Origin of the sequence: Companilactobacillus halodurans (assembly GCF_009600985.1) — a bacterium.
Taxonomy (GTDB): domain Bacteria; phylum Bacillota; class Bacilli; order Lactobacillales; family Lactobacillaceae; genus Companilactobacillus; species Companilactobacillus halodurans.
Window position 1 is genome coordinate 1 of the sequence record NZ_VDFP01000015.1, and the last position, 57,671, is coordinate 57,671.

At 35.1% G+C, this 57,671-nt stretch carries 55 protein-coding genes, 1 pseudogene and 1 other annotated feature (1 of these 57 running past the window's edge); of the genes and pseudogenes, 41 read left to right on the forward strand and 15 right to left on the reverse strand.

Annotated features, from left to right (window positions below; all coding sequences use genetic code 11):
* Positions 1–270: 270 nt before the first annotated feature.
* The 9 genes from FHL06_RS08045 to FHL06_RS08085 all read left to right on the forward strand — a co-directional run bounded on the left by FHL06_RS08045 (position 271) and on the right by FHL06_RS08085 (position 11,751).
* Complete coding sequence (locus FHL06_RS08045; RefSeq protein WP_153385712.1) at positions 271–1,041, forward strand: PTS mannose/fructose/sorbose/N-acetylgalactosamine transporter subunit IIC; 771 nt, start codon at positions 271–273, stop codon at positions 1,039–1,041.
* Positions 1,028–1,861: a PTS system mannose/fructose/sorbose family transporter subunit IID gene (locus tag FHL06_RS08050; protein WP_153385713.1), complete on the forward strand. Its 834-nt coding sequence runs from the start codon at positions 1,028–1,030 to the stop codon at positions 1,859–1,861. Before FHL06_RS08045 ends, FHL06_RS08050 begins: the two co-directional genes overlap by 14 nt.
* Positions 1,862–3,447: 1,586 nt before the next feature.
* Entirely contained in the window at positions 3,448–4,170 is a 723-nt protein-coding gene (locus FHL06_RS08055; RefSeq protein WP_153385714.1) for a MurR/RpiR family transcriptional regulator, read from the forward strand.
* A 124-nt stretch (positions 4,171–4,294) separates the two neighbouring features.
* Positions 4,295–6,226 (forward strand): PTS 2-O-a-mannosyl-D-glycerate transporter subunit IIABC, encoded by a 1,932-nt coding sequence (gene mngA, locus FHL06_RS08060; RefSeq protein WP_153385715.1) that lies wholly within the window; start codon positions 4,295–4,297, stop codon positions 6,224–6,226.
* A gap of 13 nt (positions 6,227–6,239) precedes the next feature.
* A complete protein-coding gene (locus FHL06_RS08065) occupies positions 6,240–8,819 on the forward strand; it encodes a glycoside hydrolase family 38 N-terminal domain-containing protein (RefSeq protein ID WP_153385716.1) in 2,580 nt (859 codons plus the stop codon).
* 429 nt (positions 8,820–9,248) lie between these two features.
* Complete coding sequence (gene dhaK / locus FHL06_RS08070; protein WP_153385717.1) at positions 9,249–10,241, forward strand: dihydroxyacetone kinase subunit DhaK; 993 nt, start codon at positions 9,249–9,251, stop codon at positions 10,239–10,241.
* Between the two features lie 13 nt (positions 10,242–10,254).
* The gene (dhaL, locus tag FHL06_RS08075) at positions 10,255–10,842 is read left to right on the forward strand and encodes a dihydroxyacetone kinase subunit DhaL (protein WP_153385718.1); all 588 of its coding nucleotides are present in this window, start codon (positions 10,255–10,257) and stop codon (positions 10,840–10,842) included.
* A gap of 2 nt (positions 10,843–10,844) precedes the next feature.
* Entirely contained in the window at positions 10,845–11,213 is a 369-nt protein-coding gene (dhaM, locus tag FHL06_RS08080; RefSeq protein WP_153385719.1) for a dihydroxyacetone kinase phosphoryl donor subunit DhaM, read from the forward strand.
* A gap of 262 nt (positions 11,214–11,475) precedes the next feature.
* Positions 11,476–11,751 (forward strand): hypothetical protein, encoded by a 276-nt coding sequence (locus FHL06_RS08085; RefSeq protein WP_420360962.1) that lies wholly within the window; start codon positions 11,476–11,478, stop codon positions 11,749–11,751.
* A gap of 97 nt (positions 11,752–11,848) precedes the next feature.
* Here FHL06_RS08085 and FHL06_RS08090 read toward each other — a convergent pair whose 3' ends face one another.
* The 3 genes from FHL06_RS08090 to FHL06_RS08100 are packed head-to-tail and all read right to left on the reverse strand — an operon-like array spanning position 11,849 to position 15,883.
* A complete protein-coding gene (locus FHL06_RS08090; RefSeq protein WP_153385720.1) occupies positions 11,849–13,402 on the reverse strand; it encodes a hydantoinase/oxoprolinase N-terminal domain-containing protein in 1,554 nt (517 codons plus the stop codon).
* Between the two features lies 1 nt (position 13,403).
* Positions 13,404–14,516 carry a DUF917 domain-containing protein gene (locus tag FHL06_RS08095; RefSeq protein ID WP_153385721.1) on the reverse strand — a complete coding sequence of 371 codons (1,113 nt, stop codon included), beginning with the start codon at positions 14,514–14,516 and terminating at the stop codon, positions 13,404–13,406.
* A 29-nt stretch (positions 14,517–14,545) separates the two neighbouring features.
* A complete protein-coding gene (locus tag FHL06_RS08100; protein WP_153385722.1) occupies positions 14,546–15,883 on the reverse strand; it encodes a purine-cytosine permease family protein in 1,338 nt (445 codons plus the stop codon).
* A 468-nt stretch (positions 15,884–16,351) separates the two neighbouring features.
* On the opposite strand from FHL06_RS08100, the gene FHL06_RS08105 reads away from it, so the two are divergent.
* Both FHL06_RS08105 and FHL06_RS08110 read left to right on the forward strand, forming a co-directional pair.
* Positions 16,352–17,260, forward strand: a complete 909-nt coding sequence (locus tag FHL06_RS08105; protein ID WP_153385723.1) for a proline iminopeptidase-family hydrolase — start codon at positions 16,352–16,354, stop codon at positions 17,258–17,260.
* Between the two features lie 25 nt (positions 17,261–17,285).
* A complete protein-coding gene (locus FHL06_RS08110; RefSeq protein ID WP_153385724.1) occupies positions 17,286–18,632 on the forward strand; it encodes an APC family permease in 1,347 nt (448 codons plus the stop codon).
* A 72-nt stretch (positions 18,633–18,704) separates the two neighbouring features.
* Here the strand turns inward: FHL06_RS08110 and FHL06_RS08115 are convergent, their stop codons facing one another.
* Positions 18,705–19,085, reverse strand: a complete 381-nt coding sequence (locus tag FHL06_RS08115; RefSeq protein WP_153385725.1) for a DUF4430 domain-containing protein — start codon at positions 19,083–19,085, stop codon at positions 18,705–18,707.
* A gap of 121 nt (positions 19,086–19,206) precedes the next feature.
* Between FHL06_RS08115 and FHL06_RS08120 the strand changes: the two genes are divergently transcribed.
* The 3 genes from FHL06_RS08120 to FHL06_RS08130 are packed head-to-tail and all read left to right on the forward strand — an operon-like array spanning position 19,207 to position 22,335.
* Positions 19,207–20,139 carry an energy-coupling factor transporter transmembrane component T family protein gene (locus FHL06_RS08120; RefSeq protein WP_153385726.1) on the forward strand — a complete coding sequence of 311 codons (933 nt, stop codon included), beginning with the start codon at positions 19,207–19,209 and terminating at the stop codon, positions 20,137–20,139.
* Positions 20,073–21,668 carry an ABC transporter ATP-binding protein gene (locus FHL06_RS08125; RefSeq protein ID WP_153385727.1) on the forward strand — a complete coding sequence of 532 codons (1,596 nt, stop codon included), beginning with the start codon at positions 20,073–20,075 and terminating at the stop codon, positions 21,666–21,668. The genes FHL06_RS08120 and FHL06_RS08125 overlap by 67 nt, the downstream gene beginning before the upstream one ends.
* Positions 21,658–22,335 (forward strand): ECF transporter S component, encoded by a 678-nt coding sequence (locus tag FHL06_RS08130; RefSeq protein ID WP_238333985.1) that lies wholly within the window; start codon positions 21,658–21,660, stop codon positions 22,333–22,335. The genes FHL06_RS08125 and FHL06_RS08130 overlap by 11 nt, the downstream gene beginning before the upstream one ends.
* A gap of 26 nt (positions 22,336–22,361) precedes the next feature.
* Here the strand turns inward: FHL06_RS08130 and FHL06_RS08135 are convergent, their stop codons facing one another.
* A complete protein-coding gene (locus tag FHL06_RS08135) occupies positions 22,362–23,081 on the reverse strand; it encodes an MIP/aquaporin family protein (RefSeq protein ID WP_153385728.1) in 720 nt (239 codons plus the stop codon).
* Between the two features lie 141 nt (positions 23,082–23,222).
* Here FHL06_RS08135 and FHL06_RS08140 point away from each other — a divergent pair, with 141 nt between their 5' ends.
* The gene (locus tag FHL06_RS08140; protein WP_153385729.1) at positions 23,223–23,792 is read left to right on the forward strand and encodes a cob(I)yrinic acid a,c-diamide adenosyltransferase; all 570 of its coding nucleotides are present in this window, start codon (positions 23,223–23,225) and stop codon (positions 23,790–23,792) included.
* Between the two features lie 16 nt (positions 23,793–23,808).
* The gene (locus FHL06_RS08145) at positions 23,809–24,417 is read left to right on the forward strand and encodes a sugar O-acetyltransferase (protein ID WP_153385730.1); all 609 of its coding nucleotides are present in this window, start codon (positions 23,809–23,811) and stop codon (positions 24,415–24,417) included.
* 73 nt (positions 24,418–24,490) lie between these two features.
* Here FHL06_RS08145 and FHL06_RS08150 read toward each other — a convergent pair whose 3' ends face one another.
* On the reverse strand, positions 24,491–25,984 hold the full coding sequence (locus tag FHL06_RS08150) for an ABC transporter permease (RefSeq protein ID WP_153385731.1): 1,494 nt from the start codon (positions 25,982–25,984) through the stop codon (positions 24,491–24,493).
* Between FHL06_RS08150 and gntK the strand changes: the two are divergent.
* From gntK to FHL06_RS08175, 5 genes and pseudogenes are all read left to right on the forward strand, one after another.
* Positions 25,957–27,284: pseudogene (gene gntK / locus FHL06_RS08155) on the forward strand (gluconokinase); the annotation flags it as partial. The gene FHL06_RS08150 and the pseudogene gntK overlap by 28 nt on opposite strands.
* Before the next feature lie 71 nt (positions 27,285–27,355).
* Positions 27,356–28,705 carry a gluconate:H+ symporter gene (locus tag FHL06_RS08160; protein WP_153385732.1) on the forward strand — a complete coding sequence of 450 codons (1,350 nt, stop codon included), beginning with the start codon at positions 27,356–27,358 and terminating at the stop codon, positions 28,703–28,705.
* A 237-nt stretch (positions 28,706–28,942) separates the two neighbouring features.
* Positions 28,943–29,656 (forward strand): LysM peptidoglycan-binding domain-containing protein, encoded by a 714-nt coding sequence (locus tag FHL06_RS08165; RefSeq protein WP_153385733.1) that lies wholly within the window; start codon positions 28,943–28,945, stop codon positions 29,654–29,656.
* 155 nt (positions 29,657–29,811) lie between these two features.
* The gene (locus tag FHL06_RS08170) at positions 29,812–31,233 is read left to right on the forward strand and encodes a C69 family dipeptidase (protein WP_153385734.1); all 1,422 of its coding nucleotides are present in this window, start codon (positions 29,812–29,814) and stop codon (positions 31,231–31,233) included.
* A gap of 168 nt (positions 31,234–31,401) precedes the next feature.
* Positions 31,402–32,181 (forward strand): alpha/beta fold hydrolase, encoded by a 780-nt coding sequence (locus FHL06_RS08175; protein WP_162000192.1) that lies wholly within the window; start codon positions 31,402–31,404, stop codon positions 32,179–32,181.
* Positions 32,182–32,420: 239 nt separating this feature from the next.
* Here the strand turns inward: FHL06_RS08175 and FHL06_RS08180 are convergent, their stop codons facing one another.
* Entirely contained in the window at positions 32,421–32,855 is a 435-nt protein-coding gene (locus tag FHL06_RS08180) for an ACT domain-containing protein (protein ID WP_153385736.1), read from the reverse strand.
* Positions 32,856–32,992: 137 nt separating this feature from the next.
* On the opposite strand from FHL06_RS08180, the gene FHL06_RS08185 reads away from it, so the two are divergent.
* The 3 genes from FHL06_RS08185 to FHL06_RS08195 all read left to right on the forward strand — a co-directional run bounded on the left by FHL06_RS08185 (position 32,993) and on the right by FHL06_RS08195 (position 34,904).
* Positions 32,993–33,694 (forward strand): NAD(P)H-dependent oxidoreductase, encoded by a 702-nt coding sequence (locus FHL06_RS08185; RefSeq protein WP_238333986.1) that lies wholly within the window; start codon positions 32,993–32,995, stop codon positions 33,692–33,694.
* 2 nt (positions 33,695–33,696) lie between these two features.
* Positions 33,697–33,876: a hypothetical protein gene (locus FHL06_RS08190; protein WP_153385738.1), complete on the forward strand. Its 180-nt coding sequence runs from the start codon at positions 33,697–33,699 to the stop codon at positions 33,874–33,876.
* A 167-nt stretch (positions 33,877–34,043) separates the two neighbouring features.
* Entirely contained in the window at positions 34,044–34,904 is an 861-nt protein-coding gene (locus FHL06_RS08195; protein ID WP_153385739.1) for an NmrA family NAD(P)-binding protein, read from the forward strand.
* 22 nt (positions 34,905–34,926) lie between these two features.
* On the opposite strand, the gene FHL06_RS08200 is transcribed toward FHL06_RS08195, so the two are convergent.
* Positions 34,927–35,373 (reverse strand): Rrf2 family transcriptional regulator, encoded by a 447-nt coding sequence (locus FHL06_RS08200; protein ID WP_153385740.1) that lies wholly within the window; start codon positions 35,371–35,373, stop codon positions 34,927–34,929.
* Between the two features lie 204 nt (positions 35,374–35,577).
* Here FHL06_RS08200 and FHL06_RS08205 point away from each other — a divergent pair, with 204 nt between their 5' ends.
* The 4 genes from FHL06_RS08205 (at position 35,578) to FHL06_RS08220 (ending at position 37,966) form a co-directional block, all read left to right on the forward strand.
* On the forward strand, positions 35,578–36,237 hold the full coding sequence (locus FHL06_RS08205) for a DUF6198 family protein (protein ID WP_475392981.1): 660 nt from the start codon (positions 35,578–35,580) through the stop codon (positions 36,235–36,237).
* 133 nt (positions 36,238–36,370) lie between these two features.
* Positions 36,371–36,646 (forward strand): hypothetical protein, encoded by a 276-nt coding sequence (locus FHL06_RS08210; RefSeq protein ID WP_153385741.1) that lies wholly within the window; start codon positions 36,371–36,373, stop codon positions 36,644–36,646.
* A gap of 136 nt (positions 36,647–36,782) precedes the next feature.
* Positions 36,783–37,235: a MarR family transcriptional regulator gene (locus tag FHL06_RS08215; protein WP_153385742.1), complete on the forward strand. Its 453-nt coding sequence runs from the start codon at positions 36,783–36,785 to the stop codon at positions 37,233–37,235.
* A 17-nt stretch (positions 37,236–37,252) separates the two neighbouring features.
* Positions 37,253–37,966 (forward strand): B3/B4 domain-containing protein, encoded by a 714-nt coding sequence (locus FHL06_RS08220; protein WP_153385743.1) that lies wholly within the window; start codon positions 37,253–37,255, stop codon positions 37,964–37,966.
* A gap of 61 nt (positions 37,967–38,027) precedes the next feature.
* On the opposite strand, the gene FHL06_RS08225 is transcribed toward FHL06_RS08220, so the two are convergent.
* From FHL06_RS08225 to FHL06_RS08235, 3 genes are all read right to left on the reverse strand, one after another.
* Positions 38,028–39,218: an MFS transporter gene (locus FHL06_RS08225; protein WP_153385744.1), complete on the reverse strand. Its 1,191-nt coding sequence runs from the start codon at positions 39,216–39,218 to the stop codon at positions 38,028–38,030.
* Between the two features lie 113 nt (positions 39,219–39,331).
* Positions 39,332–40,087 (reverse strand): NrtR DNA-binding winged helix domain-containing protein, encoded by a 756-nt coding sequence (locus FHL06_RS08230; RefSeq protein WP_153385745.1) that lies wholly within the window; start codon positions 40,085–40,087, stop codon positions 39,332–39,334.
* A 136-nt stretch (positions 40,088–40,223) separates the two neighbouring features.
* Positions 40,224–40,535, reverse strand: coding sequence for a DMT family transporter (locus FHL06_RS08235; RefSeq protein WP_153385746.1), 312 nt, complete (start codon positions 40,533–40,535; stop codon positions 40,224–40,226).
* A 175-nt stretch (positions 40,536–40,710) separates the two neighbouring features.
* Here FHL06_RS08235 and FHL06_RS08240 point away from each other — a divergent pair, with 175 nt between their 5' ends.
* The 11 genes from FHL06_RS08240 (at position 40,711) to FHL06_RS08290 (ending at position 52,517) form a co-directional block, all read left to right on the forward strand.
* Positions 40,711–41,427: a hypothetical protein gene (locus FHL06_RS08240; protein WP_153385747.1), complete on the forward strand. Its 717-nt coding sequence runs from the start codon at positions 40,711–40,713 to the stop codon at positions 41,425–41,427.
* Positions 41,428–41,432: 5 nt separating this feature from the next.
* A complete protein-coding gene (locus FHL06_RS08245; protein ID WP_162000193.1) occupies positions 41,433–42,050 on the forward strand; it encodes an AAA family ATPase in 618 nt (205 codons plus the stop codon).
* Positions 42,051–42,170: 120 nt separating this feature from the next.
* Positions 42,171–42,878: an AzlC family ABC transporter permease gene (locus FHL06_RS08250; protein ID WP_153385749.1), complete on the forward strand. Its 708-nt coding sequence runs from the start codon at positions 42,171–42,173 to the stop codon at positions 42,876–42,878.
* Positions 42,865–43,191 (forward strand): AzlD domain-containing protein, encoded by a 327-nt coding sequence (locus FHL06_RS08255; RefSeq protein WP_153385750.1) that lies wholly within the window; start codon positions 42,865–42,867, stop codon positions 43,189–43,191. The genes FHL06_RS08250 and FHL06_RS08255 overlap by 14 nt, the downstream gene beginning before the upstream one ends.
* 206 nt (positions 43,192–43,397) lie before the next feature.
* Positions 43,398–44,357: a zinc-binding dehydrogenase gene (locus FHL06_RS08260; RefSeq protein WP_337692543.1), complete on the forward strand. Its 960-nt coding sequence runs from the start codon at positions 43,398–43,400 to the stop codon at positions 44,355–44,357.
* Between the two features lie 60 nt (positions 44,358–44,417).
* Entirely contained in the window at positions 44,418–45,578 is a 1,161-nt protein-coding gene (locus FHL06_RS08265; RefSeq protein ID WP_153385752.1) for a cation:proton antiporter, read from the forward strand.
* 89 nt (positions 45,579–45,667) lie between these two features.
* A complete protein-coding gene (locus FHL06_RS08270; RefSeq protein WP_153385753.1) occupies positions 45,668–46,768 on the forward strand; it encodes a lactate oxidase in 1,101 nt (366 codons plus the stop codon).
* A 136-nt stretch (positions 46,769–46,904) separates the two neighbouring features.
* Positions 46,905–48,665 (forward strand): ABC transporter ATP-binding protein, encoded by a 1,761-nt coding sequence (locus tag FHL06_RS08275; protein ID WP_153385754.1) that lies wholly within the window; start codon positions 46,905–46,907, stop codon positions 48,663–48,665.
* A complete protein-coding gene (locus tag FHL06_RS08280) occupies positions 48,655–50,448 on the forward strand; it encodes an ABC transporter ATP-binding protein (RefSeq protein WP_153385755.1) in 1,794 nt (597 codons plus the stop codon). Before FHL06_RS08275 ends, FHL06_RS08280 begins: the two co-directional genes overlap by 11 nt.
* A 24-nt stretch (positions 50,449–50,472) precedes the next feature.
* Positions 50,473–51,342, forward strand: coding sequence for a DUF3737 family protein (locus FHL06_RS08285; RefSeq protein WP_153385756.1), 870 nt, complete (start codon positions 50,473–50,475; stop codon positions 51,340–51,342).
* The gene (locus FHL06_RS08290) at positions 51,342–52,517 is read left to right on the forward strand and encodes a MalY/PatB family protein (RefSeq protein ID WP_153385757.1); all 1,176 of its coding nucleotides are present in this window, start codon (positions 51,342–51,344) and stop codon (positions 52,515–52,517) included. Before FHL06_RS08285 ends, FHL06_RS08290 begins: the two co-directional genes overlap by 1 nt.
* A gap of 60 nt (positions 52,518–52,577) precedes the next feature.
* On the opposite strand, the gene FHL06_RS08295 is transcribed toward FHL06_RS08290, so the two are convergent.
* Both FHL06_RS08295 and FHL06_RS08300 read right to left on the reverse strand, forming a co-directional pair.
* The gene (locus FHL06_RS08295; protein WP_153385758.1) at positions 52,578–53,264 is read right to left on the reverse strand and encodes a hypothetical protein; all 687 of its coding nucleotides are present in this window, start codon (positions 53,262–53,264) and stop codon (positions 52,578–52,580) included.
* An 83-nt stretch (positions 53,265–53,347) separates the two neighbouring features.
* On the reverse strand, positions 53,348–54,064 hold the full coding sequence (locus FHL06_RS08300; RefSeq protein ID WP_153385759.1) for an alpha/beta family hydrolase: 717 nt from the start codon (positions 54,062–54,064) through the stop codon (positions 53,348–53,350).
* Between the two features lie 89 nt (positions 54,065–54,153).
* Positions 54,154–54,383, forward strand: a binding site (T-box leader).
* A 59-nt stretch (positions 54,384–54,442) separates the two neighbouring features.
* On the opposite strand from FHL06_RS08300, the gene asnS reads away from it, so the two are divergent.
* Positions 54,443–55,834 carry an asparagine--tRNA ligase gene (asnS, locus tag FHL06_RS08305; RefSeq protein WP_153385760.1) on the forward strand — a complete coding sequence of 464 codons (1,392 nt, stop codon included), beginning with the start codon at positions 54,443–54,445 and terminating at the stop codon, positions 55,832–55,834.
* Positions 55,835–55,924: 90 nt separating this feature from the next.
* Positions 55,925–56,152, forward strand: a complete 228-nt coding sequence (locus tag FHL06_RS08310; protein ID WP_153385761.1) for a hypothetical protein — start codon at positions 55,925–55,927, stop codon at positions 56,150–56,152.
* Positions 56,153–56,204: 52 nt separating this feature from the next.
* Here the strand turns inward: FHL06_RS08310 and FHL06_RS08315 are convergent, their stop codons facing one another.
* Together FHL06_RS08315 and FHL06_RS08320 are read right to left on the reverse strand one after the other, a co-directional pair.
* A complete protein-coding gene (locus FHL06_RS08315; protein WP_153385762.1) occupies positions 56,205–56,483 on the reverse strand; it encodes a SemiSWEET family transporter in 279 nt (92 codons plus the stop codon).
* Between the two features lie 193 nt (positions 56,484–56,676).
* A protein-coding gene (locus tag FHL06_RS08320) for a tRNA-dihydrouridine synthase (RefSeq protein ID WP_162000194.1) crosses the window boundary here: on the reverse strand, positions 56,677–57,671 show its 3' portion. The gene runs 1 nt beyond the window's last position; 995 of the gene's 996 nt are visible here — the last part of the coding sequence; only part of the start codon is in view: it crosses the right edge, with 2 bases visible at positions 57,670–57,671; it ends in the stop codon at positions 56,677–56,679.

Consider the following 57,671-nt stretch of genomic DNA (forward strand, 5'->3'; position numbering starts at 1 on the left):
TAAACTACAAAACTCCACGGGAACTATTCACTAGTTTCTGTGGAGTTTAGAAATGTACTTTTCTGGTACTGATATATTTCGTATTTATTTTTGGACAAGTGGCTAACTTGTTCTTGTAATTTTCGAAGAAAAACTGAAAGTCATGGTAAACAATGGTATTGAAGTAGAAATTAGAGCTGTCCCTGATGATCATAAAGTATTAATCAAAAATATACTTTAATAAATGTTAAATATACTTTAATAAATGTTATTTGAAGGGGAACTGTGAAAATGAAAACTTTTTTGATATTTCTAATTGCGTGTTTTGGTTACAGTGATTACTTTACTGGTAAATCAATGCAAACCAGACCATTGGTTTTAGGACCATTAGTAGGATTGGCCTTGGGTAATTTGGAACAAGGAGTAATAATCGGTGCAACTATGGAATTAGCCATGATGGGAGCTGTAGGTATTGGTGCAGCTTTACCCCCAGAAGTTGTTTCAGGTGGTATTTTAGGTACGGCATTTGCCATTATCGGGCATAAAGATGCGGGTATGGCCGTAGCATTGGGCTTACCAATTGCTATGTTAGTTATGCTACTTCGTAATCTATTGTTTATCGCCATTGATCCTATTTTTGCTAAACGGGCTGATAAATACGATGCGAAGGGTGATATTGAAGGTGTAAATAGGATGCACTGGTTTGGTGGTGTTTTTGGTATGTATTTACCTCTAGCTATTTTGGTTACTGTTTCCTTCCAGCTTGGTGGAGGAATAATGCAGCAAGTATTAAATATGATTCCAAAATTTATCCAAACGGGGTTGAGTATTTCGGCCGGAATTTTGCCTGCACTTGGATTTGCGATTCTACTAAGAATGATTGTAAATAAAGAAATTATTGGTTATTTAATTGTTGGGTTCGTACTTACAGCCTATCTAAAATTACCTGTTGTTGGTGTAGCATTGCTGGCTGTCGGTATTATTGCAATTTTGCTGTATGTTAACAAAGGGGTTACAACAAGAACAGAAAATAGTGGAGGTGACTCTGATGACGACTTCTAAACAAAAGGTTGATACAGAAATAACCAAAAAAGATTTAAGAAAGGTATTCTGGAAATCCTTGCCATTTGAAATATCCTGGAACTATGTTCGTCAAGATCATATGGGATTTGCTTATTCCATGTCACCAATTATTAAAAAATTGTATAAAACTAGAGAAGATAGGGCGGCTGCCTTGAAAAGACATATGGAATTTTTTAACATTACTGTATACTTCTCAACACTTGTTTTAGGTATCGTAACAGCGATGGAAAAGAAGAATGCTGAAGATGGAAAAGAATTTGATGCAACGTCTATCAATAATATTAAAGCTAGTTTGATGGGTCCCTTATCAGGCATTGGAGATTCCTTGTTTTTAGGAACATTAAGAGTTATTGCTGCCGGTATTGGCGCTTCTCTTGCAATGAAAGGCAGTATTCTTGGTGCTATTTTGTTTCTCATCCTTTATAATGTCCCTGCCTTTGCCGTAAGATATATTGGTATGATGCAAGGTTATAAAATGGGAACATCTTTCCTAGATAAAATTTCTGAGTCTGGATTGATGGATAAAGTCACAAAATTAACTGGTATTTTAGGGTTAATGACTATCGGGTCAATGGTTGCAACGATGGTAGTTATGAAAACACCATTAACTTTTGGTACTGGTAGTGCAATAACAAAAGTTCAGTCAATTTTAGATTCAATTATGCCAAAATTATTGCCTGCAATGATCACAGGAGTGATATATTGGCTTTTGAATAAGAAAATAAAGACGACAACAATTCTAATTTTAATTATTGCGTTCTCAATTGTTTGTGCTTATTTTGGTATCTTGTCAGCATAATCTTTATAAGTACAATAGACAAAAATATTTGAAATCATTTTTGATAGTTTGAGCTTTTGTAATAAATGTATTCGCCTTAGCAAGGATATATAATGAAAGTGAATAATAATTTTATGTTAGGTTTTATGCTTAATCACTGAGAAAGTGGTTAAGCTTTTTTGTATCAGTCAGGGACGTTAATTTGATTGTTATTCATAGTAGTCAAAATAAATAGTTAAAAGCAAAGATGTACATCTTGAGGTGGAACCGATGTGACAATTATAGAGAACAGAACAAAATCTGGCTGTCTGAGGATGATAAATTAGTAAAACCAAAGGCAATCATAGGTGCATAATATTGTCTCTGAAAAAATATGAATTGAATGGCAATTTATTTGAAGAATAAGTTTGAAATAGAAGTAAAAGAACAGTCTAAATATTTAGAAACAGAATCTACTTAACTTATGGGAGCAATATTTGAACAGTATTTAATGTTGCTATGGATAGTTTGGCTTTGCCTTTTATGGAAAATATATGATTAGTGAGCAAACGATGAGAAATAATAGTTCTGATATAGATCAAAAAATAGTCAGCCTATATAATTAACGATTAAGAGCTATATTAAATTGTTGATGAGGGTGTGCTAATCAGTTTTTGGTATTCCCAAGAGTGTTGAGTAATAAAGTCACTACATGTGAATCAATTGATAGCAAATCGTAAAGTGTAAGGGATACGTCTAAATCACAAATTTTTAATGGAATAATTCAACATCAAAATAAAGGTGTGCAACCACTACCAGATCCTTTTTCAAGTATATTATTAATGAACTGTTAATTATTTAATTTCTAAAGTCCTTGTGAAATCATCGTTTAAATTTAGTTTGAATATTGTTGATAAGGGAGTCATATTTAATCTTTAGGTCAACTCATTCTCTCCAGATTGATAATAATGTGAGAACAATAAATGAGTTAATAAGTACTTTTACAATCATTTGAAATTTATTCTTTCAAAGTAAATATAATTTATTGAAGTGTTGATAAAATGTTTTCTAGTTGTTTTCATTCATCGAAAATATTCTATTCTAATATATAGAAATTTTGAAATATAGTACTTTAAGAACAACAACATACCTATATTAGCCACGCAATTGAAGTGGAATGTCAAGTGTACTATTTTATGAAATTGCGTGACTTTTACTAAATTTATTCCAAGATGCGTCCTCATTAATTCATATTATGGAACCATAGAAGATAGTCGTGGAAATTTGGCGGATTATCCTATTATCCACTGTTTCTTGGTCAAGGATATTACATCATTCATTTATTCTAAAATTAGTTGCAACAAACTTATTATTACTTTTCTGGATTACGTGTTGACGATTATTTTAAAAACTATAATAAGCAATATAGCAAAGTCCATAATTTCTTAATTATAATGGAGTCTATGCATAGAATAATGGTTGATATGAAAGGATCAAAAAGCTGATAATATGGTTAGTAAATAGTAATAATTACTTTTCATTTACAATTTACTGTTAAAAATTAAAAATGAATTATATCTATTACTGAGTAAACTCAATATATATAGAAATTATTATGAGGTGGGATAATGGATTATCAAACTCGTTTGATGAATAAACAATATGAGCTTTCTGATACGGAAAATGAATTGGCAAACTATATAAAACGTAATTCTAAAGACGTAATTCATATGACAATAACAGAGGTAGCCAATGATATATATACCGTTCCAAATACGGTTATACGTTTATGTAAGAAATTGGGATATTCGGGTTATTCTGAATTGAAAATAGATTTGAAACAGGAATTATTAAAAAAAGATAAGCAATTCGATAATCGTAAAGTAATGAATAATACATTTGATTTGATTGATGAAAAAAGAGAAAAATTTGTTGTAAATAAAATAATAGATGCAGATAAAATTTTAATGTTTGCTGTTGGAGAAACATCATATCCAGTTCAGGACTTCTCGAGTACCATGAATGCTTTGAATCATAAAACAGTATTTTATACATATGAAAATCAAATTATCTCTGACATAAAAAATTCATCAAAGACTTTGATTATTTTGGTAAGTATCTCTGGTCAAAATGATCAATTAATAAAGATTGCAAAAATTGCGAGAAAAAGCGGTCAATTTGTAATTAGTTTAACTCATATTGGAAAGAATCCTCTTGAAGAACTATCAGACCTTTCGTTATTTTGTTATTCACCTTCCAGAAGAATCAAGGGTGTCAATATAACTGATAAGACTTCAGTATATATTATCCTTAATTCATTAAGAAACGCTTATATACAAGCAATTGTGTAATTATACACAGAAACCCATTCAATTAAAATGAATGGGTTTATTTAATTTAATAATCGTAAGCGATTCCTTGAAAGAGGGTATTATTAACTTGTAATAAAGGGAACATATAAAAGGGGGTTACATAATGAAATTAACAAATGCTACTTCTAAGAGTTTAATTTTTCTTGATAAAAATTTTACAAAAAAAGAAGAGATTTTTAAATATTTAACCCATGAGATGTTTGAACAGGGAAAAATTGAATCGGAAGAAGATTTTTTGCGAGCTATTCATGAACGAGAAAGGGAATCAGTCACTGGACTCAAAAATGGATTAGCAATTCCACATGGAAAATCGAATACGGTAAAGGAAGCATGTTTTGCTATATTAAGGACCAATGAAGTGGTAAGTGATTACAAGAGCCTTAATCCAACCAATGAAGTAAGATTGATTTTCTTACTTGCAATTCCATCTGCTGAGGCTGGAACAACACATTTGGAAATATTATCTGCTTTATCAACAAAACTTGCAAATTCCAATTATAGAACTGAACTTATGAATGCAAAAAGTGTTGATGAAATATATGCGTTATTAAATCAAGAAGAAAAAGAACAGAGTTCAGGCACGTCAGAATCAGATAAATCGGATAATAAAGAGCTTATTTTAGGAATTACAGCATGTGCTGCCGGAATCGCTCATACATATATGGCAGCTGAAGCGTTAAGAAAAGCAGCTCAAAAGCGTGAAATACGTGTTCATATTGAGAAACAGGGTGCTAAAGGAATTGAGGATCGTATCAGTTCAAAGGATGTTAATGAAGCTAATGTTATTATTTATGCCCACGATGTTGCATTAAAGGATTTAAATAGATTTAAAGGATTACCATCAATTGATATTCCAGTTGCAGATCCGATTAAAAATGCAGATAAAGTATTGGATGAGGCGTTAGAAAAATCAGAGGGGTATATACCTGGTTCTAAAGCAACTGTTGCCGATGATGAAGGTTTCGAAAAGGAAAAATCAATTGGAACCGAAATTAAAGATTCTGTACTAACAGGTATTTCATATATTATTCCAATCATTATTGCCGGTGGAATGATTGGTGCTATTGCTGTGATAATTACGCAATTATTTGGATTACAAGGAATGCTAAAAACAGAAAGTAGTTGGCTATTTCAATTAAAAACACTTGGTGGAAATATGCTCGGTACTTTAATGGTTCCAGTTTTATCAGCATACATGGCTTATTCAATTGGAGATAAACCAGCTCTCGGTCCTGGATTTGCCGGTGGACTTGCTGCCAATATGATTAATAGTGGCTTTCTAGGTGGTATGTTGGGAGGATTACTTGCCGGATTCCTAATTAAATGGATGAAGAAAAATATTAAGAGTGAAGGCGTCTTTTCTGGATTTATAACATTTTGGATATATCCGGTCGTTGGTTCACTAATTATTGGTATTTTGATGCTTTTTGTCGTCGGTAAACCAGTAGCTTGGATAAATACTGCCTTAGTTAACATGTTAAATGGAATGGCAGGTACAAGTGCAATTTTGCTTGGCGCTGTGATTGGTGCAATGGTTTCATTTGATTTAGGGGGCCCAGTAAATAAAGCTGCATACGCTTTTTGTCTGGGCGCCATGGCTAATGGAAATTTTGTTCCATATTGTATTTTTGCTTCTGTAAAAATGGTATCAGCATTTTCAGTTTCTGGCGCATGTTATTTAAGAAAGGATTTATTTAAACCAGAAGAACGTGAAATTGGTAATCAAACATGGATTCTTGGATTAGCAGGTATTACTGAAGGAGCAATTCCATTTGCAATGTCAGATCCAATTAGAGTTATCGGATCCTTTATTGCAGGTTCAATTGTGACTGGTGGTATTGTATCTTACTTCAATATTGGACTTAACGTTCCAGGTGCTGGAATTTTCTCGATGTTATTGTTAAAGGGTGAAATTGGTTCATTTATGGGCGCTGTCATATGTTTAGGAGCAGCATTAATAGGAGCTTTAATTTCGACCGTACTATTAATTGTAACTAGGAAACAAAAATTGGGGAAAAGCTTAACAAGAGTTTAGAAAGGAAATACTTATGAAGGTAACACAAATTATTGTTGTTCCACATATGCACTGGGACAGGGAATGGTACTTCTCAACAGAGGAATCCGAAGTTTTATTGAATAATAATTTACCAGAAATTTTAGATAAATTGGAAAGTGACCCGGATTATCCACCATTCGTTCTGGATGGACAAAGTGTGATTATTGAAGATTTTTTAAAATCGCATCCTCATGATGGGGGAAGATTTAAAAAATTAGCAAAAGAAGGAAGATTCAAGCTAGGCCCATGGTATTCCCAAACTGATGAGATGGCAGTTGGAGCTGAATCTATTACAAGAAACCTTTTATATGGATTATCCGATAGTAATAAATTTGGAACGCCGATGAAGATAGGTTACGTGCCAGACTCATTTGGTCAAAGTTCTCAGATGCCAATGATTTTAAATCAATTTAGTATTGATAAATCAATTTTTTGGAGAGGTCTGTCAGAAAGAAAAGGAACAAATAGTAATCAATTTATTTGGAAATCAAAGGATGGATCGAGAGTCTTTGTAAATCAAATGCCTGGTGGATATGCAACTGGTAAATATTTGCCACTAGATAAAGTAGAATTAAAAAATAGAATGGACCCTTTATTAGAAAAATTTGATAAATTCTCGACGACAGGTCAAGCTATATTGCCTAATGGTCATGATCAAATGCCAATTCAAAAAAATATTAAACAAGTAGTAAGTGAATTAAATGATATTTATCCGGATAGACATTTTATTATGGGAAATTATGAAGATATATTTGATCATATTGAAGATAATAGTGCCGATTTGGACAAAGTTAGCGGCGAATTTTACGATGGGAAATATGAAAGAGTACACAGAAGTATTCAAAGTACACGTATGGATTTGAAAGTCATGAATACTAGAATTGAGAATAAGATTACCAATTTATTGGAACCGTTGGCTTCCATCGCCTATAAATTAGGATTTGAATATTACCGTGGAATGATGGAGGAGATTTGGAAAGAGCTAATGAAAAATCATGCTCATGATAGTATGGGTGCATGTTGTTCAGATAAAGTCCATGAAGAAATTAGAGAGAGATATTTCAAAGCAGAGGAATATACTGATAGATTAATCGATTATTACAAAAGAAAAATCACTGAAGCCAGCACGGTTCAACCTGGGGATGATAAGTTAACTTTATTTAATTTATTGCCCAAAGATGAAAATAGATTAGTTACTGCCGAGGTAATAACAAAGAACAAGGGATTTAAGCTAATAGATGCTGATGGTAAAACAGTTCCATTCGACCTAATTAATAAAGAAATTGTTGATCCAGGATTGATTGATCGCCAACTTGTTGCACATTCGCAATATAATCCTTTTCATAAGTATACTATTCAGTTTAATAGACACTTTACCGGGGTTAGTTATGAAGTTTTAGCGATTAACTTTGATAATACTGTGTTAAGTTTGGAATCTCAAAACAATTTAAATAAAGTGATTGAAACTGATAGTTATAAAATGTCATTCAATACTGACGGAACAATCGATTTGACTAATAAGATAAATGGAAAAGTTTATAAGAAGGTATTGAATATGGAATTACAAGGTGATGATGGCGATGAATATGATTTTTCACCGTTACCAAATCCAATTAAGTTGTATTCGAAAGATATGGTTAACAATGCAACAATTAATCTAGACAGAAATAAATATATGATAAAAGCTTCAATTTTATATGAATTGACGGTGCCTAACGGGTTGAATCAATGGATTACGTGTGACAGTTGGAGTGGAAATATTCAAATTCATTTAGATTTAGACATTCCCATTTCTGGCAAAACTATCGGTTTAAAAGTAACAGTGAACAATCAAGCAAATAATGTTCGATTACGTTTATTAGTGCCTACAGAAATAATTAGTCAAAATTCGACTAGTGATGTTCAATTTGGATTAATTGATAGACCTAATTACGATCCAGCTATGGAACAATGGAAAAAAGAAGAATGGAAAGAACGTCCAGACTCAATTTATCCATTTTTATCACATGTAGAAGTAACGGATGATAAATCATCAGTGGCTGTGATTACAAATAGTTCACGAGAGTATCAAATTGTAAACAGTAAGACAATTGCTATAACGTTGATTCGTGGAGTTGGAGTTCTAGGAAAAGCAAATTTAGTAAGAAGGCCTGGACGACCATCTGGAATAAATGCTCCTACACCTGATTCACAATGTATTGGTAGTCTTTCGTTAAACTTTGGATTGATTTTTTCAGATAATCCATCAAAAGAAACCCATTATGGACAAATTGCTAAGGAGTTTTTAACACCAGTAGTTTCGTATAATCAATTACCAAATGTAGCAATGCATATGAATAAATCTGTAATCAAGGTACCAAGGCTGTTTACCCTATTTCAAGAGAACACTAATTTAGTATTAAGTGACATCAAAATATCTGAGGATGGTAAGAAAGTTCTCGTAAGATTTTACAATGATTCTGAGACAAAATTACCAGTATTATCTGGCAATCAATATACATTAAATGAGCAAAAGGTATCTGATATTCGGAGTACTATCAATCCGAATAGTGTTGGAACATTTGAAATTTAATCATGATTTTCACCAAATAAATTTTTGTGTTTGTATCTAAGCTTTATTAATATAGGATATTGATTTTGTATAATCATAAATTAATTACTATTATGCCGATATCAATGATATAGTTGGATGCTTTTTCACGATATGATTAGTAACGCCTTTAGATTTGTGCCTTTTAATGTTTGGTCACACTTTATAATTTGTGATATTTTAAAGAACTTCTTTAAGAAAATATAAGATTATAATTATCCTAAAATAAAGGAATGTATCAACTGGAAAAATTCAATTGATATAGTCCTTTATTTTTCTATTACACAATTACATTTGATGAAGAGCCGAGTTTTCAGGTTTCACAAGCCCTTTTTTGGTTGAGTGGCAAAATATCATCATTTAGCTAAAAGCTGTATAATGAAAATTGTAATCGTTCACAAGGAGGCAGCAATGAAAAAAATTATTAATAATGTTGAGGACATTGTACCTGAAATGATTTCAGGACTTGTTAAGACCAATTCGGATTTAGTAAGACAGATTGAAGGAACAACCGCTGTTGTTAGAAATGACGAAAAATTTAAGAACAATCAGCAAGTTGGCGTCGTTTCCGGTGGCGGCAGCGGTCATGAACCATTGCATGCTGGCTATGTTGGCGACGGGATGCTGAGTGCCGCTGTGGCCGGAGAAGTCTTTACTTCACCAACGCCTGACCAAATTTATGAAGCTATCAAAGCTGTTGATCAAGGCCAAGGCGTCTTGTTAATTGTTAAAAATTATTCTGGCGATGTTATGAATTTTGATATGGCTAAGGAAATGGCTGAAGCCGATGATATTAAAATTAAGACAATCGTTGTTGACGATGATATTTCTGTAAAAAATAGTGAATTTACCCAGGGCAAACGTGGCGTTGCCGGGACTGCTCTAGTTGAAAAAATTGTCGGAGGAGCAGCTAGATCTGGCATGTCCTTAGACGATTTGGCCAAATTAGGACAATCCGTTATCGATAATACTAAAACGATTGGAATTGCCTTACACGCAGCCACAGTCCCCGCTGTTGGTCATCCTGGATTTGAACTTGAAAAAGATCAAATCGAATACGGTATTGGTATTCATAATGAACGTGGTTATGCAGTTGAAAAAATCCAACCATCGAAAAAATTGGCTCATGAATTAATTGAGAAAATTCTTGAAGAATTTAAAGATCAAACAGGTCAGTTTGCCATTTTAGTAAACGGCATGGGCGGAACACCTTTAATGGAACAATATATTTTTGCTAATGATGTTTTAAAAGAATTAGATGATAAGAAAATCGATGTAGAGTTCAGCAAAGTTGGTAATCTTGTTACTTCACTAGATATGCAAGGACTTTCATTGACTATCATGAAAGCAAATGATGAATTTATTAAATACTTAAAAGAACCAGTTACTACAATTGCTTGGTAGAGAGGAAAATTTTATGAAAATAGAATTAGCTGACGCAAAAAAATGGATTGAAAGTTTTGTAAAAAAATTAGAAGATGAAAAATCAACGCTAAATGAACTTGACACAGCTATTGGTGATGGCGACCACGGAACTAACATGGACCGCGGGGCTAAAGCTGTGACTGACTCCTTTGATAAAAAGGAACCAGGCAACTTAGCTGACCTTTACAAAGCAACAGCCTTTGCCATGATTCAAAAGGTTGGTGGAGCTTCTGGTCCTTTGTATGGAACAGCCTTTTTGGATATGTCTAAGGCGGTTAAAGAAGACAATCTTGAATTAGCAGATTTGATTCAAACCGGAACTGATGGCATTAAACGTCGCGGTGAATCTGACACTGGCATGAAGACGATGATTGATGTTTGGCAACCAATCAGTGAAGCTTTAAAAAATGACAAGTTCAATCAACAAGTGATTGACGATGCTTTAAATAGCACCAAAGATATGGTCGCAACTAAGGGCCGTGCTAGTTATTTGGAGGAAAAATCAAAAGGTCACTTAGATCCAGGTGCTCAATCAAGTGCTTATTTATTTGAATCATTACTCGAAGTAATCGGAGGCTAATTATGAAATACGGAATTTTAATTGTTTCACACTCACCAAAAATTGCTGCTGGGGTAAAAGATTTGATATCTCAAGCTGCTCCGGATTTATCAATTACCACTGCTGGAGGAACAGATGAAGACAAAATTGGTTCTTCATTGGAAAAAATTCAACAAGCAGTTGATGACAATACTGGCGACGAAATCTTAGCTTTTTATGATTTAGGAAGCTCAAAGATGAATCTTGAAATGTTGTTGGAAATGACAGATAAGAAGATTCATAAATATGATGTTGCTTTAGTTGAGGGAGCCTATACGGCAGCCACTTTGGCTGAAGTCGAAACACCTTTAAAAGATATTGAAAGCAATTTGAAACCTTTAAAGATTAAGTAGTTGATATAGATAGCTTCTTCTTTATGATTTTTCGCTCTCACTTGATTAATAAAAAATAATTATATTAAAATATTTTAATCAACGATATGATTATGAGTAATATTTTAAAAAGGGAGTCGTCGATGGATATTTGGGAGAAACTATATAATGTAGCAAAGCCCTTGTATAAACCAGCAGAATTAAATGAATTTATCTATGCCAATAATGTTGTTTGTGCCTTAGAATCTAAATCAGGCAAAATTATACGGGATATTGTATTGAGATGGCCTGTGGCACAATCAATCTTTGTGCTGAAAGAGTGGCATTGTTGAATATGCTGCAAGACAGTGGCGAACGAGAAGTAAAAAGGATTATTGCTTTTCGTGAAAATCCACCATCTGGTTTGGATGGCTTACCTTGTGGTACTTGTCGAGAGACTTTAATGCAGTTTTCCGAAAAGAATCAAGAGACAGAGATAATGTTTAATTACGAAAATCGGAAAATTGTTAAGCTAGGCGAGTTGTTACCAGATTGGTGGGGAACTATTAAAACTAAATAAATTTATTTTTAAATAATTTATAGGTTGTTGTTAAAAAGCAAACAAAAACATCTCTTATCTTCCTTATAAAGGAGGTAAGGGATGTTTTTGTGTCTTATTAATGATTACTTCCAACGACTTTTACTTTAACTCTAGTAGTATCACCAGGAGCATAGGATAGTGGGGTTTCTTCAACTGAAACTGTTTCAATCGTGCTACCTACAGCACCTGCATTGACGGCTTGTTCGTTGGCTTGATTTTCGGCATCTTTAATAGCATCTTTACGTTTTATCTCAACATATTGATATACCTTCTCATATTCACCACCAATTTGAGCAATAGTCGCTCCAATAGCGTTAGCAACACCACCAAATTCATCTGTATAAATTTTTGAGACACCTTTAAGTTTATTAGGAGCAATAATTGCTCCACCACCGACAAGAATAACAGGAACATCTGTAGAACTTGTTTTCATTCGATCAATGCCATCTTCAATAATTTCAGTGATTTTATCCATGGCCTTTTTAGCTGTTTTATCATTAATAGATTCTACAAGTTCAGGATTACCAAGATTTGACATACCAAGTTTTACAGCAATATCGGTAGTCGTTAACGTGTTGCCCCCGAAAACTTTAGCTTCCTGAGTAATTTTATAACCAACACTATCAGGCCCCACAGTTACTGAACCATCAGGTTGTTCTCTGATAATACTTCCACCACCTAAACCGACGGATAAAATGTCGGGCATCCGAAAGTTAGTTTGGATGCCTCCGACTGTAACAGATTTTGACGATTCACGAGGGAATCCGTTTACCAAGACTCCAATGTCTGAGGTAGTTCCTCCAATATCCAACACTAAGGCGTCTTTTTGATTTGAAAGATAAGCGGCACCACGAATACTATTTGTTGGACCACTACCAATAGTTAGGATGGGATGACTTTTTGCATATTCCATGGACATTAAAGTTCCATCATTTTGACAAAGATATTGCTTGGCATTAGTGATGCCCTCTTGTTTCAGAGCATTATGGAAACCATCTGTAACTAGCTTGATAACTTTAAATAGAGCAGTATTTAAAATGGTTGCATTTTCACGACCGATTAAACCAATTGATCCAATAGTTGACGAACATGAAACGGGGATGGCGTCTCCCAAAATATCATGAGCCAGCTTTTCAACTTTTTGTTCTTGATCATTATTAATTGATGAAAAGACACCGACAACAGCAATACCATCTACTTTGTTTTTCCAACTATTTAATACATCTTTTACTTCTGCTTCATCGAAGGGGACTATTTCATCTCCATTGAATTCGTATCCACCATGGACAAGAGAATATGTATTAGAAAGAATCTTAGTAATATCTTTAGGCCATTCAGTGTATGGAAGAATAGAAGCTGTAGCCGGATATCCAATACGAATAATGCCAACTTTTCCTAAACTGTGACGTTCAACAATAGCATTAGTTGCTTGAGTGGTACCCAACATTGCTTCATTGATGTTTTTCACATCAATGTTTGATTGCTTGATCACTTTATGAATTGAATTATTGATTCCACTTTCAATATCTTCAGTTGTATGTGTCTTAATACTTGAAATAACTTTTAAATCTTGATTTAAAATAACTGCATCTGTATTAGTGCCACCAACATCGATTCCTAACTTATACATCTTATTCGCCTCTGTTTTCAACAAAATTTTTATATCTCTTTTCGATAGGTACGTAATCAACGTCGTACTTGAAATAACGTGGGCCAACTGATTTGATTCCAGCGGGAGTTCGCCACTGTTTATTTGCGGGAAGTCCAAGAACGTGAACTCTCTTTCCATAACGTATTTCCTCGTTAGTTACGGGCTGAAGAGTGTCAATATCTACCATTGTTATAAGATCAGGGGCTGTTGCTAAAATCTGATTATTTACTTTAAAAATAATATTCTCATTTTGAAACGAGATAGTTCCGGTTGAATCTTGATCAGAGTTTAATCCTTGAATAGTTGTTTCCCCAAAATTAAATCCACCTTTCGTGGTATGTTCGATATCCACGATTTTGCCGGTAAATAAACGGAATCCATTGGTGATTTCAAGTAACTTATTTAGAGCCTCAGCAACTGAGTTGAATTCATTAGCTTTTTCAATTAATTGGCCGATTTTTTGACTTTTTGTAACGATTCCTAAAACTCCAGCCTCTCTTAATTCTTTACCTGTGAGCCCATCACTTGCCATTGTGGCAGTTGCTCCCATTTCAACAGTGATATTTCTAGCAATTCTTTCTGCCCAAACAGGGCTAACTGTATTAATCAAACCAGTATTACCACGTTCATCTGTTAAAACCATGGGTGTTACAGGATGTCCCGCTAAAACAAAAGTCGACATTTGTAATTCCGGAAATGCTCTTCCCATACCGTCAGCATCTACTATGGGCATGTTCATATCACTTGCTGCGATTATTGGCATCATTGAATTGATACCACCAGCTTCAATTGGGAAAGTTCCAGAAATTTTTTTTCCATAATAGTTTTTCATCATTTCAAAAGATCGACGAAATTCACTGCCATTGGGAAATTTTTCCATGGAAACAGCAGGAGCTCCGATTGAAGATGCTGAAACAAAGAAATCATTATCATCTGTTTCTAGTGGAGACAATAAGGTAACTGGACCATTTTTCTTAATCATTGAAAGTGCCATTAATTTTCCGATGTAAGGATTACCACCACCACCAGCGCCCAATAAAGCTGCACCAGTAGCAATTTGGTTAATATCTTTTTCATAAAGTTTTCTACTCATTTTTTCCTATCGTCTCTTTTCGTTAAAAATTATGATTCTGTGACTGCTAAATTCTTTTTTCCAAACAATTTCATGCCAACGTAATAAATTAATCCAGAAGCAATAATTACGGTAATGGATTGAATTCCCCAATTAACAAAATAACCAACAAGTGATCCTCCTATCCAAGCCACGATAGTGACAATTGGAAATTTTTCGGTATCTTCTGGTAAAGAATTTTTTTCATGGCTTTCTTTAAGAGATTTTCTGTCTCTTTTTAAAATCCAATAATCAACAAACATAATTGATGCAACTGGAGGGAAAATAACTCCTAAAACAGTTAGAAATGATGAAAATTTATCTATCAAACCTATAACTGAAAGAAATGTTCCAACGCAACCAGCAACGATGGTTACCCAAGCTCTATTTAAACTAATGTGAAAGACTTGTTTGAAAAAATTAACAATGTTAAGACTTGCTGAATAAAGATTCAAATCATTAACTTTAACGGATGATAAAACAATTAATGCAATTCCAAATAAACCAGTAAGTTGGTAAATAATTGGCATGATTTTACTTGTGCCAACAGCATGTGCCATCAGAACTCCGATTACGTTGACGCCAAGTTCTCCAACTAAAGTGCCAATTACACAAATCCAAAATACATCTTTACTATTTCTTGAACGACGAGTGAGATCAGGCATGATAATGGCTCCAACGATAAAATTACCAGTCACCATCGTAATTGCTGAACTTAAAGTCATTGCTGCACCTGGTGCAGCCATCGTGATTAATCCTGAAATAGTATGTCCTTTCAACATGTTATAAACTGCAACGCCAATGACCACTATAAAGGCAGGTACAGAAATATTAGTTGTCCAACTTAATCCTTTGAATCCGAAAATAACTGATAACGTGACAGCTAAACCAGTTATTGTTGAAACGACACCAAAATTAGCATTGTTGCCGATAATTGAAACAATCCCTTGAGCAAAAACTGAATTTTGAATACCGAACCATCCAATTAAACTAATGGCAAAAGTTAAACTAACAACAGCTGATCCTATCGTTCCAAAACCTGACCATTTAGAGAGCAAACTAGTCGCCAGTCCTTCTTTTTGTCCAGCTAAACCTAATCCATATGCAATAAACTGTAAAATAACACTCCCAATAATGGTGGATAAAACGGCATCTCGAAATGTCATTCCGTAGCCCAATTCAGCTCCCAGCATAAATTGGCTTAAACAAACAAAACCACCAATTTGTACCATAAGAATTTTCCACATAGGTTCACGTTCAGAATCAGGAACACGTTGAGTTGAGTAGTCGTCAAAGGTTCCTTCACTAGATGTTTGTGTTGCGGGTGTATCTTCTTTATCTAAGTCCATAAAAATCCTCCTTTAAATATTGGTAATGTGATTTTGATCCACTTATAAAGCAAATTAGAAACCCATTAGAAATATTAGATTTATATTAGAGAACGTTAGCAGAATGTTTGTGAAAAATCAATAAGTCTTTTGAAAATTTGCTAAAAAAGGAATTTTATTTCGTAAAAGCTGAATAATAAATACTTATAAAATAAAAATGTACTTATAAAATAAAAATGTACTTATAAAATAAAAATGTTAGGTAAAAAGAAACGGTTTTTGAATTATTGAAACAAATTTGCAGTTGAAATTAAGCAAAATATCATAATACGGTTAAAAATAATCAAAAATTTGTTTATTTCAGTAAACGGTCTTTAAAACGATTTTTAAATTAAAATAAATTTAATTAATTAATAAATAAAGTTGACATGATTATAAAAGGTGATAATCTAAACCTCAAAATATAAAAAAATTAAAGGATGAAATCGAATGAAAAGTATTACAAGGATATTAACTTTGAAAAATGGATACCACCTTTGGTCACATACTTTTAATTTAGGAGCTAAAGATAAACTATTGTGTGTTCATGGTGGACCTGGAGATACTCACGAAGTTTTTGAACGTTTTGGTCAGGAATTGGAAACCCTTGATATTGAGGTAACAATGTACGATCAACTAGGTTCTTGGTATTCAGATACACCAGACTGGGATAATACAGAAATTTTTAAGAAATATATGAGTGAAGATTATTATTTGAGTGAACTAGAAGAGGTTCGTCAAATCTTGGGATACGATGATTTTTATTTGGCTGGTCATTCTTGGGGTGGAATGCTATCAATGATGTATGCCAATAAATTTCAAATCCATTTAAAAGGATTAATTATTATTGGCATGATTGATAATATTCCTGATTATGTGGATAATATGAAAAAAATTCGTTTACAGGAATTTTCATCGGCAGAAAATGCTTATATGGAGGATATAGAAGCTCGTGGCGAGTGGAAAGATGCTCAATATCAAAAATATATAACTCATTTGTATCATGAATATATCAATAGGCGTCAACCAGAAAAAAAATCACATTTGATCGATATTCAAGACAAACAAGTTTATAACAATTTCCAAGGTGACAATGAATTTGTTGTTGTGGGAGATTTAGGGGATTGGGATTTTTCAAAGGAAGTTAGAACATTTAAAATTCCAACGTTGTTATCATTTGGTGATCATGAAACCATACCGTTAGATACAGCTAAAAAAATGAATAAAGAAATTCCTGATTCAAGGTTAGTTGTAACACCTGATTCTGGTCATAATCAGATGATAGATAATCCAGGGGTATTTTTCTCAAATTTGAGAAACTATTTCTTAGATATGCGAGCAGGTAAAAGTATGAATTAATTAATAGTGAGAAGATGAGAAAGTTATGGCGAAAAGTAATGATATTTCACAATTTGGTTATAAACAAGAATTGGAACGAACTTTGACCTTAAAAGACTTAGTTGTTTATGGGTTGATTTTTATGGTTCCGATAGCACCAATGGGTATATATGGTTCAGTAATTTCAGAGTCAAAGGGAATGATTGCCTTAACATATTTGATTGGAATTATTGCAATGTTTTTTACAGCTCTCAGCTATGGTCAAATGGCTCAAGCTTTTCCAATAGCTGGTTCGGTCTATGCATATGCTCAGCGAGGAATCAATAAAACTATTGGATTCCTAGCTGGATGGATGATTATTCTAGATTATATTTTTGTTCCATCTTTGCTTTATGTTATTTCTGCAAATTCAATTAAATCTCTCCTACCTAACATCCCAACTTGGATATGGTTGATCCTTTTTATAATTATTAATACTGTAATTAACGTTGTTGGAATTAAGTTTACGTCAATTGCTAACATGGTATTTTTGATAGGTGAATTAATAGTTTTAGCCTTATTTATTGTACTGGCCGTTTATGGGATAACCCATGGAGTGGGTAATGGATTTACAATTAAACCGTTTTATGAAAAAGCTAATTTCAATATCAATTTTGTTATGACAGCAACCTCAGTAGCTGTCTTGAGTTTCTTGGGTTTTGATGGTATCAGTACTTTAGCTGAAGAAACCAAAGGCGGTAATAAAACAGTTGGAAAAGGCATCATGTGGGCATTAATTTTAGTTGGAGTTTTATTTATTGTTCAAACTTATTTAGCAGCTTTGATTGTCCCAGATTGGCATTCTTTCAGTGATTTAGACACAGCTTTTTACGTTGTTGCTGAAAAAGTAGGTGGCAGACCGCTGATGTATATTACAACTATCGCGACAATATTATCTTGGGGATTTGCTAATGCACTTGCAGCGCAAGCAGCCATTTCTCGTATCCTCTTTGGTATGGCAAGAGATAAAAATTTGCCAACGGTTTTAGCTAAAGTTCATCCTAAATTTAAAACTCCATTTGTCAGTACATTATTAGTTTCTTTTGTATCTTTAGTTGTTGGGATATTATTTATGGATCGAAGTAATATTCTTTCTGAAATTGTAAATTGTGGTGCCTTAACAGCTTTCTTGGTAATTCACCTGTCAGTAATTAATTACTATCTTATAAAAAGGGGTTCACATGACTATTTGAGACATTTAATAGTACCGGTCATTGGATTTGTAATAATTTTATTTGTAATGATAGGTCTAGATCCATTAGCAAAAAAAGTTGGAATAACTTGGTTAGTTATTGGAATCATTTATTATTCAGTTTTGAGAATGAGTCGACGTAATGTTGACATTGATATGTAAAAGTCAAAAAAAGCTCCCTTGATTGGATTAATCCAACCAAGGGAGCTTTTTTGGCAAATATATCAAATTTATTTAACCATTATATTTGGATAATTTAAATTCAACTTTATCTTTGTTATGTAATTTCTTTTTGTCAGCAGAAACATTAACTTTTTTCTTGTTGACGGTATAAGTCCAGTAAATTTTCTTCTTGTTGTTTTGCTTGTGGCCATCGATTTTTGTGATGAAGCCCTTTTTGTCAGTTACTTTCCAAGCTTTTTTCAAACCCTTAGTAACAGTGGCATTTTTCTTTAATTTGACAGTCTTTTTAGCAATCTGCTTTTTGTTTTTCTTCAAAGTATAAGTCACTTTGATATTGTTAGTAGATTTAGTTTGAACTGTTGTTGCTGTAGCAGGTGCAAAGACACCTAGAAGCATTAGTAACGACGCTAAGAATGCAGCAAATTTTTTCATTGATTTCTCCTCCTCCAATTTGTACAACGACTTTAATTATAGCAAATAAAAAAGTCTTTGAAGCAAATAGATTTTTTTTCATAATAAGTTAAAATAGGAATATTGACGTAAGGAGAAGACGATGAATAAATTAATTGAATATTTCAAAAATAATATTAGTAGTCTGATAATGTTTGTTTATTTGATAAACATTATATTAATAGCCTTACTCTACAATAATCCCATAATTTCTTTAGTAATATTGTTAGCATTAGTAGGGATGTCATGGTTAACTCGTCGGGGAAAATTTTTAGCCTATTTTAAATTTTCAATTAGTATTTTTATTATTACGATGGCTTTTAACTTGATTATCAACCAACGCGGACAAGATGTTTTATTGCGCCTGCCTTTTATCGTCATCTCGACGGCTTCGTTAGTCAACGCAATTACTTTAGGATTGTCGTTTGTCAATTTGTTGTGGACTTTTTATTTATACGATGCTTTTGTCAAAACTAAAGTAATCTTCGAGATTCTATCGTACTTTTTTAAAAGTATTGCTATTATTTTTATGTTGACGATTAAGTTTATTCCAAGAATCGTTGGTATTTTTAAAGAGTCAAAGAACTTACGGCGCTTTCGCAGCAACCAAATAAATCAGAAATTGAACCTTTTAAATAAAATAAGGCAGACGATCGATTTGAACGAAACGGTCCTCGATAAGGCAATGGCAAGTTTTATGGGAGTTTCAGATACCTTAGTTTTAAAAGGGTATGAAAAGAGATCCAAAAAAGTTGGTCATTTTATTTTTAACGCCAATGACTGGAGTATTTTATTAATTATTATTTTTTCATTGATATTTAATATCAGCATGTCAGCACTTGATAAAGGAAAAATTGATTTTGGCTCCGGAAATTTGCAAGTTAGTTTTGGAAAAAATGATTGGTGGATAATAATTGTTAACATTATTATAATTTTATTGCCATTATTGACAGGGGGTGTGCATTACTTATGGTGGAAATTTTACGGTGCCAAAACTACAGTTTCCAATACAACAACAGCCAAAAATTATCGTTAAATAAGCTTAATTTCTCAGTCGATCAAGGTGATTTCGTTATTTTGATTGGTGACACCGGTAGCGGCAAGAGCACGCTCTTGAAACAATTTCTTCCAGAATTGCTTACGGGAAAAGTTTTATCCGGTCAAATCAATAGTCAGTATTCACGCGATGCAAATCACTTTGCTTATGTCTCACAATTTGTTGATAATCAAATTGTTATGGAAACGCCGAAAGATGAACTGGAATTCGTCTTAGATAATCAAGGCTGCAACGATAATGAAATATCGATGCGAATTGCTGAAATTGCTAGTTATTTAGGAATCGTCGATTTGTTGGAACAAGAAGTTTCCCACTTGTCTGGTGGACAAAAACAATTAGTTAATTTGGCTAGTGCGCTCGTTTTGAAACCCCAAGTATTATTATTGGATGAGCCGACAGCACAACTTGATCCGGTGGCTTCAGAAAAATTATTGCAGATTATCCACAAACTGAATCAAGATTTCAATTTAACAGTATTATTAGTTGAACATGAGATTGAAAAAGAAGTCAGCTTTGCTAACCGTTTAATGATTTTAGAAAAAGGCAAATTGATTTTAGATGAACCCATCAAACAAGGTCTGTCAAAGATTTTCCAAGCAAAACATTATCGAAATTATTTGACCCAGATTGACCGCCTGGCTTTAGAATTAAATTTTAAATCAGTCGATTTGCCCTTAAGCAATCAACAATTAACAAAACTGATTTCAAAAAAAACGTCGAATTTGCAATACGTAAAACCAGAAAATAAGTCAAAAACTAATAGTATATTTAGCGTGAAGAATTTGAGCTTTCGTTTTGATTTTAATGGTCGAAAAATTTTGAATCGAATCAATTTTCAACTAGAAGAAGGCGGTTCTTATTGTATTGTGGGTCCAAATGGTGTTGGAAAGACGACCTTGTTAAAAGTTTTAACGCAACAATTAAAGCCACAGACAGGTAAAATCAAATTCTTAAATAAAAAAATAACAAATGATTTTTATCGACAAGTTTTTGTTTTGCCACAAAATCCAGCTAATTTATTTATCAAAGCAACAGTTAAAGCTGAATTGGAATTTCAATTGAAGGAAAATCATAGTCAAAAAAACTTATCAGAAGTTTTATCGGAATTTTCTTTAGAAGGTTTGGAAGAATACAGCCCTTATGACCTTAGTGGAGGTCAACAGGAATTTTTAGCTTTGGCGCTGGGATTTATCAAGAATCCGAAGATATTGTTCTTAGATGAACCAACTAAGGGATTAGATCCTAATAAAAGAATCTTGTTGAGCAAATTATTAAAGGATTTTCAATCAGAAAAAAAGACTGTTTTAATTAATAGTCATGATTTATTATTTGCGGCTGATTATGCTGATTATGTTGCAATGATGTTTAATGGCAATTTGAGTCAGTTCCAAACGCCAAGTGATTTTTTTGCTGATAAATTTTTCTATACGACAGAAATAAATAAAGCTCTGCGAGATATTTTTCCCCAGGCTTTAATTTGGAAGGATATTAAAAAAATTGAATCATAAATCGATTGCACTAATTTTATCGTCACTAGTTTTACTTATTTTAATGATGAGTTTTTCAACTAAAAATTATTTATTATTTTCTTTTGCTATTTTATTGATAACTTTAGGAGTATATTTTTGGAAATTCGAAAAATCGCGACACACTTCTCGAGAGGTCGTCTTTATTGCAATTATTTGTGCCTTAGCAGTTGTCGGAAGGATTATCTTTGCCGCAATCCCCTCTGTCAAACCGGAACTTTTTATCTTGATAATGGGAGCCATCGTTACTGGTCCTGAAACAGGTTTTTTGATGGGAACTATCATCGCATTGACTTCAAATATGTATTTTGGCCAAGGAGTCTGGACTCCTTGGCAGATGTTTGCTTTAGGCGTGATTGGATTGATTTCGGGAATTTGTTTCCAAAAACGTCCTAGGACTTGGATTTTAACGATTTGGGGACTAGTCAGTGGCTTTTTGATGGGATGGATTATGGATATCTACTATATTATTGGTTTCGTTGATCCGATTACTGTTAAGAGCATCTTGACTTCCATTGCCGCTAGTTTTTATTTCGACTTCGTCCATGGATTATTTACGGCTGTCTTGTTATTGCTAGTTGGCAAGCGTTGGATTCAGATTTTCAACAATTACAAAGTTAAATATAATTTGTTCGATAAAAAAAGCTAAAACAATTAATGTCTTAGCTTTCAAAATTATGGAATTAATAAGTATAACCAGGCAGCAACGATGCCACCTGCAAGTGGTCCAAAAATGGGTACCCAGCTGTATGCCCAATCCGAATTACCCTTGTTAGCAATTGGTAGGATTTGATGAGCAATTCTTGGTCCGAGGTCTCTGGCAGGATTAATTGCATAGCCAGTTGTCCCACCAAGCGAGAAGCCAATAGCGGTAATCAAAAGTCCGACCACGATTGGATTAAGTCCTTGGGTAAATTTACCACGAGTAAAGGCTAAGAGTGCAAAGACTAAAACAAAAGTTCCGATAAATTCACTAATAAAGTTAAAGAAATAATTACGAATAGCTGGTCCAGTTGCGAAGACGCCTAAAATAGCTTGTGGATCATCGGTTTCTTGCCAATGTGGGTAGTAATTGATCCAAACTAAAATGGCCCCAACAATAGCACCTAAAATTTGAGCTATGATGTAAGGTATAACTGATGACCAAGGGAAGACACCCGCAATTGCCATCCCCACAGTTACGGCCGGATTTAAATGAGCTGGACTTAAAAAGGCTGAACAATAAATTCCCAATGTAACTGCTAGGCCCCACCCTAAGGCGATGGCAACCCAGCCTGAACCTTGGGCTTTTGATTTGTTAAGACTAACAGCCGCAACGACACCGTCACCCAGTAAAATCAAGACTAGGGTACCGATGAATTCGCCGACTAGTTGTAATGTTAAACTATCTTGCATAAGCTTTCCTCCAAATCTATGTGACTACGCTTTCATTTTTTGTTACATATAGATTATACATAGATGAGGTGGATAAAACTATAAAATGCATTGGTTTCAATTTCACAATAAAACAAAATATATTTTTTGAAGGAGTACAAAATGAAAATTTATACAAGAACTGGCGATAAAGGCAAGACTCGAATCATAGGAAACGACGTGCTTTATAAATCAGCTACTAGAATCAATTCTTACGGAACAATTGATGAATTGAATTCCTTAGTGGGCGTTATTATTGCCAATTTGTCTACAAAAACAGCAGTATTGCACGATGAACTAGAAGAAATTCAACAACTATTATTTGATTGTGGAACGGATTTGGCCATTTCTGCTAAGGATACGAAGCACGAATTCATTTTTAAAGATGACAATGGCGCTGTCGACTGGCTAGAAAAGAAGATTGACGAATACAGCGATAAAGTTCCTGTAACCAAAAAATTCATTTTACCTGGCGGTTCAAAAACAGCCTCCAATTTACATTTGGCCAGAACTGTCACTCGTCGAGCTGAGCGTGAAATTGTTAAATTGATGCAAGAAGAACCCATCAATGAGGCAGTATTGAAGTTTATCAACCGACTATCTGATTACTTTTTTGCTGCAGCTCGTTATAGCAATGTCCTTGAAGGTGTAAAAGATATCCAGTATCGTAATAGTAAGCCCGTATTTAGATAAGAAAAGAGGTAATACATTGCGTTCACAAAAAGAAAAGATGTTATCCGGCGACTTGTATATTGCTAATGATCCTGAGATTGCTCATGATTTTAAAAAGGCCAAGCGTCTAGTTAGGTCATATAATCAAACGACTGAAGAAGAACCTCAAAAAAGACAGTCTATTATTGACGACCTGTTTAAAAAGAGTGGTTCGGGAATCCATTTAGAGCCACCATTTTATACCGATTATGGCAGCAATACCGTCATTGGAGATAATTTCTATTCAAATTATGAATGTATTATTATTGATACAGCCAACGTAAAAATCGGTAACAATGTCATGTTTGGACCTCGTGTTGGGCTGTACACAGCTGGTCATCCTATTGATAGTCTGATACGAAATGAGCATCTTGAATATGGTAAGCCAATTACAATTGGTAACGACGTTTGGCTAGGTGGAAATGTTGTGGTAAATCCAGGAATTACAATTGGCAATAACGTTGTCATTGGTTCTGGATCAATCGTTACTAGAGATATTCCTGATGGCGTGATTGCTGTGGGTAATCCTTGTCGAATTTTGAGAAAAATCAATCAACAAGATCACGATTACTGGGAACTCGAAAAGAAAAAATATTATGAAAATTAAAAAAATATAGTTCTGTAATAAGAATAGGGTTCAGAAAATCAATTTGATTTCCTGAACCCTATCTTTTTGCCTTCTAATCGACTGATTTTAGTGCTTCTAACATGTCGATATTTTTTATTTTTTGGTTCATCATCATCATAACTACGAGTGAAAAAATAATCATTAAGATGACTGAAATAATAGGATTTGACCACGATAATCCAGGAGCGACCATTGCTGTAGCTGGAGGCAATAGTTTCATGATGTATCCATGAAAGGCATATCCAAAACCAAGCCCAAGTACAATTCCGATACCAGTTAAAATATTAGTTTCTCGATAAATATACATTAAGACTTCATTAGGATAGAAACCTAAGACCTTTAAAGTTGAGAGTTCCCGAACCCGTTCACTGATATTGATATTAGTAAGCGTATAGAGAACAACTAATGAAAGCAGGGATGCACTCAATACTAAAACGAGGATTAAATTATTGAGATTGCTCAAAATATTGGTGATGGTTGATTTAGTTTCTTGAGACTGAATCGTTTGCACGGCAGCTTCTTGACGATTAAATTTAGCTGCAAAATTATTAACTTGTTCTTTGGAGTTCTTCTTCAAACTAACAAGATAGGCATTAGCTTGGTACTTTTGATTGAAGACTTTTTGATAATAAGCTTGATTCATATAAATGTAATGGCCAGCATACATTGTCGTAATTCCGGCAATTTTGATTTTATGAGTAGTTCCATCGGTTTCATGGATTTTAATTTTTCCACCAACTGTTACATTTTGTAAATTAGCTAATTTTTGAGAAATAATGGCACCGTTATTTGATAACTTCAATGCCTTATGTGATTGATAATCTTGTAGTTTGATATAGTGATTTAATTGTTGTGAGTTTTTTGAAACTGTAAGCGAAATGTCCTCACGTGCATAATCATTATTGCGAGTTGCATAAATATTTTCGAAATAAGCTCCATTAAATCGTTTCACATTATTAGAGTTACGAACAACATTCTTAGCACGATTAATATTTTGCGTCGACTCGTCAGGATTGTAGGCGGTGATAATATCGTATTGACTGATATGTCCAAATTGACGCTCAACAATGGTATTCAGGGAATCTTTAATACCAAATCCTGTAATCATTAAAGCTGTGGCTCCCGCAACACCAACAATTGTCATAAGCATGCGGCCCTTATATCTGAAGAGGTTTCGAGCCGTAACCTTATAGGAAAAGTTTAAATGGTGCCAAATAAAATTAATTTTTTCAAGTAAGATTCGTGAACCACCAGCAGGAGGTTTTGGCAACATTAATTGAGCGGGATCAGTTTTAAGCTCTTTACGAGAGGCTAACCAAGAAGAAAGGACAGTCGAAAGAAAAGCTAATAGGAAAGACAAGACAATATACCAAGGGTGTAAGTTAAGCTGTAATTTAGTGAACGTGAAATTAGCAGTATAAGCATTGAAAATGATTCTTGGCAACGTTATTAATCCTAAAATACTTCCTAAAATAGTCCCTAGAAGTGCTGCCAAAAAACTGTATACGATAAATTCCCGATGAACTAAAGGGGGTTTCGTTTTCATCAGCTATGCACAGCTTGATTTTAATGGATAAAGATGACAAACCATTGACCAGAGCTATCACCTGGGCTGACAACCGTGCCGCTAAATACAGTGAAGAATTGAAGGCTAACGGTTTAGGAGCAGAAATATACGCCAAAACAGGAACGCCGATCCATCCAATGGCTCCATTGTCAAAAATATTATGGTTAAAAAATGAAAAGCCTGATCTCTATCACCAAGCTAAAAAGTTTGTTGATTTGAAGAGTTATGTTTTCTTTAGACTTTTTGGCGTTTATCGGATGGAGTATTCAATCGCTTCAGCAACAGGAATGTTCAATATTTTTAAATTGACTTGGGAACAACAAGCCTTAGATTTATTGGGCATTACTGAAGAACAATTGCCGGAATTAGTTGAACCGACTGATTCGATTTCTGGTTTAAATGAAAGATATTCAGAACTATTAGGAATTTCAACCGATGTGCCATTTATTTTTGGTGCTAGCGATGGAGTACTTTCTAATTTAGGAGTTGGCGCAATCGATCCTGGAGTCGTAGCGGTCACAATTGGAACAAGCGGCGCTGTTCGGGTAGTTGTTGATAAGCCGGTCGTCGATCCGAATGGAAAACTATTTTGCTATGCTTTGACCAAAGATAAATGGGTCGTTGGTGGTCCGGTCAATAACGGTGGGATTGTTTTTCGCTGGGTCAAAGATCAATTGTTTGCTCCTGAAAAGATAACGGCTGAACAAATGCAAGTTTCTACTTATGATATTTTGACGCAAATTGCAGAGAAGATTCCGGCCGGCTCAGATGGATTATTATTCCATCCATATCTCGGTGGAGAACGTGCTCCAATTTGGGATGCTTACGCTAGAGGATCATTTTTTGGTTTGACTAGAAAGCATACGAGAGCACATATGGTTAGGGCTGCTTTAGAAGGAATCGTCTACAATCTTTACATTGTAATGTTGACGATTGAAGGAGTTGCCGGCAAACCTAAGAGTATTCAAGCAACTGGCGGTTTTGCTCGTTCAGCCTTGTGGAGACAAATGTTAGCTGACATTTTTGAACAAGATGTCACTATTCCCGAAAGCTTTGAAAGTTCATGTTTAGGAGCAGCTGTTCTTGGGATGTACTCCTTAGATATGTTGACAGTTTATCGGCTGTAAAAGGCATGATAGGTGTAACTGATGTTCACAAGCCAAATGAAAAGAATTTTGAAGTCTATCGTGAATTATTGCCAATTTGGTTGCGATTATCAAAAGTTTTAGAACCTGAATATAAGAGTATTGCTGAATTCCAGAAGAAACATATGAAATAAAAAAGGGCACGCTTTAAAACGTGCTTTCTTTATAAATATACTTGTAAGCGGTAACAGAAAAGGAGCTAATTATGGACTTTTTAGTACTGATTTTAGGAGTGGCTTTGTTGCTATTTCTAATCATTAAGTTAAAACTCAACACTTTCCTATCACTGATTATAACTTCAATTGTTGTAGGAATTGGATTAGGGATTCCGATGACTAAAATTGCAACGAGTATTCAAGACGGTATCGGTGGACAGTTAGGTGAATTATCGATTGTCTTTGGATTTGGAGCGATGCTAGGTCGACTCGTTGCGGACGCAGGTGGAGCTTTTAGAATCTCACATACTTTAATTGAAAAATTTGGTAAAAAAAGATTGCAATTAGCAATCGTCTTAGCATCATTTATTATTGGGATTGCTTTATTCTTTGAAGTCGGAATGGTTCTATTAATTCCCATCGTCTTCGCAATTGCGCTTGAGGCTGGAGTTTCTATTCTTTATTTAGGGATTCCCATGGCAACTGCTTTGTCGGTCACTCATGGATTTTTACCGCCTCATCCGGCACCAACAGCAATCAGTGCTGTTTTGAATGCTAATGCAGGACATGTCTTGTTGTATGGAGTCTTGGTCGCAATTCCATGTGTTATTGTGGCTGGACCGCTTTATACTAAAGTGGCTCAGAAATTAACTCCTGATGCTTTTGATCGTAAAGGTAATTTGTCAGCATTAGGTCCACAAAAAGAATTTAAATTAGAAGATACTCCCAGATTTGGCATCAGTGTTTTAACATCATTATTTCCAGTTATCTTGATGGCTATTACTACTATTTATCAATTATTATTTAATAATGGATCAGTTCCCAAAAATCCTAGTATCTTAGATTCAATCATTGCTTTTATTGGAACACCTGCTATTACAATGACGATTTCTTTATTAGTAGCGATGTATACGATGGGATGGGCCAGAAGATTTGAGACTCCCACTATCATGAAAAGTTTAGAAGAAGCGGTTAAATCGATTGCTATGCTGCTCTTAGTTATTGGTGGTGGTGCCTTCAAACAAGTTTTGATTGATGGTGGCGTTGGTGATTCCGTTATGGAATTATTTAGTGGCGTTAATATTTCCCCATTGCTACTTGGCTGGTTGATTGCTGTGGTTTTAAGAGTAGCTCTTGGTTCAGCTACAGTTGCTTCATTAACTGCAGCCGGATTAGTTCTACCATTAATGACTTCAGCTGGAGTTAACCCAGCTTTAATGGTTCTAGCAATCGGGGCAGGTTCCTTAGCGGCTTCTCATGTTAATGATGCAGGTTTTTGGATGTTTAAGGAATATTTCGATTTAACCGTTAAAGAAACATTAATGACCTGGACAGTCTTAGAGACCTTGATATCAGTGGTTGGACTGGTCTGTGTTCTTATTTTGAGCGTATTTATTTAAGGATTATTATAAGGATATTCTCATATTTTCAGAATATATCCTAACTATTTTCAAATTTATAAAAAGCAAAATGCCATTAAACCGGCGATAGATGAAACTTTTATTGCAAAACCATTACTTACATTACAGAAATTGGATATTTTGTAACTTGACAGACGTTGTTGTGTAATAAATACTTGTTAGTATATGCAACATAGCAAATGAGGGCTAAACAAATTTAAAGGATGTAATTAATTCATGAAAAAAGTTTTATCTATCGCTTTAGTAAGTACTATGGCTTTAACAGCAATCGCAGCATCAACAAAGACTGCTCAAGCTGCAGTCTCACTCGACAGTAACCATGTTCAAGTAGAAGCAGGTGATACATACAAGAGTATCGCTGCTAACGCTGGGGTAACAATCGCTGAACTTGAACAAGCAAACGGCCGTGAAGTTGGCGGATTTGACTTGATTTTCCCAGGTGAAACAGTAACATTACCTGGTGCTACAGCTGCTCAAGCAAGTACAGATAACTCTGCTACACAACAAGCAACACAAGCAACAACAGAAAATACTGGTTATCAAGCTCCTGCACAACAAACACAAACTCAAGATACACAAGCAACACAAAGTGCATCTCAAACAACACAAACAAACACTAATACAAGTGCTTCAACACAAACATCAACATCACAATCAACTGGTACATCACAAGGAACATACAAGATTTCTTTCTATGATCCAGCTGTCTTAGGTTCAAACATGGGTTACTCCGGTGTTGCCGCTAACCTATCAGTATTCCCTAAGGGTACACAACTAAGAATCACACTTTCTGATGGTACTGTCTTGAACAGAACTGTTAATGATACAGGTACATTTGCATACAGTAACCCTAACCAATTAGATGTTGCTATGCCAAATAACCAAATTCCTTCATACGGTGTTACAACAGCATCTGTTGAAGTGGTTTAATTTAAAATTAAATACTAAATCTCTTAACTTAGACAAATGAGATAAAAAAGACTTGATTAAGTTCAAGTCTTTTTTTTATTAGATTTTTTCTAAGAAAGCCTCTGGTCTAATTGAACTTTTAATCCTATACTAAGGACTATAAGGAGGGGGAACGTATGAAAAATACAAGTTCTGATTGTACCGAAATCCTAGTGGGAAAAGCTGCTAGTATGGATGGTTCCACCATTGTCGCTCGTAATGAGGATGGCTATGGCCCAATTAATCCAATTAAATTTGTCGTTCATGAAGCTAAGACTCAAGAAGATTCCGTTTATACTTCAGTAACTACTGGGGTTAAAGTTCCATTGCCAGACCACGCTTATCGTTACACCGCTACACCACAAGCTGACCAAAGCGATGGTCAGTATGAGGAAGCTGGTATCAATGAATTTAACGTTGGGATGAGCTCAACTGAGACAACTGCTACTAATGCGAGAGTTTTAGGCTATGACCCATTAGTACACGATGGCGTTGATGAAGAAGCCATGTTGACATTAGTTTTGCCTTATATTAAGACTGCTAAAGAAGGAGTTATGCGTCTGGGCAAGCTCCTTGAAAAATATGGTACTGGTGAATGCAATAGTATCGCTTTCAATGATAAGAATGAAATTTGGCTTTTAGAAACAGCCGGAGGACACCATTGGGGTGCAATGCGTTTACCCGATGATACTTACGCTATCGTACCTAACCAAACTGTCATGCAAGAAGTTGATTTAAAGGATACTGATAACTTCCTAGTTGCAACTGATTTGGTCGATTTTGTTGAGAAACACCACTTGAATCCACAACCAGGTCACTTTAATTTCCGTGAAATTTTTGGAACTCAAAGTGAAGCTGATGCTTATTACAACACGCCACGGACTTGGTACGGTCAAAAATTGTTCAATCCAGAAATTGACCAAGAACCAACTGATCAAGACATGCCATTGACAAGAAAACCAGCTAAGAAATTGGCTATTGAAGACGTGGAATTCTTCTTATCTTCACACTACAATGGCACAAAGTTTGATCCATTTGGAACTTTTGCTTCTGGTACCAAAGATGAACAGAAGCAATTTCGTTCAATTGCGATGGACCGAAACCAATGTTCATCAATTTTACAAATTAGAAATGATGTCGACGACAAACATTCAGCAATTCAATGGGTTGCAATGGGCTTTTTTGCTTATAGTCCATATGTACCATTCTTTACTAATATTTTGGACACTCCAGAAGATTATAAGAATACGACAACTGATGTTTCAGTAGACAATGTGTATTGGCTAGAGAAGACCTTGTCAGTTTTGATTGAACCACATTTTCACGAGTATTCAGACACTGTCAATGCTTATCTAGATGCATGTCAATCCTATGCTAGACAACGAGTTGAAGAAACTGATGAAGGTATCCCTGATCAAGATATTTCACAATATCTGACTCAGAGCAATCAAAAAACAGCTGGAGAAATTTCTGCTCGCACACACGCTTTATTTGACCAAATCGTCAAGAAAGGCTTGATGTTATCGAAAACTACTTGGGAAAAAGGTCAAAATTTATAGAATATAAATTTATTGAAGACTCGAAAAAAATCGAGTCTTTTTTGTTGATTAACGAATTAAATGTTTTAATATACTTAATAATATATAAATTCGGTGGTCGCAATGAAAAAATTTATTTTTGTAATTATTGCCATAATAGGTCTCCTTATCCCGGCGGGTTTGCCAACTATGGAAAAAGAAGTTGCAGCTACTTCTAATTCAGAATCAGTTAAAAGACAAGTTCCAACGTTATTTTTTCATGGCTTTGGCGGGACAGTCCGTTCGATGGACTATTTAATCGATCAATCGCAAATGGACGGTTACGCTACTAGAACCTTGACTGTGACGATTAATCGTCAAGGACAAGTTATTAAAACAGACGGAATTTGGGAAAAATCAGCCAAAAATCCAGAAATTCAAGTTTTGTTTGTCGATAATCATGAATCAGATTATCACCACACAGCACGATGGATCGATAATTTATTGAGAATGCTTCATAATAAGTATGGTGTCACCAAGTTCAACGCTGTAGCTCATTCTTGGGGTAATAATGCTGTAATTTATTATTTGCAGCATTATAGTCAAAAGACTAATCAGCCTCAAATTGAATCTTTGGTAAATATTGCTGCACCAATGCAAATTTTGAATCGCGATATTTATCGACGTAATGATTGGCGTTATTCGCAGCAATTAAAAAAAGATTTCCAAACGTATACAGCTCAAGGCTCAACGATTAGAAATCTTCATATTCGAGAATTAAATATTATTGGTCAATTATCTCCAGAAGACCATTTTGACGAAGCTGTTCCAGTTTCCTCAGCAGAATCGCTTAAGAAAATTTTTAAGGGACCAAATCAAACTTATCGAGTAAGACTTTTTACTGGAAAAAGGGCAGAGCACAGTGCTTTAACCAGAAGAAATCCTCGGGTCTTACATGTGATGGAACGCTTTTTATGGGGTCAACCTTAAAATTAACATAACAAATTCATTAATTCGTCACATTTGTTCTTTAAAGTGTCACTTGTAAATTATTAAATAATAAATTAGGTGATATGATGAATTTTTTGATTATGATAGTAGTTTTCTTCTTAGGACTTTTTCTGTTGATGTTTGGAAACTACGTAAAAAATAATATCATCTCAAAACTATTTTATTTTGTCGGCGCTTGCGGTGTTTTATTAGCAATGTACATCGCTTGGCCTAAATGATTATTCAATTGCGATTAGTTGAACGTTATCGACTAAATCCGATTGTCTGATTTTGGCAAGTAAATCGTCAATAGTTCCATTGAGATGACCAATATCAAGTGAAATGACGACTGTGGCCGTATTGTGAATCGGAATATTTTGGTTAATGGTTAAAATAGACGCATTTGATTCAGAGATATCAACGAGTACTTTGGATAAAATACCTTGTTGGTGTTGGAGCATCATAGAGATTACTGCTTTGCGGTCGTTCATTTCTTCGTCAGGTAAAAAAACTAAATCTTTATACTTATAGTAAGTACCTCGACTGATGCCAACGACTTTAACAGCTTCACTGACATTGTTGACTTTCTTGGTTTCAAGCAGGTTGCGGGCTTTTATAACTTTATCAAATGATTCTGGAAGAATTGAACTATCGACGATATAATACCTTTCCATTATTTGCCTCCTCAAACAATTTATATATTGTATAAATTATATCATGCTATTTTGGGCAATTCGCAAAATTTCTTAGATAAATGAGGACGGAAACTGTTAAGTATTTCATTTTTTTGCTATTCTTATGATGATTGGAGATGTTGATTTTGAAAACTTTAGTAGTAGTTTCTCATCCGGAGATAAACAATTCACAAACGCAACAATTTTTATTACAAGGTGCAAAATTGCAAGATGTTATTTGGCATCACGTTGAAGGACTGAGTGAAATTGACGTCGATAAAGAACAAAAATTGTTGATGTCGGCTGATCGAATCATTTTTCAATTTCCACTTTACTGGTATGCCGCACCTTCAGGCTTGAAGAACTGGGAAGATAAAGTTTTAACAAGAAACTTTATTTATGGCGATGATAATGAAAATTTAGGCGATAAAGAATTCGGAATAGTTGTCAGCACCGGGATGCCATTAAAAGATTTTCAACGAGGCGGTACGGAAAACATTACTATCGATGAGATTATGGCTCCCTATCACGCAATTGCTGATCGAGCTAAGATGAAGATTTTGCCAACCTTTAAGATTCCGCAATTTCAATATATGGATGAATCTAAGCAAATGCAATTATTGATTGACTATCAACGTTATCTGACGCAGGCTTATCCTGATAGTTTAAGCAATCGTCAAGCGTGGTTTGAACAAGAATTTGCTGATCGCATCAAGAATTTTGATGACACGGACTGTACTCATTGCGATGCGATTTTGAATACCTTTGCACAGCGTCGTGAAGATATTACTCAATTGAAGAGTACCATCAACTTAATCAAACAAGGGGAGGACGAATAATCATGGATGAAACAGGAACATGGCTTGCAAAAGAGATTTCTGAGTTAGCTAAAAAGCAAACCGCCTATGAGAATCGTGCCTTCTTGTTGGCAATGAAAAAAGTTGTTAAAGAACAAAACGAACGAACCGAACTTCTAAAAGGTGAAGTAGATGGCAGACTCTGGAATCATGAACAATGGTAATAAATAAATAATATAAGTAGCTGTTTATCTGATTGGTGATTTAAAATATAAGATAAACAGTTTTTTTAAATTGAAATGTTAGTTAACACTAGTAATACAAAAGACAATCATTTTGACTGGTTGTAACTGAGACGGTATCATGTCTTTAAACGGGGGGCAATAATGAAATGAAATATATTTTAACTGGAGCAACAGGACATTTAGGCGGTCAAATTTATCAAGAACTTATCAAATTAGTATCGAGCCATGATGTAACTGCTGCCGTTCATACGGTTTCAAAAGCTAATCATTTAAAAGAAGCTGGTTCAACAATTGTACCGATTGATTTTTTAGATGAGGATTCTTTAGTTTCAGCATTTAAGAATCAGGATGTTTTAATTTATGTGCCTAGCAAGAGTCACAGCAGTTTTAGTCGAGTCAGTGAATTAGAAAATGTTATTGAAGCTGCTAAAAAAGCTAACATTGGTCATATGTTAGCCATGGGATTCATTGCTGATCAGATAAATAATCCCTTTGATTTGTCGGCATTTTATGGCTACTTGCCACGTCGTTTAGCTTCAAGTGGCTTGTCTTATACGATTATTAGAAACGCTTTATATGCAGACCCATTGGTACCTTATTTGCCAGAGTTGATTGAAAGAAAGAATATTATTTATCCAGTTGGGAAAGAAGCTTTGACATTTATCAGTCTAAAAGACAGTGCCAAGGCTTTTGCAAAAGTGGCTGCTACTAAAGAATTGTTGAAGAATGGAAAAATCTATACCTTCACTCAGACTAAAAATTACACGATGCCACAATTGGCAGAAGTTTTGTCTGATGTTGCAAAATCTAAAATTGGTTATCAACCAGTAACTTTAGCAGAATTCGCCCAAATTTATAATGAAGGAAACGAAGGCAACATGTTGTCATCCATGTATGATGCTGGTGGTCGTGGCTTGTTATCTGAAGTCAGTCTCGATTATCAAAGCGTGATGGGACATCCGGCTCAAGATTTAGAAGAATTTCTCAAAGAAAATTATCAAGCGTAATCAAAAAGAGGTTTATCAATTCCTATTGGGAATCGGTAGACCTCTTAATTTTTTGTTCAACTAGAATATTTTTGGTGATATCTTGTAAAGTAACGTCATTAAATTTTCGCAAAGCTGCCATTTGCGCATCTTCGTAATAACTGCTGAGAACTTTTTGAATGTTGCCACCCACAATGCAATTGCTATTAGTATGTGAATCGACTGTGAACAACTTTTTATTTCCTTCGACGGCTAAATAGATATCTAATAGGGTGATTTTATCTGAATCTTTAGATAATTTTGCTTCTGCAGTACCTTTTTTAGTATCGATCAAGTCAGCATTGCGTAAATTTCCCATTAATCGCCTCACGACGACAGGGGATGTTTCGATGCTTTTAGCAATCAGCTCACTAGATAGTTTTTGGTCTTTATAAATCTCAATAAAAGCTAAGATGTGAACTGAATCGCTGAATTTTGTAGAAACTCTCATTTGAATTACCTCAATATGTAACTTTTAATCATACAGCTAGTATCATATGATGAGCGTTTAGGTAAGTCAAATGTTAAAATATGTTTGCATAAAATGATAATTTTAATTAAATCTAAGATTAAAGAGCGGGTAAATCAGAATTCAATTGTCTTGCATGATGATTTCAAAGTAGTATCATCAAACTTATTGTGAGGAGTGATATGCATTAAAAATTCAATACAAACGAGGACTGTAGGTCTTGTTGCTGGCTTGATTTTGAATGCCTTTGGTAATGGCCTTTGTATCTCGGCAGATATGGGAAGTGGCCTGTGGACGGTTGCTGCTGTAAACTTGGATAAATGGTTGGGCTTAAATACTGGATTGTTATTATTTATTTTTGGAGTTATCAATGCCTTGACTAACCAAGTCTTAATTAAACATTTTGATGGTAAAAGATTAGTCGGTGAAGTCTTATATGTGATGTTCTTCAGTTATTTTGTTGATGTCTTCACCAATTTATTGAACAGCATGGGAATACCTAATTTACCAATGTTGATTAGAGCCGTATTATCTTGTTTAGGAGTTGTTTTCTTCTGTATTGCAATTTCGCTTTACCAAAGAGCCAATATTGTTATGCATCCTAATGATGATACAACTAATATTTTGCGTTTCTTCTACTTAAAGGGTAATGCTACAGCTGCTCAAGTAATTGACTTTTTGCCACCAATCATCTTGATTATCATTGCTGGAGTTGCTTTAAAAGCAGTTTATTCAGTCAATGTCGGAACATTGTTCTCCTTTATTTTCAACGGGATTTTAATTGCGACTGCAGATAAATGGATCTGGCCCGCTTTGAAACATAATTTTAAGACACAAAATGATTAATATTTCAAAATAACTCAATACGCTGAAATTTTTTCTGATTCGTTATATAATGTGATTACAGGATTTAGGAAACGCTTACAAAAGTGACCGAATCCTGGATGAGTTTTAATAATTAATTAGGTGGTGCGTATTGATGAAATTAAACGACAATACCGAGGCAAAGAAAGTGTTATCGGAGCTGTATACCGATATTAATAATGCAAAGAACTTAGACAAAGAAGATTATAGTAAAAATTTTGTTTTAAAAACCTATAATTTATTAGATAAGAATTATTCATTCCAGTACCTATTTGGTAGATTACGTGATGATCGTAAAGTACAAGCTGTTTTGAATAAAATGGACAATGGGGTTGATTATAAAGAATCAATTGACCAATTTGCACATAATGTTGGTTATGCCATCAATTAAACTTAAAATAGAATAAGTTTCACTAGTTATAAGCGACTCGTCATATTTTGATGAGTCGTTTTTTTAATTCAAATAATGTTGCAAACGCAACAAAAAGAAGATACAATGTCTTCTAGATGAAAGGAAGTAAAACTTTTTGGTAGACATTTTAAGGTCGATTGGCGTGATTGCTAGGTCATTAGATTCAATCAGTAATATTGAATTTAAAGAATATAATTTGACTAAAGGTCAATATTTATATTTAGTGCGGATCTATGAAAATCCAGGAATTATTCAAGAAAAATTAGCTGGGATGATTAAAGTTGATCGCACGACGGCAGCACGAGCAATTAAAAAATTAGAAAATAATGGTTTGATTGTTCGTAAACAATCACAAGATAACCGTAAGGAGAAAAGACTCTTCGTGACCAAAAAGGGGAGCGATATCTATCCAATCATTCATCGAGAAAATATTTATTCCAATAAGGTTGCTTTAAAAGGATTAACTAGTGATGAGAAAAAGTTGGTAGCAAAACTCCTTAAGGTGGTTGAAAAAAATACTGCTAGCGATTGGGAATATGTAAAAAAAGGTAATAAACGGATTTATTAAGATTAAGGAGAATTTAAATGACAAAAGTAGTTGTTGATAATAAATTTTGGGAGTTATTCCCGGAGGCACAAATTAGTACTTTAACGATTCATGGAATCGATAATCATGTGGATGAAAAAGATGATCCTTATTTTGCAAAACTTTTAAGTGATGCAACTGAAGAGTCAAAGCAGTTTATCACAGATGAAACTTTCCGTAAAAATGAAGTTATTGATGAATGGCGCCAGGCTTTTCGAGAATTCAAAACTAAAAAGGGCGCAAGATGTTCAATTGAAGCTTTGTTGAAGAGGGTCAGCCAAGGACATGAATTTTCACCAATCAATCCTCTAGTTGATATTTATAATAGTATCTCGTTGAAATATGGAGTTCCTTGCGGTGGCGAAAATCTTAATGCCTTTGATGGCGATATGCATTTGGGAGAAGCCTCTGGAGGCGAAAGCTTCAAACCTCTAGGAGCAACTGAAGATTCACCAGCACTTCCCGGGGAAATCATTTATTATGATAATTCAGGAGCCATTTGTCGTTGCCTAAACTGGCGTGAAGCCCAAAGAACGATGTTGACTGAAGATACAACTGATTCGGTTTTGGTTATTGAAGCAATCAATCAAAAGCAAGCTCAACGTGCTCAAGAAGCAATCGTTGAACTAAAAGAATTGATTGAGAAATATTTCAAGGTTGATGGCAAGATTGAACATCTAACTAAAGACCATGTAGAAACGATTAATTTATAAAATAAAAGACGCAATTCTGACTTTTTTAAAGTCAGAATTGCGTCTTATTTATTTTTGGTGGTTATTGTTGGTCGCGGTCGACCATTCCAAAGGTTAGAACGATGATACCAAGGATTAGAGCTACAACGAAGTAGAAGAAGACAACGGGAATGCTGATGCCCATTCCTAAAGAAATACCAATCAAGTAAGGTCCAATAGTAGCACCAATTCGACCAATTGATTGAGTAAATCCGATTCCCATACCACGTAATTCCATTGGATATTGCGTTGGTGTTAAAGCAATCAGAATTCCCCAGGCTCCTAAAGTAAAGAACGATAACATCGCTGCACTAAGGATAACGAGCCAAGTTTGTTGGGCTGTTCCGAATAAAAAAGCACCGACAATTGTTCCAGCTAAGTATATTGTTAGAACTTTTTTACGACTGATTTTACCCATTAAAACAGCGGCTAAGTAATAACCTGGTAATTGAGCAAAACTCATGATTAAAGTGTAGCCAAAACTATGAACGATTGAAAAGCCACGTTTAACTAGAACACTAGGCAACCACAAGAAGAGTCCATAGTAAGTAAACATAATGATGAACCAAAGAATACTCAAGCAAAGAGTTGATCTTCTAAAATCTGAAGACCAGATTTGGGAAAGAGAAATCTTAAGATTCATCTTTTCGTTTTTGACATTGGTCTCATCTGGCAAATGACGACGAATGACTAGGGTATACAAAGCCATGATTGAAGTAATGATTACTGTAAATCTCCAACCAAAGACTGGCATGAATAAGAATGCCAATAGCGAAGCAGCAATCCAACCGATTGCCCAGAAACTATCAACTAAAATCAACATTCTAGAGCGCTTGTGGCCAGAAAAAGCGTCCGCAATAATTGTGGTAGCAACTGGTAACTCTCCACCCAAGCCGATTCCGGTTACGAAACGGACGAAGAGAAATTGTGAAACGTTAGTTGTTAGGGCAAGACCGAGGTTACTAACTGAAAAAATCAATAACGTTATAATAATAATATTCTTCTTACCAAATTTATCGGCTAGATATCCAAACAATACGGCACCGATAATCATTCCCACGGTTGTAATTGAACTTACTAGTCCAATCTGTCCATCAGCAAGGGCCCATTCCTTTTTGATCAAGGGCATGATGAATGATAGTAAAGCAACATCTAAAGCATCGAATAACCAAGCAGTTCCGATAACGAAGAGTAATTTTAAACCACTCCTATCTTTTACCTGTACATTATTCAAAAGCCAAGTACCTCCTAAAATTATATTAGTTTATTACTATTTTTATTAAAGGTAGAATTTACCTTAAATAGCATAAAATAAGACTAGCATTAGTCTTATTTAAGTGCAAGCTATTATGCTAATTTGTATAATTTTGCAGGCCGACCGCTCTTGCCATGCTCAATGCCGACTTCAGAAAATAGGTGGCCGTGGGTCTTACGAAAGTTCGAGTTATCAATCTTTTCAACAGGTTCTTTTAAAAAGACAGCATAAACTTTACGAGCTTGTTTGAGTGTAAAGTTATCGCCAAGAATCAATAAAATCGTGGGCAAATAATCAAGTCGATTTCTGATGCGTTTAAATGCTAAACGTAAAATCAAGGCGTGATCGGACACGAGATTGTTTTCACTATTAAACTTTTGAATATTATTATAGAATTCATTTTCATTTATATTTTCATTGAGTGTTTCAAGGACTAATTGTTGATTTTTTAGAAGGTATTGTTGGTCATTGTGATCGACTTCAAACCATTTGACATCTTTAGCCCCATACCCAGGCGTCAACTCAGGCAAGTAGGGTAAATAAGTCATATAGGTCAGAGCAATTTCTCTTCCCGTGATAGTCCGCTTGATATTGCTGAAAGTCGCCAGTTGTTCGGTATTAAAGTTGGATAAATCAATGCCCATCTTTTCCTTCACCAAGCGTAAAGATGCTTCTTCCGCATTTTCGTTAGCACGTAATAGTGTCGTAGGCAATCCCCAGCGATTGGCATTTGGACCAAGCGAGTTTTGAACTAAAAGAACTTGAACTTTATCTGTTTGACAGTTGTAACCCCAAACAATGTTAACGATATTAATCATTAGATTATTATTTAATTTTGAATCCTGCATTTGCGACGACACCTTCTAATTATTGATAAATTAATTATAATTTACTTCTCGTCTAGTTCCAACAATCTGAGGTTTTATTATTGGTAGAAAGTAAAAAAAAGAGTAAATTCATGTTAAATGAATTTACACTTTTTGCCTAAAAAACGTTGATCAGGACAGTTCCTGATACTACCAAAAATAATCCAGCTACTGAGTATAGCGATAAGGATTCGTGGTAAAAGACGATTCCAGCGACCGTCACCAATATCAATCCAACGCTACCCCATGTAGCGTAGGTTAAGCTCAAAGGAAGTCTCTTTACAACATGGGACAAAATGAATAGGCATATTAGATATGACATTAATGTTCCCACCGTCGGTAATAAATTGGTAAAACCGTCAGTTTTCTTTAAAAGAGATGTTCCCAGTACTTCAAAACCGATTGACATCATTAATAGTAAGTAGTTCATAAGCATTTCCTCGGTCCAATTTTTTCTCCCAATATCATACCTGATTTTTTTAAAAAAGACACTCATTTTTTGAAAAATATTTTTATTTTTTTCATTCCAAAAATATTGACTTTGAAAGAAATGTAAGGCCATATATTGGTGGTTATTTATTAATTAAGTGAAAGTGGTGGTCAAAATGCTGTCATTTCAAGATGAATGGGCAATTTTTAAACTACAAATGAAGATAGCTTTAGAAGATAAAATAGCTTTTTTCTATACTTTAGTGATTCCAGCAGCAATGCTTTTCATAAATAAAAGCCAAAATTTTCAAGACAATGCGTCTATTTATATTTATTGGTCTTACATTGTGGTCAGTACTATTTTAAATGGCTTTTTATTGAATTTAGTTCGTCTACGAGAAAATGGTTTTCTTAAAACTTTCTCTTATATCGTTGGCTCTAAATATCCAATTATAATTACATCATTATTCGTTCAGTTATTGATTATTCAAGTTGAAATTTTACTATTCAATTTTGTAGTGACAATTTTTATTACCAAAGTTTCTTGGGTGACGTTTTTATACGGTTTTTTGACCACTTTTTGGGCGACAATCGCATGTGCAGCAATGTTATCAGGCTTATTGCTATTAAAAGTCAAACAAGCTTCATTTAACATTTTGATAAATCTTTTTTTATTGCTTGGTTTGATTTTTCTAGGACTTCATCCAAGTGGAATTTGGAAATATCTTTTAACCATTATTAATCCTTTTCAATTGATTGATGTTTTATATGCAATTCACTATCATTATCATCTCCTGGGAGTGGTAGTTTTAACTTTCACAATCATTTATTTGATATTTAGCTTCTTTGTTTTTATGAAAATGTCTATTAAGAGTCAGATGAAACGGGTGTAATGATTATGAAGATTGAAGATTTTAGTTTTAATTATAAGTCAAATGTCATTTTTGATCGGGTGAATTTTTACTTTGAAGATAAACAAATAAATTTTGTTTTGGGCGAAAATGGTTCTGGAAAGACAACCTTACTTGATCTGATTGCTGACGTCGATTCGACTCGACCCAAGAACTTTGTGGGCTTTCCGCCACCAGCACAAATAGCTTATTTGTCACAGGGCAATAATTTTAATGATGAATTGACAGTTAATGATATTTTAAAGTTTTTACCGCAATTAACGGATGTTAATAAATTCAAAACGCCAGCAGTAATTAAAAAGTTAAAGAATGTTAAATTTGGAGACCTCTCTGGTGGTGAAAGAAGAATTGTTTTAGTATTTATTAACATTGTGATTGAACGAGAATTATATATCTTTGATGAACCAGAAACTGGCATTGATTTAAAGCAATCTCAGGAAATTTTTGTTTGGCTCCGGGAATTAGTTGAAAGAGGTAAGACAGTTATTATAACGACTCATAAGCTCGATAATATCAGTGACATTGATAATGTGAATTATATTAAGAATGAGCAAGAAGTTTTAGTGGATAATTTTTTGAAGGTAAAATCACGAATGGCCTTCTAAATTTTAGGTTTGTCTACCTGAAATTTAGAAGGCTTTTTTGTCCCTACTCTAATTGACTTTTAATTTAATTATAATTAATATTAATATTTATATATATCTATTTTTGAGAGGGATGAGTCTATGGACGATAGTTTAAGCGTTGACAGTGCTATCAAAGACACGCTGCCAACAGTATTTGGATATATAGGAATTGGGATTTCATTTGGAATTGTCGCTGCTGCAGCTGGATTGAGCGTCTTGAATGCCACCTTGATGTCAATGATAGTTTATGGAGGATCAGCACAATTCATTTTGGTCAGTTTACTAACGATTGGCACGCCGATGGTGTCGATTATTTTGTCAGTTTTTCTGGTCAATTCGCGGATGATTTTGATGAGCATGACGACCGCTAATTTCTTTAAAAAGAATTCGCTTTTAGAGAATATTCTGGTCGGCAGTCTGATTACTGATGAGAGTTTTGCACTGAGTATGAACAAGCTGAACTTTACCGATGGTAAATTGTCATTCAAATGGTTCAATACAGTGAACTTACTAGCTTATCTAGTTTGGGCAGCCGCTACCATGGTTGGGGCAATGTTAGGCAAAGTTATCAGTGACCCCAAACAATTGGGGCTGGACTTTGCTTTGGTCGCTATGTTCATCGGTTTGTTGTACCTGCAAATCATCAATGACCACTCGATTTCTTTGAAAGTTCAATTGTTGGTGGTTTTGATTATGTTGCCGTTAGTTTATTTTGGACTGATTTTTATTTCCAGCGACCTGTTGATTCTAGTTGTTACCTTGATAGGTTGCACGTTAGGGGTGATCTTGAAACATGCCATCGACTGAATTTATAATCTGGACCATTATCGGTTGCGGGGTCGTGACTTTGTTGTCTAGAATCATGCCATTTATTTTATTGAAGAAATTCAATTTGCCAGCTAAAGTCGTAGAATTTTTAAGTTTCGTACCAATCACGATTATGGCGGCACTTTGGTTTGAAAATCTCTTTGAACAACGCTTAGGTCAACTACCACAAATTGATTACGCTAATTTATTGGCCTCGGTTCCAACCGTTTTAAGCGCTATTATCACCAAAAAATTATTAGTCATCGTCGTTGTGGGGATAATATCCTTGGCATTCGTACGATTAGTTATTTAGAAGAGAGCGGAATATAACATGGTCAGCTTTCGAGCATTAAGGCAAATAGCCCCTGGTAATCGTACTTTGATTACCAGGGGCTATTTGTTTTAAGCACAAAAAGCTATGTTATATTCCGCGTTTATGCTGCAAATTTAGGGAAAAAATAATTATATCTCAAACTCATTTTTTTGCACTTTTCTTCTATAATGGAATTGATAAAAGGGGTGAAGAATATGAAAGCAGTAGTTGTTAGACATGCAGGTGGACCAGAAGTTTTGGAATATACCGACGTAAAAACGCCTAAGGTAAGACCAGGCTGGTCATTAGTTCAAGTTAAAGGTTTTGGTATCAATCATTCGGAGATTTTTACTCGAGAAGGGCAATCACCCTCTGTGAAATTTCCAAGGATTTTAGGAATTGAATGTGTCGGTGTTGTTTTTGAGAGCACGAGTGACGATTTAAAAGTTGGTCAAAAGGTAATCTCCATTATGGGAGAGATGGGTCGAGCCTTTAATGGCTCTTATGCTGAATATGTACTTTTGCCAAATGAGCAAATTTATCCAGTTGAGACCAAGTTAGCTTGGAAAGATTTAGCGGCAGTTCCCGAAACTTTCTATACTGCTTTTGGTTCATTGAAATATTTAAATGTAGCAAAAGATGATTCAATTTTGATTCGTTCAGGTGCTAGTGGCGTCGGTGTGTCAGCTTTGAGATTGCTCAAGGCAAAGTATCCGGAGATTAAGGTTACAGGCTCTGTTCGGAAAATGAGTAAAGCAGAAACGCTCTTTGACAATGGTTACGATGCTGTTGTTGAAGATCAAAAAGGTAAATTAATTACCTCTAAGAAGTTCGATAAGATTCTAGAATTAGTTGGTCCCGCGACATTAAAAGATAGTTTCAAACACGTTTTAAATGGCGGCATTGTTTGCTCAACTGGTGAATTAGGCGGCCAGTGGAATATGGATGGCTTTGAACCGATCGGCGATATTCCTAATGGCACTTATTTGACTTCCTTTAGTTCAGGTGAAGTTGATGCGCAGAAATTGAATGAAATGCTTACTTATATCGAAAAATATCATGTTCCCGTTGCTCCAACGAAAGTTTATTCACTAAGTCAGGTCAAGGAAGCTCATGAGTACTTAGAAAGTGGTCACAATATAGGTAAAGTTGTAGTAGTACTTTAAATTTTTCATATTGGATAAAATATTATATCATCGAAGGTGATTAAAGAGAGGAATAATAATATGGAAAAATTCTCATTGATTATAGTTCTATTTGCGGCCTTAGCGACACCGCTGATAACCGCAAAGTTTCATCTCCAACGAATGCCAACGGCTATTTCTGAAATTTTAATGGGAATAATCCTTGGTAAAACGGGATTAAATATCATTCAGCCCGATACTGGAGTACAGTTTATTGCTAACTTAGGTGTGATTATGCTGATCTTTTTAGGAGGAATGGAAATTAATTTTTCCCTAATGAAACCAAAAGAAGATGAAGATTCTTTTTCGCCATTAGGAGCTTCTGTTAAGGGGTTTTTGACGATTTTAGGGATGTCATTAATTCTTAGTGGAATCTTGTATGTCACAGGCATATTTAATGACTTTATTTTATCGGTTATTTTGATTAGTACGATTGCTTTAGGGGTCTTGATTTCATTTCTTAAAGAAGCAGGTTTGTTAGATTCTGAATATGGACAAACTATTTTACTAACTTCTGCTTTTGGTGAATTCATTCCACTAGTAGCCCTAACCGTTTATTCGGCTGTTCAACAAAAGAATTACTTGTCCGTTTTCGGATTGCCGGTAATTTTTATTATCGCTATTTTCTTGTTGCGGCGTTTCAACCGTATTTATGACTTTTTTGAAGATATCGATAAAACAACGACGCAATTAGATATTCGCTTAGCTTTCTTTTTGATTTTTACTTTGGTAACTTTTGCCGAACAAATTGGTGCTGAGAACATTTTAGGAGCCTTTTTAGCCGGAGTGGTTATGAAATTACTTCAACCAGGAGAGGAAACTGAAGAAAGATTGAGTTCAATGGGTTATGGATTCTTTATCCCTGTTTTCTTCATTACCACTGGAGTAAATTTGAATTTAAGAACGCTGTTAACTAATAAGATGGCTTTGATTCTGATTCCAGTCTTCTTAGTTGCCTTTATTATTTCTAAAGGAATTATTTTCTTTGTCTTTAGAAAGAGATTCGGTAAACGCTTGTCACTGGCAGCGGCTGTTTTGACGTCGACAACTATTACGATGGTCTTGCCAATTCTTGAAGTTGGGAGAAACCTGAAATTGATTAGTACAGCCCAATCGGGTTCCATCACTTTGGCCGCCATTATCACTTGTATAATTGGCCCAATGGTCTTTAATAAGATTATTAAAAATAAGTCTATATCATAATTTATATATAGGAAGAAATACCGACATATTTTACCTTGGTAGGTTAGAATGATCATGTAAATTGAATAAGATAAAGGACGGGATTTTTAATGAAGAAAAAATATGAAGCAAGTACTGCTGAAAATCATATTGATATTGTTAATATTGCTAGTCTTGAAGGTCGTGTCAAAGACCATATGAGTAACGAGAAGGGTGCCTTTGGTTATATCAGAGGTGGCTCTGAAGACGAATGGACGATGAGACAAAATACCGAAGCCTTTAATGATAAAGAAATTATGCCTCGGGTTTTGCAAGGTATCGATCACGCCGACTTGTCAACAAAATTATGGGATATTGACTTGAAGACCCCAATTATTCAAGCTCCATCAGCTGCTCAAGGATTGGCTAACGCTAAAGGTGAAGTTGATACAGCTAAAGGTGTTGCTGATGCTGGTTCGATTTTTTCAATCAGTACTTACGGCAGTACTGCAGTTGAAGATGCTGCCAAAGCTGCTCCTGATGCACCACAATTCTTCCAGTTATATATGAGTAAAGATGATAAGTTTAATGAATTTCTCTTGAAGAAAGCTGTTGCTGCTGGCGTTAAAGCTATTATTTTGACCGTTGATTCAACTTTAGGTGGTTATCGTGAAGCTGATATCATCAATAAGTTCCAATTTCCATTACCAATGCCTAATTTAGCTGCTTATAGCGACAGTGATGGTGAAGGCAAGGGAATTTCCGAAATTTACGCTGCTGCAAAACAAGGCATCGTGCCTTCAGATATTCAAAAGATCAAGGATATTACGCATCTACCTGTTATCGTTAAGGGCATCCAATCACCATATGATGCGCAATTGGCTATTGAATTCGGTGCCGATGGTATTTGGGTCTCTAATCACGGTGGCCGTCAACTAGATGGTGGTCCTGCTTCCTTTGAAGTTTTGCCATACATCGCAGAAATCGTTGATAAACGTGTGCCTGTTATCTTTGATAGTGGCGTAAGACGTGGCGAACACGTCTTTAAGGCTTTAGCAAGTGGGGCTGACTTGGTTGCTATCGGTCGTCCAATTCTTTATGGATTGAACCTCGGTGGTGCTCAAGGTGTCACAGATGTAATCGAACACTTGAACAAAGAGTTGTCGATTACCATGCAACTTGCTGGAACTAAGAGTATCAATGAAGTTAAAAATACTGACTTGATTGATTAAATTAAAATATTTATGAAAAAGAAGTGTGATTTTTCAATTTTTTTGAGAAATCACGCTTTTTTTGTTGCCTTAAAGTTGACTTTAGGGTGTAGAGTAAGAGCTAATACAAATTTGTAGAATATGAGGTGAGGTGAAGTTGGGGATTTTCTCTCGCTTACAATGGTTTTTTAAACGACAGTGGCGACAATACCTAATTGGCGTGATTGCATTGATTCTAGTCGCGATTTGCAATGTGATTCCACCCAAGATTATTGGGAATGTCGTCGATGCCGTTAGCACCAACAGTATGACTAGTCATTACTTGATTATTAATATGATAGTTTTATTTTTCGTAGCGATTCTCCAATATTTATTACGTTTTTTATGGCAGAAGATGATTTATGGCAGTTCTTATGTCTTGGAACGTGATTTGCGGAGTCGCTTATTTCGTCATTTCATGAAAATGGACAGTACCTTTTATAAAAAATGGCGGACGGGTGATTTGATGGCACATGCAACAAATGATATCGATGCCGTCAGAGACGTTGCTGGTCCTGGTATTTTAACCTTTGCTGATTCATTGATTACCGGAACATCAATGATTTTAGCGATGGGGATGTTCATTAATTGGAATTTAACGATTTTGGCGGTTTTGCCGCTGATTTTATTAGCTGTGATGGCAGATATCTTAGGTGGCAAAATTCACGTTGCCTTTAAAAAATCCCAAGCAGCTTTTTCAAGTATCAATAATAAGACTCAAGAAAGCGTCGTTGGTATCAAGGTTTTAAAAGCTCTCGGTCAGGAACAGGCCGATGAACAAGACTTCGACAAATACGTCCAAAAAAATATTCGTGCTAATAAACGCTCTTATCGTTTGGATGCGATGTTTGATCCTTTGACGACTTTGATCATGGGTATTTCGTATACTTTAACGATTATTTTTGGTGGATTAGCAGTCCTAAATGGTCGCATTACGATTGGTCAATTGGTTTCGTTCATTACTTATATGGCGGAATTAATGTGGCCTATGTATGCAGTTGGCAGTTTATTTAATTTATTGGAACGCGGGTCCGCTAGTTATGATCGAATCAGTGATCTATTAGCTGAGAAATCATCCTTAGTGCAACCTAAGAATGCCATTACAACAGTGCCGAGTGGCACTTTAAAATTTGATATAGATTCATTCCGTTATCCAGATGACAAAAAGATAGCTTTGCGTGATGTCCATTTCGACTTACAAGCCGGTAAAAGTTTAGGCATCGTGGGTCCAACTGGCGGTGGCAAATCGACCATTATTAATTTATTGATGCGAGACTTTGACCACTATCAAGGAGTTATCAAGGTCGGTAAAAATGATATTCGCGATTACGACCTAGATAGCTACTTGGATAAAATCGGTTACGTTCCACAGACTAATTTCTTATTCTCAACTAACGTCCGTGACAATATTCGATTTGCTGATATCGAAGCTAGTTCAGAGGCAGTTTTGAGTGCTAGTAAAATTGCTGATTTGGATGGCGATGTGAAGCAGATGGTCGATGGTTACGATACACAAGTTGGCGAATTAGGCGTTTCTTTATCAGGTGGTCAAAAGCAACGTTTGGCAATTGCTCGAGCTGTTTTGAGCAATCCTAAATTGTTGATTTTAGATGATTCTTTATCAGCGGTTGATTCTAAAACGGAACGACATATTGAACAAAGAATCGCGAAAAATCGTCAACAAGGGACGACTATCATTGCAGCTAGTCGTTTGAGTTCAGTTGAAAATGCTGACCAAATTATTGTTGTCTCTAAGGGCACGATTGTTGAACAAGGTACTCATCAAGAGCTTTTGCATCAGTCTGGTTGGTACGCTGACACCTTCAATTTACAAGCAAAAAATGCTGAATTAGAAGGGAGGCTGAGTCATGAAAAATGAGCAAGAAAAAGCTAATGATGAAGTAAAAGCACTAACTTGGAAACAACGTCGTCAGGTTTTAAAAAGACTCTTCAAATTTGCCGGCTTTTTTAAACGCCAATTTGGAATCGCAATTGCTTTTGCAATCATCTTAAGTATTATCAATGTTTTATTGCCAAGAATGTTGCAATTTTACATGGATAATTATTTGACCCATCAAAGTACCGGCATGAAGATTATTCTTGGTTTTGCGGCGTTATATGCTTTGGGAACGATTATCAAAGCGGTTGTCCAGTTTATTCAAGAATTTGCCTTTTCGATGGGGGCAGAGCGAACACTTGAAAAAATCAGAAGTGAATTATTTCAAAAATTGCACTCGTTAGGATTGAATTATTTTGACGTCACGCCAGCTGGTTCAATCGTTTCACGGGTCACTAATGATACTAAGACGCTGTATAACTTTTGGACATTGTTCTTGCGGATTTTAGTTGCCTTCTTTTCAATGGTTTCAGCTTTTGTTGCCATGGTTTCAGTAAACTTGACATTAGCTTTATTGACAGCTTTATTTGTTTTGATTTTGTATTTGTTAGTTTGGCTTTATCAACGTTTGAGTTCAAAGATTTATCAGCATTTACGTGAGTATTTGAGTCAAATCAATACGAAATTGAATGAGTCGCTGATGGGAATTGGCATTATTCAACAATTTGGACAGCAAAGACGAATGACCTCGGAATTTGAGGGCCGCAACAACGCTTATTTCCAGATGCGTAATAAGATGATTAACGTCAACGCCTTTTTGCTTTACCCAACGATCAGTTTGATGTTCGTCTTAGCAGAAGTTATCTCGTTAAGTGGCTTTGGTTTCAATAGCATGCACACATTTGTCGCTGCAGGTGTGATTTATGCTTTCCTATCCTACCAACAAAACTTTTTCAATCCCTTATCTGATGTCATGAACTATATGTCATTTTTCCAAGATGGTCTGATAGCAGGGTTTAGAATCATGAAATTGTTTGATAATAAAACTTACGCGCCTCAACAAAATGAAACGAGTACAAAAGAGATTACCGAAGGAAAAATTGAGTTTCGACACGTTACTTTTAGTTACGTACCGGAAAAAATTGTCTTAAAAGACGTTTCTTTTGTCGTAGAACCTGGTCAAACGGTAGCCTTTGTCGGACACACCGGGAGTGGCAAAAGTTCGATTATCAATCTTTTATTGCGCTTCTATGAGTTCGGTCAAGGACAAATTTTAATCGATGATCATGATATTCGTGATTACTCGACGAAGGAATTGCGCAAAAAATTAGGTTTAGTTATCCAAGAACCATATCTCTTCTATGGAGATGTAGCTAAAAATATCCGGATGTTTGATGAAACTATCAGTGAAGAACAAATAGAACAAGCTGGAAAGTTCGTTGATGCCGATGGTTTTATTCAAAAATTACCAGGAAAATATCATGCTAAAGTCTCAGAAAGAGGAGCCAGCTTTTCAACTGGTCAACGACAATTGATTTCTTTTGCCAGAACGATTGTCAGAAATCCTAAAGTACTGATTTTAGATGAAGCCACAGCTAATATTGATCCACAAACAGAACAAAGTATTACGCGTGGCCTTAAAAAGATGCGTGATGACAGAACTACGATTGCCATTGCCCATCGTTTGTCGACCGTTCAAGATGCCGACCAAATCCTAGTTTTGAGTCAAGGCAAGATTATTGAACGAGGCACGCATGAGCAATTATTGGCTCAAGGTGGTCATTACGCTGAATTATATGAATTACAAATGGCAAATGAAAAATAATAATAAATGGAAGTAATTATAGATATGAACAAACAAATCAATGAAGGTTATTATGATGGCGAAAGACCATTATTTAAAATGCATGACGCCGATTTAATTGATACAACTTTTGGTCAAGGCGAATCACCTCTTAAAGAAAGTCGTGATTTAAATCTTGATAACGTAACTTTTAAATGGAAATATCCACTTTGGTATGCTAAGAATATTCAAGTTGCCAACAGTATTTTTGAAACGATGTCTCGTTCAGGAATTTGGTATACCGAAAATATTGAAATCACTGATTCAGCATTGCAGGCACCAAAATTGTTCCGTCGTGCTAGCAAAATTAATTTAAGAAACGTTCACTTTGCGGATGCTGAAGAAACGCTTTGGACTTGCGATGATATTAGAATGGAAGATGTCCAAGTCAACGGGAATTATTTTGGTAAAGATAGCCAAAATATCTACGCTGACAACCTCAATGTTGTTGGTAACTACGTTTTCGATGGGGCCAAGAATGTTGAAGTCCACAACTCAACTTTTATTTCTAAAGATGCTTTTTGGAACTGCGAGAATGTTACAATTTATGATTCTAAAATCAGTGGCGAATATTTGGCTTGGAACACGAAGAATCTGACTTTAATCAATTGTACGATTGCAAGTGACCAAGGGCTTTGTTATATCGACAATTTGAAGATGGTCAACTGTAAGGTTTTGAGAACAGATTTGGCTTTTGAATATTGCTCAAATATTGATGCTGAGATTACAACTAATGTAATGAGCATTAAGAATCCAATCAGCGGTACGATCAAGGTTAAATCAGTCGATGATGTTATTTTTGATGATCCTGAAATTGACTCTGATCAAACTGAAATTGAAATCACCAGCAACATTACTGAAGGGATGCATAATTAATGGATTACGATTTTGAAACGCTCAACAAAAAACGAGATGGCAATTCGGCTAAGTGGGATGTTAAAAAAGGCGAGTTGCCAATGACGATTGCTGATATGGATTTCAAAACGGCTCCAGAAATTGTTCAGGCCTTACAAGACAAGATAGCGATGGGATTATTCGGTTATGAAGAAATTCCTCCAGAATATTTTCAAGCAGTTGCTGATTGGTACCAAAAAGAACATCAAGTGCGCCTTAAAGAAGAGTGGATGATTTTTGCAACTGGAGTAGTTCCAGCTATTTCTTCAGCAGTCAGACGCTTAACATCTCTTGGCGACAATGTTTTAGTCCAAGCACCTGTCTATAACATTTTTTATAATTCAATTGTCAATAGCGGTCGTCACGTAGTCTCAAATGATTTGGTCTACGATAAAAAATTACGACAATATGCAATTGATTTTTCTGATTTGGAAAAAAAGTTGCGTGATCCATTAACCAATATGATGATTCTTTGCAATCCACATAATCCAATTGGAAAAATTTGGTCGATTGATGAATTAACTAAAATTGCTAGACTTTGTCAACGATATGATGTCAAACTTTTCAGCGATGAAATTCATGGAGATATCACGCTTGGAAGTGAAGGGTATCACCCAATTTTTGGCTTAGACCAACAATACTTGCGTAACGTTGTGGTGGCAGTTTCGCCAAGTAAAACTTTTAACGTCGCGGCACTGCATGCGGCAACGATAATCGTTCCGGATGAAAACTTACGAGCTCAAGTTAGCCGAGGACTCAACAGCGAGGAATTAGCCGAACCCAATTTTGTAGCTATTCCAGGAACTATTGCGGCCTATACAAAGGGTGGACCTTGGTTAAACGCTTTAAAGGATAAATTGTTGAGCAATCGCAAATTGATTTTAGCTACTATTGATGAAATCCCTGGAATTTATTGGGTGCCAAGTGAAGCAACTTATTTACTTTGGTTCGATACATCTGAAATTACGAAAGATTCTAAAATCTTAACAGAATTTATTCGAAAAGATACCGGCTTGATTATTACTCCTGGAGATGTATATGGTGGCGATGGTCAAAACTTTATCCGAATGAATATTGCCAGTCCGACAGAAATGATTGTGGATGGCTTGAATCGTTTGAAGAAGGGTATTGCTGATTTTCGTGCAAATTTTAAATAAAACAATTAAAAAAGTCGTTGAATGAATTATTCACTCAACGACTTTTTTCGTCTTTATAAATTAATTAATTGTTTGATGTTGTGGCGTTAGACGCGATCCTGAAATCAACAGCGTGTACGAGTTGACCCCAAAGAAAGCAATTATCACCATTAAGCCGGTTAAGAAGAAACCGGCAAACATGAATCCGAGCCCAAGTACCAATCCAAAAACTGCAAAGAAACTCATTAGCAGTTTAGCTGTTTTAACAAGGCTTGATTCGGTTTTGAAGGCAGAATGATAAAGTGTATCGATTTTTTGCGATTTATAAACAGTCGAATCGGCTTTATGCAATTCAAGTGTCAGTTGATAAGGTTCAAAATAAGTTTTAATCGTATCCTCACCAAATTCATTCGTTACAACTTTCTTATATTCTCCACCAGAAATTTTGAGGGTCGGATACGAATCTTGTTCTGAAACATTTCTGAATCCTTGACTCAAATTGATAGAACCGAGAGTAACGCTCTTTGAATTCCAAAAGTTAGCTTTTACGCTGACTTTATTATTAGAAATCACCCATTTAACATTCAGTGAATCGAGATTTTCTAATTGATAAATTTTAAAAATGAACTTATTTTTAAGAATTTGCTTGTCAGTCAATCCTTCATAAATATCTTCTGGATTAACATCCCTGATGTAATCAAGATATCCTTCAATAAATTCATTAGCATCCTCAGTTAAAAACAATTTTTTCTTAAATAAGATAGTCATAATTCCCCCAGAAATTGTAACGATTAGTTACAGTATAACAAAAATGTATGCGCTTTTGTGGAAAATTATGAAAACGCTTTAATTTATTCACGAACGGATTGTTTTAACCATTTAATCAACAGGTTACTTATTAATATTTGCTGTTTTCTATTAGTAATAGTGGCTTTATTATCTCCTTTTTGTCTGCCATAGCTACCAAAGCCGGCGTGATTGCCACCTTGAATTACTTGATAAATAGTTTTGTTTGGTAGTAATTTTTTAGCTTGTTTATAGTGTGATTGATTTAAGACGCCGTCGTTTGTAGCGGTTAGTGATAATACAGGGACATTAATTTCATGTAAGTCGCCTTTCTTTTCAGGATAACTTGCTAAAAAGAAGACCGCCCGTAAGTTTTTTTGATGATTTTTGGCATAGCGGCTGGCCATAGTTCCGCCTAAAGAGTGTCCACCAATTACATAAGGCTGTTGGTTGTGAACCTTATTAGCAGCGTTCACATTCAAGACTGCTAAATCCAAAGGGAATTGGACGATGTAGACTGAAAATCCTGCCTGAGCGACTCTCGAGGCCCAAATACTGTAACTCTTTGGAGAAACCAATGCTCCAGGATAGAAAATAACCCTTGGCTTATCTTTTTGCCCAGGGAATTTAATTGTTCCATTAACGGTTTGAGAAGTTTTTGCAACAGAAATAGCTGAAGAGCTAGGAGAATATTCCTTATTTTTGACAACGATAACAGTAGTAAAAACGATGACTACTAGTAAGATAATTATCCCTAATAACCATTTAGTAAATTTTTTCATTTAAATCCCTCAATCTTAATTTAGAATCCTCCTATATTGTACTTTACAAGCTGTATGAAAATATGCTACATTTAAGAAAATTAATATGTAAGATATTAAAAGAAGGAGTACTATCTACTTTATCCACAGGGAGTTAAGACTAGTGAGACCTTAACGTGTCGGTATATAGGAAAAACATCTTTGTAAAATTCTGGCTGAAGTCGTAGTAGGTCAAGACGTTACCCAATGCGTTACAATTGGAAGATATGCTAAGCATATTTTGAGGTGTTTTTATAAAAAAACTTGGGTGGTACCGCGGAAAAGATCTTTCGTCCCTTTTATTAGGGATGGAGGATCTTTTTTAGTCCATAGTATTCCAATTTTAAAGAGGAGAAATCGATGCAAAACGTTTTAGTTAAAGATTTATACAAAAAAGAATTTGCTGATGGTGACAAAATCACTGTTTCTGGTTGGATTCGTACAATCAGAGGTTCAAAAAGAGTTGGCTTTATTGAATTAAATGACGGTTCATTCTTTAAGAATGTTCAAGTCGTTATTACTAGCGATATGGAAAACTACGCTGAAGTAGTTAAATATCCAATCAGTACAACTATCAAAGTTGTCGGTGAATTGGCACTTACTCCTAAAGCACAACAACCATTTGAAATTCACGCTACACAAGTGATTGAAGAAGGTTCATCTGATTCTGATTATCCATTGCAAAAGAAAGCTCACTCATATGAATTCATGAGAACAGTTGCTCATTTGCGTCCTAGAACCAATACTTTCTATTCAGTTTTCAGAATTCGTTCACTAGCAGCCTTTGCTATTCACGAATATCTACAACACAATGACTTTGTTTACATTCACACACCAATCATCACAAGTTCCGATGCTGAAGGTGCTGGAGAAATGTTCCAAGTTACAACACTAGATATGAACAATGTTCCTAAGACAGACGATGGCAAAGTTGATTACGAAAAAGACTTCTTCAGAAAAGAAACTAACTTAACTGTTAGTGGTCAACTAGAAGTAGAACCATTTGCATTAGCTTTCCGCAATGTTTATACCTTTGGACCAACTTTTAGAGCTGAAAACTCTCATACCGGACGTCACGCTTCCGAATTCTGGATGATTGAACCAGAACTTGCTTTCGCTGACTTGAAAGATGAGATGGACTGTTCAGAAGAGTTGTTGAAATACGTTATCAACTATGTCATGGATCACGCTAAAGAAGAACTAGACTTCTTGAATGAAAATGTTGATAATACTTTGATTGACCGTCTAAAAGCTACAGCTGGCGAACAATTTGCTCACGTAACTTATACAGATGCTATCGATATCTTGGAAAAAGCAACTGACGTTGAGTTTGAAGTTAAACCTTACTGGGGCTTAGATTTAGATTCAGAACACGAACGTTACTTGTCAGAACAAGTTTACAAGAAGCCTGTCTTCATTACTGATTATCCAAAAGACTTCAAGGCCTTTTACATGCGTGCTAATGACGACGGCAAGACCGTTGCTGCAGCTGACTTGTTAGTTCCTGAAATCGGTGAATTGATCGGTGGATCACAACGTGAAGAACGTCTTGATAAATTGGAAAAGAGAATGGCCGAACTCGATATGAACGAAGACGACTACAAGTGGTACTTAGAATTACGTAAGTACGGTGGTACAGTTCACTCAGGCTTTGGTATTGGTTTTGAAAGACTAGTTATGTATATCACTGGTATGGAAAATATCAGAGATGTCATTGCTTATCCAAGAACACCAGGTAATGCTGAATTTTAATAATGTATCAAAAAAGCTTTAGAATCCAATCGGGTTCTAAAGCTTTTTTCGTACTTTTAGTTTAGAAAACAAATAAGGCGTGGTAAATTGATGCTAAAAATATTAATGACTACTAATAATCTGATGGATAGTAATATGATGAAAGAATTATCTGGAAATGTAATGGATCAAATGTGGGGATGGATATTCACAGCCGCTAGTGGACGAACTTTTGGAGCATTAATTATTTTGGGAATATTTTACAAAGTGTTTGAAATGTTATTACTAGGAACAATCGACAAATTGAGGAAACCCCAAAAAAGGCGAAGGAGAAAATAAAAAATCTTATGGTAAATTTTTTTACCATAAGATTAGATTAAAATATATTGATTTAGTTAAAAGTAAAAATTGCGGTAATAAATGTTGCGGCACCTAGAAAAATTCCAGGTACATTGGCCCAAATAATAGGCCAATCTTTCTTCTTTTGTAAAAATCCATAAGCAGTCCAGATAGTACAGTTGATAAAAGCCACTAATGGCTGAATAGGATTGCCTTTGCTCCCCGATAGATTCGAGAGAATTTGTGGAACGTACGAAACATACATAAGAACTGACATAATACTAGCAATTCGTCCAATTCTTTCTACTTTTTCTGTGCTGACTTTACTCATTTTGATTAACTTCCTTTCATTAATGATTTCAAATCAAAAATCTTAAATAGCACTAAAAAATTTCTCGGATTTAGACTAACCTAGACGTTTTGTATTGTCAATTAAAACACTCATGACAATACTTTTGGTAGTAAAAAAACTAATTTAAGCCAAACTAAAAACCCATTGAGAATCGTCAATGAGTTTAAAATAATCAATTATTTTTTTGGAAATCATTTAAAATCTTACGAACGCCATCAGTGGTATCAGCAGTCATCATTTTATCACGCAAATTTTTGGCACCTAATTCATCACGGGCATAAATTTTAAAGAAGCGACGCAGTGATGGGAAACGTGGCAAATCGTAATGTTGTGAGAATTCATCAAAGAGGTTTAATTGCATTCGCAATAAATCTAATAATTCTTCCAATGAATGTTTGGTAGGATTTTTTTCGAAGGCAAATGGATTTGAAAAGACGCCACGACCAATCATAATTCCATCAAGTCCAGGATGTTCTTGGGCTAGTTTTACACCAGCTTTAAAATCTGGAACATCGCCATTGATTTGAATCAAAGTATTTTGGGCAATTTCATCGCGCATCTTTAAAATATCGTCAATGACTTCAAAGTGGGCGGGGACCTTGCTCATTTCCATTTTGGTTCTTAAATGAATCGTCAGTAATTCGACATTTTGGTTGAGTAATTCGGGAATCCAATCCTTATACTCTTCCAGTTTGCTATAACCTAGGCGGGTCTTGACGCTGACAGCTAGGCCAGACTTTTTGGCAGCAACGACTGCCGATTCCATCCATTCCGGATTACGTATTAAGTCGCTTCCACCGTGATTTTTAATGACAGTCTTATCAGGACAACCAGTGTTAATGTCAACGGCTTTAAAGCCTTGCTGTTTCAAAGCTATTGTGGCATTTTCAAAGTCAGTAGGGACATTACCCCAAAGTTGAACTACCGGCCGGTTTTTTTCCGTGGGTCCAATATAAAGTCGTCCATCAACTGGAAATTTAGTATTTGGATCAGTGATTCCTTTTGCATAAACGAATTCACTGAAAAAAGCGTCCGGTGCAGCTGCTTTAGCGATTACTTGTCGAAAGACAGTATTACTGACGGCTTCCATTGGTGCCATGGTAAAAAATGGTCGGTGCTCTGCTTTAGCATTTGCGACAATATTTGACCAATAAGTTGATTCTGTCA

Excerpts from the sequence above, each read along its gene's own strand:
- FHL06_RS08045 (WP_153385712.1), top strand. The coding sequence starts at position 271 with ATGAAAACTTTTTTGATATTTCTAATTGCGTGTTTTGGTTACAGTGAT.
- FHL06_RS08115 (WP_153385725.1), bottom strand. The coding sequence starts at position 19,085 with ATGAAAAAATTTGCTGCATTCTTAGCGTCGTTACTAATGCTTCTAGGT.
- FHL06_RS08245 (WP_162000193.1), top strand. The coding sequence starts at position 41,433 with ATGAAGATTGAAGATTTTAGTTTTAATTATAAGTCAAATGTCATTTTT.
- FHL06_RS08255 (WP_153385750.1), top strand. The coding sequence starts at position 42,865 with ATGCCATCGACTGAATTTATAATCTGGACCATTATCGGTTGCGGGGTC.
- FHL06_RS08050 (WP_153385713.1), top strand. The coding sequence starts at position 1,028 with ATGACGACTTCTAAACAAAAGGTTGATACAGAAATAACCAAAAAAGAT.
- FHL06_RS08090 (WP_153385720.1), bottom strand. The coding sequence starts at position 13,402 with ATGTATAAGTTAGGAATCGATGTTGGTGGCACTAATACAGATGCAGTT.
- FHL06_RS08135 (WP_153385728.1), bottom strand. The coding sequence starts at position 23,081 with ATGCAAGATAGTTTAACATTACAACTAGTCGGCGAATTCATCGGTACC.
- FHL06_RS08270 (WP_153385753.1), top strand. The coding sequence starts at position 45,668 with ATGAAGAAAAAATATGAAGCAAGTACTGCTGAAAATCATATTGATATT.
- mngA (WP_153385715.1), top strand. The coding sequence starts at position 4,295 with ATGAAATTAACAAATGCTACTTCTAAGAGTTTAATTTTTCTTGATAAA.
- FHL06_RS08105 (WP_153385723.1), top strand. The coding sequence starts at position 16,352 with ATGAAAAGTATTACAAGGATATTAACTTTGAAAAATGGATACCACCTT.
- FHL06_RS08190 (WP_153385738.1), top strand. The coding sequence starts at position 33,697 with ATGGATGAAACAGGAACATGGCTTGCAAAAGAGATTTCTGAGTTAGCT.
- FHL06_RS08100 (WP_153385722.1), bottom strand. The coding sequence starts at position 15,883 with ATGGACTTAGATAAAGAAGATACACCCGCAACACAAACATCTAGTGAA.
- FHL06_RS08315 (WP_153385762.1), bottom strand. The coding sequence starts at position 56,483 with ATGAGTAAAGTCAGCACAGAAAAAGTAGAAAGAATTGGACGAATTGCT.
- dhaK (WP_153385717.1), top strand. The coding sequence starts at position 9,249 with ATGAAAAAAATTATTAATAATGTTGAGGACATTGTACCTGAAATGATT.
- FHL06_RS08170 (WP_153385734.1), top strand. The coding sequence starts at position 29,812 with ATGAAAAATACAAGTTCTGATTGTACCGAAATCCTAGTGGGAAAAGCT.
- FHL06_RS08065 (WP_153385716.1), top strand. The coding sequence starts at position 6,240 with ATGAAGGTAACACAAATTATTGTTGTTCCACATATGCACTGGGACAGG.
- FHL06_RS08095 (WP_153385721.1), bottom strand. The coding sequence starts at position 14,516 with ATGAGTAGAAAACTTTATGAAAAAGATATTAACCAAATTGCTACTGGT.
- FHL06_RS08180 (WP_153385736.1), bottom strand. The coding sequence starts at position 32,855 with ATGGAAAGGTATTATATCGTCGATAGTTCAATTCTTCCAGAATCATTT.
- FHL06_RS08290 (WP_153385757.1), top strand. The coding sequence starts at position 51,342 with ATGGATTACGATTTTGAAACGCTCAACAAAAAACGAGATGGCAATTCG.
- FHL06_RS08200 (WP_153385740.1), bottom strand. The coding sequence starts at position 35,373 with ATGAGAGTTTCTACAAAATTCAGCGATTCAGTTCACATCTTAGCTTTT.
- FHL06_RS08235 (WP_153385746.1), bottom strand. The coding sequence starts at position 40,535 with ATGAACTACTTACTATTAATGATGTCAATCGGTTTTGAAGTACTGGGA.
- FHL06_RS08280 (WP_153385755.1), top strand. The coding sequence starts at position 48,655 with ATGAAAAATGAGCAAGAAAAAGCTAATGATGAAGTAAAAGCACTAACT.
- FHL06_RS08110 (WP_153385724.1), top strand. The coding sequence starts at position 17,286 with ATGGCGAAAAGTAATGATATTTCACAATTTGGTTATAAACAAGAATTG.
- FHL06_RS08210 (WP_153385741.1), top strand. The coding sequence starts at position 36,371 with ATGAAATTAAACGACAATACCGAGGCAAAGAAAGTGTTATCGGAGCTG.
- FHL06_RS08230 (WP_153385745.1), bottom strand. The coding sequence starts at position 40,087 with ATGCAGGATTCAAAATTAAATAATAATCTAATGATTAATATCGTTAAC.
- FHL06_RS08240 (WP_153385747.1), top strand. The coding sequence starts at position 40,711 with ATGCTGTCATTTCAAGATGAATGGGCAATTTTTAAACTACAAATGAAG.
- FHL06_RS08160 (WP_153385732.1), top strand. The coding sequence starts at position 27,356 with ATGGACTTTTTAGTACTGATTTTAGGAGTGGCTTTGTTGCTATTTCTA.
- FHL06_RS08055 (WP_153385714.1), top strand. The coding sequence starts at position 3,448 with ATGGATTATCAAACTCGTTTGATGAATAAACAATATGAGCTTTCTGAT.
- dhaM (WP_153385719.1), top strand. The coding sequence starts at position 10,845 with ATGAAATACGGAATTTTAATTGTTTCACACTCACCAAAAATTGCTGCT.
- FHL06_RS08310 (WP_153385761.1), top strand. The coding sequence starts at position 55,925 with ATGCTAAAAATATTAATGACTACTAATAATCTGATGGATAGTAATATG.
- FHL06_RS08250 (WP_153385749.1), top strand. The coding sequence starts at position 42,171 with ATGGACGATAGTTTAAGCGTTGACAGTGCTATCAAAGACACGCTGCCA.
- FHL06_RS08265 (WP_153385752.1), top strand. The coding sequence starts at position 44,418 with ATGGAAAAATTCTCATTGATTATAGTTCTATTTGCGGCCTTAGCGACA.
- FHL06_RS08300 (WP_153385759.1), bottom strand. The coding sequence starts at position 54,064 with ATGAAAAAATTTACTAAATGGTTATTAGGGATAATTATCTTACTAGTA.
- FHL06_RS08165 (WP_153385733.1), top strand. The coding sequence starts at position 28,943 with ATGAAAAAAGTTTTATCTATCGCTTTAGTAAGTACTATGGCTTTAACA.
- FHL06_RS08175 (WP_162000192.1), top strand. The coding sequence starts at position 31,402 with ATGGAAAAAGAAGTTGCAGCTACTTCTAATTCAGAATCAGTTAAAAGA.
- FHL06_RS08125 (WP_153385727.1), top strand. The coding sequence starts at position 20,073 with ATGGTGGAAATTTTACGGTGCCAAAACTACAGTTTCCAATACAACAAC.
- FHL06_RS08185 (WP_238333986.1), top strand. The coding sequence starts at position 32,993 with ATGTTGATTTTGAAAACTTTAGTAGTAGTTTCTCATCCGGAGATAAAC.
- FHL06_RS08150 (WP_153385731.1), bottom strand. The coding sequence starts at position 25,984 with ATGAAAACGAAACCCCCTTTAGTTCATCGGGAATTTATCGTATACAGT.
- FHL06_RS08120 (WP_153385726.1), top strand. The coding sequence starts at position 19,207 with ATGAATAAATTAATTGAATATTTCAAAAATAATATTAGTAGTCTGATA.
- dhaL (WP_153385718.1), top strand. The coding sequence starts at position 10,255 with ATGAAAATAGAATTAGCTGACGCAAAAAAATGGATTGAAAGTTTTGTA.
- FHL06_RS08140 (WP_153385729.1), top strand. The coding sequence starts at position 23,223 with ATGAAAATTTATACAAGAACTGGCGATAAAGGCAAGACTCGAATCATA.
- FHL06_RS08285 (WP_153385756.1), top strand. The coding sequence starts at position 50,473 with ATGAACAAACAAATCAATGAAGGTTATTATGATGGCGAAAGACCATTA.
- FHL06_RS08195 (WP_153385739.1), top strand. The coding sequence starts at position 34,044 with ATGAAATATATTTTAACTGGAGCAACAGGACATTTAGGCGGTCAAATT.
- FHL06_RS08085 (WP_420360962.1), top strand. The coding sequence starts at position 11,476 with ATGGCCTGTGGCACAATCAATCTTTGTGCTGAAAGAGTGGCATTGTTG.
- FHL06_RS08220 (WP_153385743.1), top strand. The coding sequence starts at position 37,253 with ATGACAAAAGTAGTTGTTGATAATAAATTTTGGGAGTTATTCCCGGAG.
- asnS (WP_153385760.1), top strand. The coding sequence starts at position 54,443 with ATGCAAAACGTTTTAGTTAAAGATTTATACAAAAAAGAATTTGCTGAT.
- FHL06_RS08295 (WP_153385758.1), bottom strand. The coding sequence starts at position 53,264 with ATGACTATCTTATTTAAGAAAAAATTGTTTTTAACTGAGGATGCTAAT.